Origin of the sequence: Paenalicyclobacillus ferrooxydans, assembly GCF_001399675.1 — a bacterium.
GTDB lineage: Bacteria > Bacillota > Bacilli > Alicyclobacillales > Alicyclobacillaceae > Alicyclobacillus_B > Alicyclobacillus_B ferrooxydans.
Window position 1 is genome coordinate 57672 of the sequence record NZ_LJCO01000072.1, and the last position, 52216, is coordinate 109887.

The 52216-nt window shown below is 52.2% G+C and carries 48 protein-coding genes (1 of these 48 running past the window's edge); 18 read left to right on the forward strand and 30 right to left on the reverse strand.

Translation table 11 applies throughout. From position 1 onward, the window contains the following. The 4 genes from AN477_RS16665 to AN477_RS16680 form a co-directional block, all read right to left on the reverse strand. Positions 1-1787, reverse strand: partial view of an ABC transporter ATP-binding protein gene (locus AN477_RS16665; protein WP_245631867.1) — the 5' portion only. The gene continues 70 nt to the left of window position 1, outside the view; 1787 of the gene's 1857 nt are visible here — the first part of the coding sequence; its start codon is at positions 1785-1787; its stop codon lies beyond the left edge, outside the window. Beyond that, the gene (locus AN477_RS16670) at positions 1784-3685 is read right to left on the reverse strand and encodes an ABC transporter ATP-binding protein (RefSeq protein WP_342668569.1); all 1902 of its coding nucleotides are present in this window, start codon (positions 3683-3685) and stop codon (positions 1784-1786) included. The genes AN477_RS16665 and AN477_RS16670 overlap by 4 nt, the downstream gene beginning before the upstream one ends. Before the next feature lie 241 nt (positions 3686-3926). Further along, positions 3927-4802: an AraC family transcriptional regulator gene (locus tag AN477_RS16675; RefSeq protein WP_054970305.1), complete on the reverse strand. Its 876-nt coding sequence runs from the start codon at positions 4800-4802 to the stop codon at positions 3927-3929. 98 nt (positions 4803-4900) lie between these two features. Continuing rightward, on the reverse strand, positions 4901-6127 hold the full coding sequence (locus AN477_RS16680) for a D-alanine--D-alanine ligase family protein (protein ID WP_054970306.1): 1227 nt from the start codon (positions 6125-6127) through the stop codon (positions 4901-4903). Between the two features lie 356 nt (positions 6128-6483). On the opposite strand from AN477_RS16680, the gene AN477_RS16685 reads away from it, so the two are divergent. Then, positions 6484-7950: a UDP-N-acetylmuramoyl-tripeptide--D-alanyl-D-alanine ligase gene (locus tag AN477_RS16685; protein WP_054970307.1), complete on the forward strand. Its 1467-nt coding sequence runs from the start codon at positions 6484-6486 to the stop codon at positions 7948-7950. Between the two features lie 351 nt (positions 7951-8301). On the opposite strand, the gene AN477_RS16690 is transcribed toward AN477_RS16685, so the two are convergent. From AN477_RS16690 to AN477_RS16745, 12 genes are all read right to left on the reverse strand, one after another. Then, positions 8302-9483: a M20 family metallopeptidase gene (locus AN477_RS16690; RefSeq protein ID WP_083486369.1), complete on the reverse strand. Its 1182-nt coding sequence runs from the start codon at positions 9481-9483 to the stop codon at positions 8302-8304. 148 nt (positions 9484-9631) lie between these two features. Continuing rightward, positions 9632-10867 (reverse strand): Zn-dependent hydrolase, encoded by a 1236-nt coding sequence (locus tag AN477_RS16695; RefSeq protein WP_054970308.1) that lies wholly within the window; start codon positions 10865-10867, stop codon positions 9632-9634. A gap of 146 nt (positions 10868-11013) precedes the next feature. After that, complete coding sequence (locus AN477_RS16700; RefSeq protein ID WP_054970348.1) at positions 11014-13404, reverse strand: Lon protease family protein; 2391 nt, start codon at positions 13402-13404, stop codon at positions 11014-11016. Positions 13405-13722: 318 nt separating this feature from the next. Continuing rightward, positions 13723-14550 carry a hemerythrin domain-containing protein gene (locus AN477_RS16705; protein ID WP_054970309.1) on the reverse strand — a complete coding sequence of 276 codons (828 nt, stop codon included), beginning with the start codon at positions 14548-14550 and terminating at the stop codon, positions 13723-13725. Positions 14551-14662: 112 nt separating this feature from the next. Beyond that, positions 14663-14956, reverse strand: coding sequence for a metal-sulfur cluster assembly factor (locus tag AN477_RS16710; protein ID WP_054970349.1), 294 nt, complete (start codon positions 14954-14956; stop codon positions 14663-14665). 1 nt (position 14957) lies between these two features. Beyond that, positions 14958-16337: a hypothetical protein gene (locus AN477_RS16715; RefSeq protein ID WP_054970310.1), complete on the reverse strand. Its 1380-nt coding sequence runs from the start codon at positions 16335-16337 to the stop codon at positions 14958-14960. Positions 16338-16527: 190 nt separating this feature from the next. Beyond that, positions 16528-17454, reverse strand: a complete 927-nt coding sequence (locus AN477_RS16720) for a heme o synthase (RefSeq protein WP_083486371.1) — start codon at positions 17452-17454, stop codon at positions 16528-16530. A gap of 133 nt (positions 17455-17587) precedes the next feature. Next, positions 17588-17926 carry a cytochrome o ubiquinol oxidase subunit IV gene (locus AN477_RS16725; RefSeq protein WP_054970311.1) on the reverse strand — a complete coding sequence of 113 codons (339 nt, stop codon included), beginning with the start codon at positions 17924-17926 and terminating at the stop codon, positions 17588-17590. Next, the gene (locus tag AN477_RS16730; protein WP_054970312.1) at positions 17927-18556 is read right to left on the reverse strand and encodes a cytochrome (ubi)quinol oxidase subunit III; all 630 of its coding nucleotides are present in this window, start codon (positions 18554-18556) and stop codon (positions 17927-17929) included. Between the two features lies 1 nt (position 18557). Beyond that, entirely contained in the window at positions 18558-20531 is a 1974-nt protein-coding gene (locus AN477_RS16735; protein WP_054970313.1) for a cbb3-type cytochrome c oxidase subunit I, read from the reverse strand. A gap of 19 nt (positions 20532-20550) precedes the next feature. Continuing rightward, complete coding sequence (locus AN477_RS16740) at positions 20551-21519, reverse strand: ubiquinol oxidase subunit II (protein WP_054970314.1); 969 nt, start codon at positions 21517-21519, stop codon at positions 20551-20553. Between the two features lie 610 nt (positions 21520-22129). Continuing rightward, a complete protein-coding gene (locus AN477_RS16745) occupies positions 22130-22531 on the reverse strand; it encodes a c-type cytochrome (protein WP_054970315.1) in 402 nt (133 codons plus the stop codon). 496 nt (positions 22532-23027) lie between these two features. On the opposite strand from AN477_RS16745, the gene AN477_RS24645 reads away from it, so the two are divergent. The 5 genes from AN477_RS24645 to AN477_RS16765 all read left to right on the forward strand — a co-directional run bounded on the left by AN477_RS24645 (position 23028) and on the right by AN477_RS16765 (position 27482). Further along, complete coding sequence (locus AN477_RS24645; RefSeq protein WP_157062019.1) at positions 23028-23180, forward strand: hypothetical protein; 153 nt, start codon at positions 23028-23030, stop codon at positions 23178-23180. Positions 23181-23345: 165 nt separating this feature from the next. Then, complete coding sequence (locus tag AN477_RS16750; protein WP_083486372.1) at positions 23346-24227, forward strand: cytochrome c oxidase subunit II; 882 nt, start codon at positions 23346-23348, stop codon at positions 24225-24227. Between the two features lie 82 nt (positions 24228-24309). After that, a complete protein-coding gene (locus AN477_RS16755; protein ID WP_054970316.1) occupies positions 24310-26346 on the forward strand; it encodes a cbb3-type cytochrome c oxidase subunit I in 2037 nt (678 codons plus the stop codon). A gap of 2 nt (positions 26347-26348) precedes the next feature. Then, positions 26349-26978, forward strand: coding sequence for a cytochrome c oxidase subunit 3 (locus AN477_RS16760; protein WP_054970317.1), 630 nt, complete (start codon positions 26349-26351; stop codon positions 26976-26978). A gap of 168 nt (positions 26979-27146) precedes the next feature. After that, on the forward strand, positions 27147-27482 hold the full coding sequence (locus AN477_RS16765; RefSeq protein ID WP_054970318.1) for a cytochrome o ubiquinol oxidase subunit IV: 336 nt from the start codon (positions 27147-27149) through the stop codon (positions 27480-27482). Between the two features lie 189 nt (positions 27483-27671). On the opposite strand, the gene AN477_RS16770 is transcribed toward AN477_RS16765, so the two are convergent. Further along, positions 27672-28103: a universal stress protein gene (locus AN477_RS16770; protein ID WP_054970319.1), complete on the reverse strand. Its 432-nt coding sequence runs from the start codon at positions 28101-28103 to the stop codon at positions 27672-27674. A gap of 277 nt (positions 28104-28380) precedes the next feature. On the opposite strand from AN477_RS16770, the gene AN477_RS16775 reads away from it, so the two are divergent. The 8 genes from AN477_RS16775 to AN477_RS16810 all read left to right on the forward strand — a co-directional run bounded on the left by AN477_RS16775 (position 28381) and on the right by AN477_RS16810 (position 33602). Further along, entirely contained in the window at positions 28381-28611 is a 231-nt protein-coding gene (locus AN477_RS16775; RefSeq protein ID WP_054970320.1) for a hypothetical protein, read from the forward strand. 63 nt (positions 28612-28674) lie between these two features. After that, the gene (locus tag AN477_RS16780; RefSeq protein WP_054970321.1) at positions 28675-30033 is read left to right on the forward strand and encodes a hypothetical protein; all 1359 of its coding nucleotides are present in this window, start codon (positions 28675-28677) and stop codon (positions 30031-30033) included. Between the two features lie 80 nt (positions 30034-30113). Then, positions 30114-30380, forward strand: coding sequence for a CGCGG family putative rSAM-modified RiPP protein (locus AN477_RS16785; RefSeq protein ID WP_054970322.1), 267 nt, complete (start codon positions 30114-30116; stop codon positions 30378-30380). Between the two features lie 96 nt (positions 30381-30476). Then, positions 30477-30734, forward strand: coding sequence for a DUF2249 domain-containing protein (locus AN477_RS16790; RefSeq protein WP_054970323.1), 258 nt, complete (start codon positions 30477-30479; stop codon positions 30732-30734). After that, positions 30731-31162: a hypothetical protein gene (locus tag AN477_RS16795; protein ID WP_054970324.1), complete on the forward strand. Its 432-nt coding sequence runs from the start codon at positions 30731-30733 to the stop codon at positions 31160-31162. The genes AN477_RS16790 and AN477_RS16795 overlap by 4 nt, the downstream gene beginning before the upstream one ends. Positions 31163-31166: 4 nt before the next feature. Beyond that, positions 31167-31508 (forward strand): hypothetical protein, encoded by a 342-nt coding sequence (locus AN477_RS16800; RefSeq protein ID WP_054970325.1) that lies wholly within the window; start codon positions 31167-31169, stop codon positions 31506-31508. Positions 31509-31537: 29 nt separating this feature from the next. Further along, positions 31538-31792, forward strand: a complete 255-nt coding sequence (locus tag AN477_RS16805) for a DUF2249 domain-containing protein (RefSeq protein ID WP_157062021.1) — start codon at positions 31538-31540, stop codon at positions 31790-31792. Between the two features lie 259 nt (positions 31793-32051). Beyond that, on the forward strand, positions 32052-33602 hold the full coding sequence (locus tag AN477_RS16810) for a bifunctional GNAT family N-acetyltransferase/carbon-nitrogen hydrolase family protein (protein WP_054970326.1): 1551 nt from the start codon (positions 32052-32054) through the stop codon (positions 33600-33602). Positions 33603-33689: 87 nt separating this feature from the next. Here AN477_RS16810 and AN477_RS16815 read toward each other — a convergent pair whose 3' ends face one another. The 7 genes from AN477_RS16815 to AN477_RS16845 form a co-directional block, all read right to left on the reverse strand. Continuing rightward, on the reverse strand, positions 33690-34652 hold the full coding sequence (locus AN477_RS16815; RefSeq protein ID WP_169787915.1) for a potassium channel family protein: 963 nt from the start codon (positions 34650-34652) through the stop codon (positions 33690-33692). Positions 34653-34691: 39 nt separating this feature from the next. Continuing rightward, positions 34692-35213 (reverse strand): YfiT family bacillithiol transferase, encoded by a 522-nt coding sequence (locus AN477_RS16820; protein WP_054970328.1) that lies wholly within the window; start codon positions 35211-35213, stop codon positions 34692-34694. Positions 35214-35215: 2 nt separating this feature from the next. Continuing rightward, on the reverse strand, positions 35216-36271 hold the full coding sequence (locus tag AN477_RS16825; protein WP_157062022.1) for an FAD:protein FMN transferase: 1056 nt from the start codon (positions 36269-36271) through the stop codon (positions 35216-35218). Positions 36272-36376: 105 nt separating this feature from the next. After that, positions 36377-37723, reverse strand: coding sequence for a sensor histidine kinase (locus AN477_RS16830; protein ID WP_054970330.1), 1347 nt, complete (start codon positions 37721-37723; stop codon positions 36377-36379). Further along, positions 37723-38394 (reverse strand): response regulator transcription factor, encoded by a 672-nt coding sequence (locus tag AN477_RS16835; protein ID WP_054970331.1) that lies wholly within the window; start codon positions 38392-38394, stop codon positions 37723-37725. Before AN477_RS16835 ends, AN477_RS16830 begins: the two co-directional genes overlap by 1 nt. A 341-nt stretch (positions 38395-38735) precedes the next feature. Further along, a complete protein-coding gene (locus AN477_RS16840; protein WP_054970332.1) occupies positions 38736-39515 on the reverse strand; it encodes a SurA N-terminal domain-containing protein in 780 nt (259 codons plus the stop codon). 145 nt (positions 39516-39660) lie between these two features. Further along, positions 39661-39960: a hypothetical protein gene (locus tag AN477_RS16845; protein WP_054970333.1), complete on the reverse strand. Its 300-nt coding sequence runs from the start codon at positions 39958-39960 to the stop codon at positions 39661-39663. 238 nt (positions 39961-40198) lie between these two features. On the opposite strand from AN477_RS16845, the gene AN477_RS16850 reads away from it, so the two are divergent. Both AN477_RS16850 and AN477_RS16855 read left to right on the forward strand, forming a co-directional pair. Then, on the forward strand, positions 40199-40582 hold the full coding sequence (locus tag AN477_RS16850) for a hypothetical protein (protein ID WP_054970334.1): 384 nt from the start codon (positions 40199-40201) through the stop codon (positions 40580-40582). A gap of 1081 nt (positions 40583-41663) precedes the next feature. Then, positions 41664-43124 (forward strand): MFS transporter, encoded by a 1461-nt coding sequence (locus tag AN477_RS16855; protein ID WP_054970335.1) that lies wholly within the window; start codon positions 41664-41666, stop codon positions 43122-43124. 226 nt (positions 43125-43350) lie between these two features. On the opposite strand, the gene AN477_RS16860 is transcribed toward AN477_RS16855, so the two are convergent. The 3 genes from AN477_RS16860 to AN477_RS16870 form a co-directional block, all read right to left on the reverse strand. Further along, positions 43351-44319 carry a hypothetical protein gene (locus AN477_RS16860; protein ID WP_054970336.1) on the reverse strand — a complete coding sequence of 323 codons (969 nt, stop codon included), beginning with the start codon at positions 44317-44319 and terminating at the stop codon, positions 43351-43353. 209 nt (positions 44320-44528) lie between these two features. Next, positions 44529-45896, reverse strand: a complete 1368-nt coding sequence (locus tag AN477_RS16865) for an MATE family efflux transporter (RefSeq protein ID WP_054970353.1) — start codon at positions 45894-45896, stop codon at positions 44529-44531. A gap of 192 nt (positions 45897-46088) precedes the next feature. Then, positions 46089-46913, reverse strand: coding sequence for a G1 family glutamic endopeptidase (locus tag AN477_RS16870; protein WP_083486376.1), 825 nt, complete (start codon positions 46911-46913; stop codon positions 46089-46091). A 308-nt stretch (positions 46914-47221) separates the two neighbouring features. Here AN477_RS16870 and AN477_RS16875 point away from each other — a divergent pair, with 308 nt between their 5' ends. Continuing rightward, positions 47222-48352 carry an MBL fold metallo-hydrolase gene (locus tag AN477_RS16875; protein ID WP_054970337.1) on the forward strand — a complete coding sequence of 377 codons (1131 nt, stop codon included), beginning with the start codon at positions 47222-47224 and terminating at the stop codon, positions 48350-48352. A 134-nt stretch (positions 48353-48486) separates the two neighbouring features. Here AN477_RS16875 and AN477_RS25710 read toward each other — a convergent pair whose 3' ends face one another. After that, a complete protein-coding gene (locus AN477_RS25710; RefSeq protein ID WP_281176365.1) occupies positions 48487-48612 on the reverse strand; it encodes a hypothetical protein in 126 nt (41 codons plus the stop codon). Positions 48613-48688: 76 nt separating this feature from the next. After that, on the reverse strand, positions 48689-48934 hold the full coding sequence (locus tag AN477_RS16880) for a hypothetical protein (protein ID WP_054970338.1): 246 nt from the start codon (positions 48932-48934) through the stop codon (positions 48689-48691). A gap of 89 nt (positions 48935-49023) precedes the next feature. On the opposite strand from AN477_RS16880, the gene AN477_RS16885 reads away from it, so the two are divergent. Continuing rightward, the gene (locus tag AN477_RS16885) at positions 49024-50793 is read left to right on the forward strand and encodes a B12-binding domain-containing radical SAM protein (RefSeq protein WP_054970339.1); all 1770 of its coding nucleotides are present in this window, start codon (positions 49024-49026) and stop codon (positions 50791-50793) included. Here AN477_RS16885 and AN477_RS16890 read toward each other — a convergent pair. After that, positions 50765-51946 carry an aminotransferase class V-fold PLP-dependent enzyme gene (locus AN477_RS16890; protein WP_054970340.1) on the reverse strand — a complete coding sequence of 394 codons (1182 nt, stop codon included), beginning with the start codon at positions 51944-51946 and terminating at the stop codon, positions 50765-50767. The genes AN477_RS16885 and AN477_RS16890 overlap by 29 nt on opposite strands. Between the last annotated feature and the right edge of the window lie 270 nt (positions 51947-52216).

Sequence of the window (52216 nt, forward strand, 5' to 3'; positions counted from 1 at the left end):
TGCGTACCGCGCTCCACAATCTCGCCATGATCAAAGACGAGGATCTGATCAGAGTCACGAATGGTCGACAGTCGATGCGCCACAACGAATGCGGTTCGTCCGGCTAACAGCACCTGTAGACCCTTTTGAATCAAGTGCTCTGTGTAGGTATCGATGCTCGCTGTCGCCTCATCCAGGATGAGGATCCGCGGGTCAGCCAGGATGGCCCGCGCAAACGAAAGCAGTTGCCTCTGCCCCATCGAGAGGCGGCTGCCACGCTCGCGGACCTCTGTGTGGTACCCATCCTCAAGCTCGCGGATAAACTCATCCGCATACACAGCAGTTGCAGCAGCCATCACGTCTTCATCTGACGCATTCGGGTTGCCATACCGAATGTTGTCCATGATGGTGCCTGAGAAGATGAAGGTGTCCTGCAGAACAATGCCCACTTGAGAGCGGAGACTCTGCGACTGAATCGTCTTAATGTCCGTACCGTCGACCAGGATGCGCCCAGAAGTCGGATCGTAAAAGCGTGCTAACAGGTTCATTACCGTACTCTTTCCAGCACCGGTGTGGCCGACAAGCGCGATGGTCTGTCCTTGCTTCACATGGAAGTTGATCTCGTCAATGGCTTTGCGTCCCGGTTCATATTCAAACGTAACGTCTTCGAAAGTAACCGAACCCTCAATGTCTGCAAGGTTCTTTGCTGTTGGCAAGTCCTGTACCGTCGGTGTGGTATCGAGGTACTGGAAGATCCGCTCTGATGACGCCATCGCGACGAGCAACTGATTGTACAGCTGACCAAGCTGCGAAATCGGCTGCCAGAAGTTACCTAGGTAGTTCGCGAAGGCCACCAAGAGACCAACCGTAACCATGCTGCCAGGGGTGCGAAGCAAGTGAACACCGTATAGGAACAGCACTGCACTGCCGATGGCACCTGTCAAGTCAACCATGGGTCCGAACAAGATACTCACGCGTTGCGCACGCAAAAAATAACGCACCCAATCGTAGTTCATCCCCTGGAAAAACTGCTGGTTTTCATCTTGGCGGGCGTAGGACTCCGTGACGCGCATCCCTTGAATCGCTTCGGCAAGGTGCGCATTTAACCGTGACAGACGTATGCGGACCTGCTGCCAGGCACGCCGGATCGTCAAGGTCAGTCGAGTCGACAACAGGAACATGATTGGAACAATGATCATCGTCACCAATGCGAGTTTTGCATTCAGCGAAACCATGATAATGATAATCCCGATCAAGGTGAACACGTTCGTGATACTGTTGATGACACCGTTTGTGAACAGGTCCTGAAGCGAATTGACGTCGTTCATGATCCGGACCAAAACCGATCCGGCCGGACGACTGTCAAAGAACCCGAGAGACAGCCGCTGCACGTGGCTGAATAACTCTGCCCGAAGGCCTTGAATCACGCGTTGTCCGAGCAGGTTTGTCAGGTAGATGCGGTAGTGACTCGCCACATAATTAAGCAGGTACAACGCCAGTAACAGGATGCAATCAATCAGCAGTCGGTGGGTGTTATCCTTTGAAATCGCCGTGTCGATAACTTTACCGACCATGAACGGCCCAACCAGGGTCGCCACCAGGTTCCCCAACGTGGCTGTCAACGCGAGTGCAATCAACTTCGGATAATTCGTGACATAGTGGAACAATCGCTTCATTTGACCCAATTGGAACTTCTTCTCGAGAGCTTCGTCGTCTTTGTAGATAAACGGGGCTCGCAGGTTGGTGTCAGTGTGTTCGATGGTCCCTTCCGTTACTGCAACCGTCTTCGTTATCTCTGCATGACTCACTCGACACACCCCCCGCCAGGTACAGCAACACCGCTGAATCCGCCCGACGATTTCCCGGCTGCCTGACCCACAGCCTGACCAAGCGGCTGCCCCGTTGCCTGAGCTGAAGCCTGACCAACCGACTTCCCTGTTGCCTGCGCTGAAGCCTGACTGGCGGCCTGGCCCGAGGCGACAGACTCAAAGTCCTGGAACTGCATATCAAAGATTTTGCGATACAACCCTGACGACTCCTTCAGGAGTTCATCATGTGTACCCCGTTGCACAACGCGGCCGTGTTCAATGACGAGGATCTGATCGGCTCGCTTCACCGAGCTGATACGGTGCGCAATGATGAATGTCGTGCGTCCCTTCATCACTCGCTCAAGGTCCTGTTGAATCTTGAACTCCGTCTCCATGTCAACGGCACTTGTCGCATCGTCGAGGATGAGGATGGACGGGTTCATCAGAACGGCTCTTGCCAGCGCGATCCGCTGCTTCTGACCCCCAGACAACCCGAGTCCCCGCTCGCCAACGAGGGTGTAATACCCCTCCGGTAGTCGTTCGATAAACTCTGCCGCATCTGCCATCTCTGCAGCTCGCCGTACATCTTCCATGGTCGCGTTCGGACTGCCATACGCAATATTCGAGAAGATGGTGGTCGAGAACAGGAATGGTTCCTGGAAGACGACTGCAATCTGCCTGCGCAGGGATTGCAGGTCCCATTCACGAACATCTACGCCGTCGATTTTGACCGATCCGCTGTCGACGTCATAGAACCTCGGGAGCAGGTTGACCAGAGTCGACTTTCCAGCACCAGTAAGCCCCACGAGCGCGATCGTCTCGCCTGCCGTCGCACTCAGCGATACATCGCGGAGCACGGCTTCTCCGTCATAACGCATGTTGACACCGGAAAAATCAACATTTCCGAGCATCTGTACGGTATGGTGCTGACCTTGGTCACCGAGTTCGTCTGGTGCCTCAAGGATTTCCAGTAAGCGGTCTCCAGCGGCCACCGCTTGGGTCAGGTTATTGAGGAAGAACCCAAGGTTGGAAAGCGGCCAAATCAGTGTCCAGACGACGCTGAGGAAAGCAACGAGATCGCCAAGATTCATCCCTTTGTGGTGACTGATGACCAGCCACCCACCAATGAAGAGGATGAGCACCACGCCGAAGTTGCCAACAAATTCGATAAACGGGAAGAACTTTTTCCACAACTGAGTGGCATCCATATTCGCATCAAAATAGTCGTCATTACGCCCGTTAAACTTGACAATCTCGCGGTCTTCCTTGGCAAAAGATTTGACCGTCCGCATCCCCATGATGTTCTCCTGAACACCAGAGTTGAGCGTGCCGAGGGTTTTTCGAATGTGACGATAGGTCGGCCGAAGGCGACCGTCAAAACGGACCGCAGTGACGGCTAGAATCGGCAACAGGCATGCAATTACGAGTGCCAGCCAACCGTTCATTGACACCATCAGCCCGAGCCCGAATACACTAGTCAGAAACAGACTCACAAGGTTGTTGATGCCGAACGCCAAAAACATCCGAAATGCGTCCAAGTCGGCTGTCATCCTGGACATAAGGTCTCCTGTGTGAACCTGATCGTAGTAGGCAAATGGCTGAGTATTCAGCTTGCGGTACAGGGAGTTTCGCAGATCATAGCCGGTTTTGCTTCCAAAGACTTGACCTGAGTACTGGAATGCGAAGTTGAAAATCCCTTTCACCACGGCAGCGCCAATAATTCCTGCAACCAACATGGGCAATTCGTGATAATGGCCGCCGATAATGACTTGGTTCACAATGGTCTTCAATAGATACGGGTAGACGAGTCCAAGAGCGGTCGCCAATACCAGAAGACCAAGGCTCAGGTACAAAAAACGACGATAGGGACGATAGAATCTACTGAGCCGTCGAAACACGCTTGCCAATCCATTCCCCCCTCTAAACACTCCAATCGGAACAAGGTCCTCCGAAAACAAGGTTCCCCACCACCAGGTCCCTTGAGAACGCGGCACTCGTCCCGATTGGCAGATCGTGCAGAAATCAGCCCGTCGAAAGGTAACGGATTTCCGACAACGTAGTTGTGATTTAATCACAAATCCGAGGAGATGAGAATGACCGATTTTGCAGATTCATTTCCGATTTGGCTATTTTCAGGTTTTATTTCATGTTCGCACGGAACTGCTTGGGAGACATACCATAATGAGACCGGAATAAGCGGTAAAAGTAGGAGTAACTTCGAAATCCTGCTGATTCAGCAGCTTCCTCGAGGGTCATGCGGCTGAAGCGAATCCGCTCACAGGCAGCATTTAAACGGGTTTCCTGCAGAAATTGTACCATTGTTTGGTCGAAGGTTTCTTTGAACAAGTGTACGGCACGCGAAACACTCAGCCCGACATGGTGAGCAACATCCTGAATCAAGATGTCATCCCCAGCATGCTGCTCGAGAAACGTTTTCATTTGGTAGGCAACGAGAGACTCCCCAATTGCCAGCGTTTCGGACTCACTCTGAGCCGCGTCATCGAGATGTAAACAGAGCGCACGAAGGATGTAATCATAAACCTTACTCTTGTTTCTCAAATTTCCTGGACGCGCTCTCTGTCCGCCTTCGTAATGCCAGACGAGCTGGCGCCAGAGGCCGAGGGTCTCATCCGACAGAGGGATATTCACCTTGCACGGACGTTGTTCACTTCCCCACCACTGATCAATCCATCGTCCCCGGCAAAACACATAGTAGTCCACGCTGAGGGTAGATGCCGTCGTCGACTTCACACCCGATAACGGGTCTGCCTCAGCCTCATGGGCCAGTGTCCCAATCGATAGCATGTAGGGATCGCCCGGGGCATAACACAATAAGTCACCGGGGCGAACATCAACAACTTCACCGCACACGAGTGCCCTCGCGAACCCCTCAGTCTGCAGCCGAATGAGATAGGAAGCGAGCCCTTCGCGAGCAGACGCGTGAAACGGACCATCGTGAACTGCATAGCCAGCAGCAAGCACATGGGCTCCCGTGATTGCGCATTCTCCGTGCATGGACTCACCTCCCGTTTACAAACCATTTACCTAGACTTCCCGACCTAGGCTTCGAATCTAGACATCGCGATCTAGACTTCCGATCTAGACTTCCGATTCTAGACTTCGAAATCAATCTGCGACTTGCGCCGCTCTTCGGCCCTATCGATGGCAAGCGACAAGAGTGCATCGATGAGCTGCCGATACGAAAGGCCCGTTGCTTCCCACAGTTTCGGGTACATGCTGAAGCGAGTAAAACCAGGCATCGTGTTGATCTCGTTGACGAGCACCCTGTCGGTCCCCTTTTCCACAAAGAAGTCCACACGGGCCAATCCGCTGCAGTCCACTGCCTGATAGGCCAGCACTGCAAGACGACGAATCTCATCCATCACTTCTCCTGAAACTGGGGCCGGGATCAATAGACTTGACTCCCCATCGAGATATTTCGCTCGATAGTCGTAGAACTCATTGGAAGGGACGACCTCACCCGCTACCGATGCTTTCGGTTCGTCATTGCCGAGGACAGCAACTTCCACCTCGCGAACATTGGCCCCTTCTTCAATGATGACCTTTCGGTCATATCGGGCTGCCAAGACGATGGCCTGACTCAGCTCCTCGCGCGATTTCGCCTTTGAAATACCCACACTTGACCCGAGGTTTGCCGGTTTCACGAAACACGGATATGAGAGTGCTTCTTCTACCCGCGAGATAACGAGGTCTGGTTGCTTTTCCCACTCCGTCCGCGTGCAGTACACGTAGTTTACCTGAGGCAGGCCGACAGCCGCAAAGACACGTTTCATCAGGATCTTATCCATACCCACGGCTGATGCCGCCACCCCGGCCCCTACGTAGGGAATGTCGAGCAGTTCAAACATCCCCTGCACAGTGCCATCTTCACCGTATGAACCGTGCAGCACAGGAAACAACACATCGATGGACTCTGCCACGTGGCCGGGCAGAACACTTGATCCGCCAACGGGTTGAAGAGCCTGCGATGAGTTTATCTGCTCACCGCCGTCGTGTAGCGCAGCTGTTGTGCCTGTATCTTGCGCGCCGGCTCCGGTACCTGCCTCTTGCGCCTCGGTACCTGCTGCATCGTTCGCCATGCCATCACCTGTTAACAGCGCTTCTCCGGAGCGCGGCGCGGCGAGGGTTGCCCACCCACCGTCAAGGAACCGTACAGCATTATCACCAGAATGCCAACGTCCGTGTTTGTCGATCGCGATTGGCACCACATCGTACTTGGTTCTGTCCAACGCCTCCATCACGGACTTCGCACTTTCAATCGAGACTTCATGTTCTCCGGACTTTCCACCGAATACTACACCTACTCGTATTTTTGCCACAGTTGCCAACCCCTTTTTCGTGAAGCACCAATGCGGGGACCTAGATTGGAGCATTAGCGTTTCCATTATATACGATATCGGCGCTGTTTCGGCAGATAACGACGGCATCGGTCGAAACTCCCAGCTATGGATCGGATCGCCGTAAAAAAGCCGAAACCTACAGACACAGCGATAAACCAAAGTGTGCAGGTAAGGCAATCAACGCATGGCTCCACACCCGCAGTGATTTCATGAAAACAGTCTATTACTGGACGGGTTTACCCGTGTCAATCGCCTATATGTCCCTCATACACTAAACCCGTGTGCTACAATCCGAAGTGATCGTATTTGAAATGCGTGAGACTGGAGGATCATGAATGACTCCCATAACGGCTGCCGAGTTGGCACAGATTGTAGACGGTGAACTCATCTCTGGAGACCCCGGAGTACAAATTCGCGGGCTCAGCATTGATAGTCGTGCTATATCCGAAGGTGACGTATTTGTCGCATTTGACGGCGCTAAGCTCGATGGTCATCAATTTGTCATCCCGTCGTTGTCCAAGGGTGCCAGCGCGGCCTTGGTCACTCATGACCTGAGTGAAGTTCAAGCTGATATATCTAACGCTGGTCACAGCGCTCTGTCTCTTTCAGAAAGTGCCACCACTGCAGGCACGGCAAACCCGAGCATGAACGGGAAGGCCGTGATTCGGGTACAAAACAGCCTCGATGCTGTACAGAGACTGGCCATGTATGAACGATCACGATTCTCGGGCCCGGTTATCGGCGTAACCGGGAGCAACGGCAAAACCACCACGAAAGACATGCTAAAAACCGTGTTCTCGACTGGCGGGCCCTGCCTAGCCACAGCTGGCAATCTCAACACGGAATTGGGACTCCCGCTCACCTTGCTAAGACGTCAAGGAACGGAGACATCCATCGTGCTCGAGATGGGTATGCGAGGCCTGGGGCAAATCACAGAATTGTGTCGGATCGGCCAGCCGACAGCTGGAATCATCACAAACATTGGCCAGAGTCATCTCGAACTATTGGGGAGTCAAGAACGGATCGCTCAGGCAAAAGGCGAACTTCTAGAGGCTTTGCCGAGTGACGGAGTTGCGGCGCTGACTGCGGGTGACCCGTGGCTGGAACGCATCTACACGCGGTGCAAGGGACGGGTTTTATGGTACGGGCTGAGCGAACAAGCAGACGCCTTCGCTGGCGACCTCGAGCCGACTTCCACGGGAACTCGGTTCCGTGCTACCGTCCTTGGAAAATCAACAGTGGTCGAGTTACCGACACCTGGGCGCCACAACGTAGTGAATGCGCTTGGTGCGTTGTTACTTGGCGCGGTACATGATCTCTCCCTGGACGCCATGGCTGACGCACTGCGCAACCTGCCTGCATCCGTCGGTCGCCTGCGGATTTTTCAGGGGCGGGATGGTCGAAGCGTGATCGACGACTGTTACAATGCAAGCCCGCTGTCCATGAAGGCCAGCCTCGGCGTTCTCATGGAGATGGAGCAAAGGGAGCAGGCCAAAGATGCGACATCCGTCGCCATCCTCGGTGACATGTTTGAACTGGGAGATTACGAGGAGGCAGGGCACAGAGAAGTTGGACGCTTTTGCGCGGAGATTGGCGTGACCCGACTCATTACGGTCGGTGAACGAGCCAAGTGGATCGCAAAAGAGGCTGTGGCTGCTGGTCACCCACAGGTGCGCCACTTTGCGACCAAACAGGAACTTCTCAGCGAGTTGGAAGGCGAAGGCGTTGTGCCGACGGAAGCAACCGTGCTGGTCAAGGCCTCACGCGGCATGGCACTCGAGGACATTGTCGCAGCGCTGTAAAGTCAAGGACCCTGAACGTACTGGCGGGGCCTGACGGATATTTAGGTGGGTGCGTTAAGTCGCTCCCGCCGACTTAACCGGTCCGCCAAACGTGTATTAAGTCGCTGGTACCGACTTAACCTGCCCCGCCGGCACCACGTACAGTTAAACAGAATGAAGCCGCGCCAACGGGCGCGGCCACCTAATTATTCCTTAATTACACCAATAACACCGACAGGAGAACGTGGCACTATGGCACCCGGCCACAGTGCGCCTGAGCCCACCCCCAAATCGGTCATGGCCCCGGCGGCTCGGCAGCCCTATGGCCCCTGCAGCGGACATCTAAAGACGCCCTTGCCGCCACGCCACTGCTTACCGATTCAAATCGAAAGTCGCGTGCACAAAGGCCTTAACGCCCATCGGCAGTGACGCCTCGTCCACGGTGAATCGTGGATGATGGTGTGGATAAACGATGTTCTTCTCCGCATTGCCTGCGCCGACGAAGAAGAACGTGCCCTTCGCGGCAGTCTGATAAGCTGAGAAGTCTTCCCCGCCCATCGTAGGCACAGCATCTTCCACAACGTCTTCGGCAAACGCGCTCACAAGAGATGCGCGCAGTTTCGCGGCAACCTCTGCGTCGTTGATCACGGGGCGATAACCCTTCTCATATTCAAACTTATAGGTAGCACCGTGTGCTTCGGTAATGCCCTTAACGACGCGTTCCATCAGGGCAGGCACTTCATCGCGAAGCTCCGGCTTGAACGATCGAACGGTCCCGACCATCTCGACGGACCCCGGAATGACATTGTGTGCTGTCCCTGCGTTGAACTGTGTGACGGAGAGTACGAGCGGATCGAGCGGGTCCGTATTTCTCGATACGATATGCTGAAGGTTTGTGACCACCTGTGCTCCAATCGCAATGCTGTCAATCGTCAAATGCGGTTGTGCTGCGTGGCCGCCTTTGCCCAGTACAGTAATATGGAAGGTATCCGGTGCGGCCATCATCGGGCCTGCACAAATCCCGATCTTACCCACTTCAAGCGGCGCCCACAGATGAATGCCGATAACCTGGGAGACTCCGTCCAACACCCCCGCCTGCACGAGTTCCTCTGCACCACCTGGGAAGAGTTCTTCCGCGTGCTGGAACAGGAAGCGGACCTCGCCCGGAACTTCAGCCTGCAATTCAGACAGGATCTTCGCTGTCCCCAGCAACATGGCTGTATGACCGTCGTGCCCACAGGCGTGCATGACGCCTTCGTACTCAGACTTGAATTCGAAGTCATTCTCCTCCGCAATCGGAAGCGCGTCCATATCCGCTCGGATCGCCAGCACACCACCAGGTTGTCCCCCCTGAAGTTTTGCCACCACGCTCGTTTTCGTCGGCCGTGACAGCTCCAGGTTGCCGAAGGAAGATAACGTATCGTACACAAACTGTGCCGTTTTTTCTTCATGGAAGGACAACTCCGGGTGTTGATGCAGATACCGTCGCCAGGCTACAACCTGCTCTGTTACCTGTTCTACCTTTTTGTCCAGTTGATTCAATACTACTGACATCGAAACGACTCCTCTCCCAAATAGACTCATGTCCATTGTCACACGACGATCCGATCCGGTCCTTGGCCTCGCCGGTTCCCCTTATGACGATCCGATCCCACACCTTGGCCTCGCCGGTTCCCCCTGCGACGATCCGCTTCCGCCATGCCTAAGCCTCGTTCGCGAACCTCAGCAAAGTACCGAGCAGGACATCCGCAGCCATAGCGCAGTCTTCCTGCGAGGTGTATTCCGCCGGATTGTGGCTGATTCCATCCTTCGAGCGTGCAAAGAGCATGGCAACAGGCCAGCAACCTGTAAACTGCATCCCGTCATGGCCGGCGCCGCTCACGACCATTGGAGGGTTCAAGCCGAGTTCGTCCGCGGCCTCTCGCATGAGACCCTGCAGTTTCTCATCACAGGTCACTGGGGCCACACGCTGCAGGGTATCGATTTTGAGCGAGACGCCCCGCCTTCTGCAGATTTCCTGGGCTTGCTGGAGAATCCTCTCCTCCACCTCATCGCGCGTCTGTTCGACGACATCCCGGAGGTCGAGCGTAAACTCCACACGTCCCGGAATGATGTTGACTCCCCCTGGCGTCACGGTCATCTGCCCTACCGTGCCTACGGTTCGTTCCTTCTGGCCCGCTTCACGCTCAATCACAAGGAGGACCTCGGCGGCAGCTGCTAACGGATCTTGTCGGCCTGGCATCGGCGTTGTGCCTGCATGCCCTGCCTCGCCTTCCAAGGTGAACTTCAGCCATAATGGCCCTGCTATACCTGTCACAATCCCGACCGGCTGTTCCGCACGCTCGAGGACCTTCCCCTGCTCGATGTGCAGCTCCAGATAACCCTTAACGTCTTCCGGCGATCTCGCTGCATTCCTCACCGCCGCCGGGCTCAGCCCCTGCTGTTCCATGGCTTCCGCGACCGTGATGCCGTTCGCATCCGCGTGCTCGTAAAGTTCCTCTGATGTCAGTGTCCCGGCTATACCACGGCTGCCGATCATGCCGTAACGGAACCTCGCCCCTTCTTCATCCGTAAACGCCACAACCTCAATGGGATGGCGAGTCTCAACGTTCGCCTCTTTCATCGCAGCTAACGCCTCAATCGCCGCCAACACGCCAAGCGGACCATCGAAATCTCCGCCATTCGGGACCGAATCGAGGTGCGATCCCACGAGTACCACCGGCAACCCTGCCTCGCTGCCCTCTCGTCTGCCAATGAGGGTTCCTGTCTCATCCTCACGAATCTCGAGGCCTGCATCTTTCATAAACCCTGTCACGCGGTCTTTAATCGCCCGTTCCTCCGCTGTGAACGAAAACCGGGATACACCGCCGTCCGGTGTTGTACCAATTTCATGAAGAGTCTGGATACGTTGCCATAGCCTTTGCGCGTCTACGTTCAAAACAATGCCTCCCTGTACCGTCTATCAACAGCGTGACCTGCTCAAGCCGCAAACGGCATTTTTAAAAAAACCTCTCCATCTAAGTTAGCATGGAGAGGGTAACTTGGGCTACACTTTGCTGTTTCGTGGCCGTCGCCCCGAGTGCCTCACACCCGGCGCCTCTCATAAGCCGCCGCTCTGGACATCTCTACAACATTCGTCTCGATCTCCACATAGACAGACAACGCCGTAAAGCCTGTCAGCAGCTCAATCCCTTCCTCGACGCTCTGAACAGCCCAGATGTGGAACTGCCCATTCCGAACAGCGTCGACCACTTCCTCCGGCAGAAACAGGTTTGTGACGTTTTGGCGCGGAATCATCACCCCTTGTCGACCTGTTAGACCCTTGGCTTTACAGATGTAAAAGTAACCTTCTATCTTCTCATTGACCCCGCCGATCGGTTGGATTTCGCCGAACTGATCGACCGATCCGGTCACCGCGATCCCCTGTAGGATAGGTAACTCACTGAGCGATGACAAAAGCGCGTACAATTCTGTGCTTGATGCGCTGTCTCCATCAATTTTGGAGTATGTCTGCTCAAATACAATGGTGCCAGACACCGCCATCGGCATCCGTTTGCCGAACTCTGCCGCGAGGTATGCACTGAGGATGAGCACCCCTTTGTCGTGAATCTGTCCGCTCATCGCTGTTTCGCGTTCCACATTGATAACTCCGCGCCTGCCAACGTATGTCCTCGCGGTAATCCGGTGTGGCTGGCCAAACGACACATTGCCGCTGGCAAGGACGGCGAGGCCATTGATTTGCCCGATCCGCTTGCCGTCCGTATCGACCCTGATGGTTCCATTGAGAATCATCTCGAGCACCTTTTCCTTTATGAGGTCTGCCCGATGGACCTTTGCACTGAGTGCCGAGTTGACATGCTGTTCTGTGACTGTGTTTGCACCTGCTTGCTGCGCCAGGTAACTCGCCTCTGTGACAAGCTCGATCACAGGATGAAACCTCGTTGATAACTTTCGTTGATTGCCAGCCAAGCGCGCGCTGAAGTCGATGATCTCGGCAACAGCCCCCGCAGTGAACGGCGGCAACTCGTGGGCTTTCGTATAGCTTGCGACAAAGTTGGCGTATTGCCTCGATGCCGCAGCAGAGCGCTCCATCTCAGCGTCAAACTCCACTTTCACCTTAAAATGTTTTTGCATGGCATCGTCGTATTCATACAAAAGATGGTAGATGTCCGGTGTGCCAATCAAAATCACTTTAACTTTGAGTTGGATCTCCTGCGGCCGAAGGCCCGTTGAAACCATCCACATATTCTCTTCCTGTGGGTTATCGATGCGGATTTCACCATTTTTTAGTGCACGTTTCAAAGCGGTCCATGCGGCAGGATGGCTCAGAAGATCGATAGCCTGAACAATCAGGTAACCGCCGTTAGCGCGGTGCAGAGCTCCGGGTTTAATCAGGGTGTAATCAGACACCATGACTCCCCTGTTACCGCGGTATTCTACTTTTCCAAACAAGTTGAAATACGTGGGGTTCGGTTCGATGATGACGGGCGCTCCTGCCGAATCCGTATGATCCACCATCACATTGACCTGATAGCGAATTCGCGGATCGGGTGGTACCGCGCCAAGCAGAGCGGCATCCGGTGTTGTCGGTTCCGGATCTCCGTGAAATAGAGCGTGGTTTGCAATCACATCCTCCTTGACGCGCTGCAGGTAGCGTGCGACGTCCTCCCCCTGGAATTGCAATCTCAGTTCATCAAACAAGGGCTCAATCGCGTAAGCACAAGTCTTTTCTTCCAGCATCTCTTCTGCTGTACTTGCCTCTTTCTGTATGCTCTTGATTTGCCGCATGGCTTCCTCGAATGACTGCTCGAGTTGTTGCTGACGTGTGCGGACGGCAGCCCTGGCTGTATTCGACAGCTGTGCGAACTCGTCGGAAGGAATGGGCCGGCCCTCTGCATCAAGCGGGATCGTCACCATGCCTGTTGCCGTGCGTTGCAGCACCAATCCGAGTTCGTGTGCGCTAGCCTCGAGCAGGCTCCACACCTTCTCCGCTCGCTCATTGAATTGATTCATCAGTTGCGTGCTCTCTGCGGCGTACGCGTCGCTATCAAAGTACTGGGTGAGTGCCTTTTCCAGGTCCTTGACGAGTCTTTGCATCGCACTCCTGAACCGGACACCCTGCCCTGGGGGAAACTGCAAACATATTGGTTCGTCCGGGGCTTGAAAGTTATACACATAACACCAGTCATTCGGGACCGGCTTGCTTCTCGCCACTTCGAACACTTGTGAAGCTGTATACGTGGTCCTGCCCGTTCCCGGAGGTCCTACAACGAAAATGTTGTAACCTTCCGCATCGATTGACAAACCAAACGCCAGTGCCTGTACAGCCCTGTCCTGTCCCACCATGGTGTCACTCAATCCCGGCAGCTGCGACGTGTCCTCAAACCTGAGTTCCTCCGTACTTGTATGAACCCGCAATTCGTCAGCAGATAATTCTCTAAGTTTGTATTCCTCTTCTGGCAAAAGCAACAGCATCTGCAGCACCTTCCTCTCAGGGACCTCGGAAACGCACATAGCCACAAGGCGACGGCCTTGTGGCTGAAATCTGTGGTTGAGGCGCATTGCTGTGCCACTCGCGAGACCCGTTAACAAAAGGGTACACGCATGTAAACATTTATGAGAGCACCAAACGGGTGATCCTGAGCAGAAGGCACGGACTAGTTTCCAAATCCGAAAATAGTCCTCGCCCTCTCAACGTCCTCCTGATGAACCCTGCAACCGGGACCTCATAAGCTGGAACAGCCTGTCATCGGTCGATGACAGGCTTTCGGACTCTTCGGGCTCGAATCCGCATTATACGAGCTTTTCGTACCGTTCAAGTTGTTGCGCCACCTGCCGCTTTTCATCAACGGTGAGCAGCCGGCCAGCCATCGGGAACAGATGGCTGTCCTCTTTCCCCAAGTGATTCAGCAGGTGCGTTGCCAGTTCAATGATCTTCTCTCGCAACAGTTCCTCCGCGTGCGGATCCGCATTCGTCTGAACGAGATCGTAAATCCGCGTTGCTTCATTATGAATATTCCTGATCCGGTGATGCTCGTCGAGCAGTCTCGGCACCGGGCCGACATCCATGCCACCGGTGTACTTCGCAATCCGAGGAAAGACAACCTCTTCCTCTGCCAGAAAGTGTGTATCCAGTTCTCTTGCGACTGCCTTCAAGACCTCTGAAATCTGCTCAGGATGGTCCTCCGGATGCATGGCCAGAAGTCTGCAAAGTTCAACGTGATCGTCAACCAGCGGACGAAGCTCTGGGATGATGGCATCCAGGAGAGATGGATTTTGATAGGCATTTTCATGGTCTACCACGAAACCGGCGGTTTGTACCGCACCTGCTTCGTGCACCGGGATGAGAACCAACAGCACAGTACTCTTATCAATCGCTTGCACTGCATGCTCCACCTTTGGCTGGACAGTCAGCATTTCCAAAGCAGCAAGTTCACCTGTCTCACCTTGCATTGTGAACTCCACTCGACCGCTGAGAACAATCACGCACAGGTTGTGCGGGGTGCGATGCTTCGTCAAACCTTCTCCTGGATTCAGTGAAAGCTGCACAAACTTCGCATCTCCATGTTGCAATATGCTTTTTACGTTTTGGTCCTGAAACTGCAGTGATAACTTCTCCATCTCGTTCACCTCTAATGGAAGTTCAAACGAAAGTTCAAACGAAAGTTCAAACGAAAGTCCGACAACGCTTCATCCAAGATCCGAAATGCCCAGACTAAAGTTCAACAATACCTTATCTGAAGTTCAAAAACTCCTTGGCTTCGTCAGACATCAGGTCTGGGTTCCAGGGTGGGTCCCAGACGACGTCAACCGTCACAAGTCCAACCCCGAAGGCCTGTGCCGCTGCCCACTCCACCGCGTCGCTGATGGTATCGTGCGCCGGGCAACCCGGCGTTGTCATCGTCATTTCAATGTGGAGCAGCCCTTCTTCAGGCTCCTCCAACTTATAAATCAACCCGAGGTCGACGACGTTGACACCGATTTCGGGATCGTAGACATCCTTCAGCTTTTCCGTAACTTCTGCCATGTCAATCACGAACCATCAGCTCCTTACCGAGTGTTCGAATAGAAAGGACACGTGCCAGCTGCCAACAAAACCAAACAATAGCTACAGCACACAAGACAGATGCAATCATCACTCCAGGGACAAAAGCGAGTCCGCCAGAGACAGCCAGCAAAAGTAAACCAACAACAAACACGATGAATACCGGTCGAGCCCGTTCGACGTCAATCATATCCTTAATCAGCGGCGTTTTGCCCTTTTCAACACCCACGCTGTACCTTTTTGTCCAGACCAGAAAGGGCACAATCTTGTAGGCGTAACTCATCACAGTGAGCGTAATCCAGCCAAGCAGATAAAATGTGACGACAGCCTGCCAACCCGCCAGACCTTGACGACCAAAGGACAAAACAACAAGCCCAAGAATCGCAAGCACACCACCGCCGATGGCACTCATTGCGGTAATCATCGGTGCCTCTGTACGCCGACGCAGCCGTTTTTTGTAGATCCCGCGGAAATCCAACCCTTGATTCATAAACGTTGCGATGCCGAAAACCCCACCGCCGATTGTTACAGCCGCAACATGCGACCAGATGCCGAAGAGCAGGCCCCAGATGGCAATTTGAGCAAAAGCGAAGGTCCACGGTTGGCGTTTCGTTGAGAACCCATGTGACAAGGTGAACATCGGTAACAACTTGTAACTGAAACCAAGAATAAGAAAGGTGAAGAAACCGCCTGTCGCCAGAATGATGTGTGTCCAGAGGAGTTCCTGAAACACCGTTCCAATCACCGGCACGGCAAACGACACGACAAGTAAAAGTGCCGCGGTGACTGCTGCAGCCAAGTACACGTGCGCCCATTGAATGAACCAGACAACAGGCCCCTTAACGGTGGTCTTTCGTATCGACATCAGCATTACCGCAACAAAGATGTACAAAGATAATGTGACCAGACTGCCAAACACAATCAACCCTGGCGTCCACCATACGGCCATCGAACTGATGAGACCAATGACCCCGACTGCATACAGCCAGAAGTTATACCTTGCGACGGACACATTTGACAGCGGGATGAGAAATGCGACAGTCGAGAGTTGGTACACGGCCCCCATGACGAATGCCAGCAGAGAGCCGAGGGTGAGCATATGCGTCATAGAGACGACAGCCGGTTGAAGTGGCATGCCCTGACCAAGGCGACTAGACTCAAAGACCATGTCGATCGCAAACAGGAAAAACCCCAGGATTCCGAGTACCATGTAGCGCATCGGTACCGTAAATGGAGGAGATTGACTGTTGGACAATCCGCCACCAGGCCCTCCCATTCCCACTGATCCTGGCATCGGACGAGGAGCAGGCCGTGAACCTGAACCTGGCTTTTGTCCGCCTCTGTCACCAACTGTATTACTCATCGTACTTCACCTCCCAGCGGACGCAGTCTGACGAAAACTCACTGTTGCTTCAGGAATACTTGCAGCAAGGTACGGTGACTTGAATCACCTTCGTATTCCCTGACTTTTGTTCTGCGTCCCGTAAGCACATCCTTATTATTGCCGGGATCGGTGTCGGCAGCTGTGAAAAACATCACATTGGTAAACTTGTTCAGATCGTAAGAGAGACAGCAATGAGTGTGAACATGGCAGGCAAGATCAGCAGAGAGGCCAAGAATGTTCGTTTCGCCCAGATTGTACTGTCATAAGGAGATTGTAAAAGGAAAATATGGCTGACAAAAAACCAGCCTGTCAGAACCAAACATCCACCAACAAGCACTGGCTGATTTAGCCCAATCGCCGGTGCAAATGCGACTCCAGCCATCAACAACACAGAATAAACTAGCATCTGCCGCTTCGTCGATCTCGCTCCGCGAACCACCGGCATCATGGGAACACCAGCTTTTTCGTAGTCTTCTGCTTTATAGAGGGAAAGTGCCCAAAAGTGGCCAGGCGTCCACAAGAAAATCAGTGCGAACATCCACCACGCAGCGGGTGCAAGATGTCCTGTCACCGCGGCCCAACCGACGAGTGGCGGAAACGCGCCTGCTCCGCCGCCAATGACAATGTTTTGCGGCGTTCGACGCTTGAGCAGCATGGTATATACCACTCCGTAGTACAAAGCACCGAGAAATCCGAGTAATGCAGAAAGCGGATTAACCATCACATATAAAACGACGACACCGAGGGCCGTAAGCAGAATGCCAAAAGTAAAGGCCTGCCGGCTCGTGATGATGCCTGCAGGCAGAGGACGTCGCTTTGTCCGATGCATTACTGCATCGATGTCTTGGTCATACCACATATTCATAACCGCAGAGCCGCCTGCACACATCGCCAATCCGAGAATCCCAAACACGGTCACCCGCAGGCCGGGAAGTCCATGGTTTGCAGCAATCATGGCACAGTAGGCCGTGAAGGCAAGCAATGTGACAATTCTCGGCTTGGTCAGCACCATGAAGGCGCGCATTACACCCCATAGAGAACTCTGCGACTCGGTATCTGTCCAATCTTCATAGAGTTTCGATTCTGGAATCCCCATGATGTTTTACCTCACTCCTTTTGATAGAGAAGAAGGAGGCATGGAAGCCTCCCTCTGAGGCTCTTAAGGCCTCCGTTCGAACAGGATAAGCCGCGTTCTACGGTTAATCCTCCTGCTCCATCTCCCTGCTTTTTTACGAAACCTGTGAACCGAATCCCATAATCCAGACTGACATAAGCGCAATGGCAAAGGTGAAGATAAGCCCGAGTATCAGTGCCAAGGAATGATAAGGCGGGCCGTCCCCTTCAGTAACGTGCATGAAGAAGAAAAGCTGAACGACAATTTGAAACCCAGCCAAGATGGTCATGACAATCATCAGCGGTGCCACATGCATGGCGTGCGTTAGTGCCAGTGCGAATGAAATGGCTGTAAGAACCAGCGACAGCAGATAACCGAGGACGTATTGACCGGATCTGTGTTTGGCGTGTGACGGCCCGTTGCCCTGCGTGAGTTTGTCTGTACTCGTCGACATCTACATCACCACCCCAGATAGATAGACTACGGTAAAGATAAAAACCCACACGACGTCGAGGAAGTGCCAGTACAGGTTGACCACGAAGACCTTTCGAGCTGAAATCGGGTTGATGCCTTTTTTCGCGACTTGAATTGCTGTGACAATCATCCAGATGATCCCGATGGACACGTGCGTCCCGTGTGTACCGACGAGTGTAAAGAACGCAGACAAGAATGCGCTGCGCTGCATCGTTGCGCCTCGAAGCGCATCGGAAACAAACTCGCTTGCTTCAAACCCGACGAACGTAAGGCCGAGCGCAATGGTCACAATTAACCAGGTGAGCAGTTGCCGTTTGTTGCCGTTGCGCATGGCAAGTGTGGACATGCCTCCAGTGAAGCTGCTCGTCAAAAGCACAAATGTTTCAATCGTAAACCCTCGCACGTCAAAAATGTCGTGTGGGGTAGGCCCGCCATCGGTATGTGTGCGAAGGACGAGGTACGTTGCGAACAGACATCCAAAGAGCAGCATGTCGGTCGCAAGGAAAATCCAGAATCCGAGGATTTTCACGGATTGTACAGGGTTTTGATATTCCAGAGGTTTATCCGCAACATGCTGGTGCGGTGCAACCGTTGTATGTGCGACAGCCATCTTACAACCTCCCCAATGCTGCTTCGACTTCACGCACTTCTTCCGCCAGGATGTGATACTCATCATCCCATTCGAAGGCACGCAGGATCATCGTCAATGCAACGCCGACGAGTCCAATGACAGCAAGTACATACCAATTGAAGACGAAGCCAAATCCAGCGACGAAAAACGCCAGGCCCATCAAGAACGGACGGCCGGAATTCTTCGGCATGTGAATGTCAGCAATCGCATCCGGGTTGATCCTCCGGAGCTCACCCTCACGTCCTTCTTGCTTCATGACCCACAGCATATCTCTGTCTGTAACCGTTGGAATGACGGCAAAGTTGTAATGCGGTGCAGGTGACGGCAAAGACCATTCAAGCGTGCGGCCGTTCCACGGGTCGCCTGTGAGGTCACGCTCACCGTACTTAATGCTGTACACAATCTGTACAACGATGAAAAGGAAGCCAAGTCCCATAATGTAAGCACCGATGGTCGAGATGAGGTTCAACGTATGCCACCCCATACCGGCCGGATAGGTGTACATTCTGCGCTGCATGCCCTTAAACCCGAGTGCGTACTGCGGCATAAAGCAGACGTAGAATCCGATATTGAACAGCCAGAAGGCAATTCGTCCAATTTTCTCATCGAGTTTGAATCCAAACATCTTTGGCCACCAGAAGTACATACCGGCAATCAAACCGAACACTGGGCCAGCAATGAGAACCTGGTGGAAGTGCGCTATCAGGAAGTAACTGTTGTGATACTGGTAATCTGCCGGAGCTACAGCCAACATGACGCCTGTTGCACCACCGATGATAAAATTCGGCACAAAGGCCAGCGTCCAAAGCATTGGCAGCTCAAAGCTGATCCGTCCACGGAACATCGTGAACAACCAGTTAAACACCTTCACGCCAGTCGGAATGGCGACCATCATCGACGCGACCGCAAAGAACGTATTTACGTCTGCACCTGCACCCATGGTGAAGAAGTGGTGAGCCCAGACAAAGTAGCTGATGACACTGATTAGCAAGAGAGATGCAACCATCGATGTGTAACCAAAGATTCGCTTGCGTGCAAAGGTCGCGACGACTTCGGAAAACACACCGAATGCTGGCAAAACGACGATATACACTTCGGGATGTCCCCAGATCCAGAAGAGGTTGACGAACATCATCGGATCGCCGCCGTGCAACATCGTAAAGAAGTGCGTACCGACAATTCGGTCAAGCATCAGGAGCGCAAGCGCGATGGTCAGTGCAGGGAACGCAAAGATGATTACAATCGAAGCGGCCACGACTGACCACGTGAAAAGCGGCATCCGCATGAGTTTCATACCAGGAGCGCGCATCTTCAGGATTGTCGCAAGGAAATTAATTCCTGTCGCGATACTTCCGATACCAGAAATCTGCAGCGAGAGCAGATAGAAGTTTTCGCCAGGCCCCTTATCAAATCCAAGTTCTGTCAACGGCGGGTAACTGACCCAGCCTGCATCCGGTGAACCGCCAAAGACGAACGAAATGTTGAACAACATGGCGCCAAAGAAGAAAAGCCAGAAGCTGATGGCATTCAGATACGGAAACGCGACGTCGCGAGCGCCGATTTGCAAAGGTACGACAATGTTAAACATCGCGAAAATCATCGGCATGGCCATGAACAGAATCATGATGGTGCCGTGTGTTGTGAAAATCTGATCGTAGTGTTCAGCCGTCAAAAAATGACTGTTTGGCGATGCGAGCTGCGTTCGGAGCAGCATTGCATCCGCACCGCCGCGAAACATCATCAATAGTGCTGCAATAAGATACATAATCCCGATTCGCTTATGGTCAACCGACGTTAACCACTCTTTCCAAAGCCACTTCCACTTCTTGAAATAAGTCAGCGTCGCAACAATCCCAATCGAGGTGAGTGCAATCAAAATGTCCGATATCCAGATGAGATACCCTTCATTCCACATCAGATAGGTATCGGTGAACTGTTTCAGGGCCGCCGGCATGTCATTCCCTCCTGCCTCTTTACTTGTTTGAACTGCTCGACTGACTTGCTTCGTTGGCTATTCCACTCTTTGCAGTCGAGTTGCTCATCGCAGTGGAATTTCCACTGGCCATACCTGCCATGTTCATGGTTCCTGGCATGTACCGACCGCCTTCAGACCAGATGACATTGTCAAACAGCCCTTTCGGGAACGAAGAATAAGATGCGGTTCCCATCGTGCTTGGCTTCTTCAATTTGTTGTAGTCGGCCATGGTCAATGCAGGTGCACTAGATTTGGTTTGACTGACCCATTTGTTAAAGTCGCTGTTTGAAGCGGCAATGACGGTAAAGTCGTCATGAGCAAAACCTCTGCCCGTAAAGTTCGCCCCGTGGCCGTAATACTGGCCGGGTTTGTCTGCCTGAAGCCAAAGGCCCATAGCCATACCCGGCATGGTGTATTCCTGGCCGCCTAGTTGCGGCACCCAGAATGAGTTCATCGGGGCGTCAGACGTGAGCACGAACTGCACCGGGACCCCTGTCGGAATCTCGCAGTAATTAACCGTTGCAACGCCCTGGCCCGGGTATTGGAATAGCCACTTCCAGTCAAGCGATGTTACCTCAATCGTCATCGGATTGACATTTTGTTCAGGCGGTCTCGTCAGAGCAAACGTTGTCTTGGCGGTGAACACCGACAAGATACCGACGATAATAATCGGGATCGACCACCAAACCACTTCAAGCACCTTGCTCTCTGACCACTCTGGGCTGTATTTCGCCTTATTGCCAGGTGTGTTCCGGTAACGGAAGATGATAAAAAAGAAGATGGCGAGTGTCGGTACAATGACAATCGCGATGAGAATCACAGACGTGATAATGAGGTTTAATTCCTGTTTACCTACAGGTCCGACCGGATGAAATACTAAATACTGCGGACCACAGCCAGATAACAAGGCGGCTGCAAGAACGGCTGTAACAAGTGCCCCCCACTTCTTTACAGACTGTTTGTGCACGCTTATTTCTCCCCTTCCAATCAACGAGATTTCATGATCCTGCGGCAGTAAAATTTCATGTGTCGTGTCTGCAGAGGGCGGCGTTTATTCACGCCATGGTTCTGATGTCGGCCGGAGATAGTGGGGCACATTGGTCTGTCCAGGCCCGTTTGGCCTACTGACGAGTGCTATCAAAGGTCATTTTGACCCGGTTCATAACCAGACCGAACCTACTATGACAATGGCCATAAACGCCTAGTACAATCTGCATTCACACGCTACAATGCACAGAATAAAAGTTGGGAACATGGCTCAAGTGTGCGCTGGATCACAATTCAAAAAGGAGAATAGAGGGCGTTCACAAACTGTTCGCAAACAGGATTTTGGGGTTTGGGATGCTGTTGGGATGCTGTTGGGATGCTGTTGGGATGCTGTTGGGATGCTGTTGGGATGCTGTTGGGATGCTGTTGGGATGCTGTTGGGATGCTGTTGGGATGCTGTTGGGATGCTGTTGGGACTTGCCGCCTAATGCCGTGGCCGTCGGTCCGCGTGGTGGCTGGAGTGTGTAAGGGGTTAGCGTCTGATAAGACGACGGTCGGACGGCATTGCAGCCGTCCGACCGCTGTACAGGTTAGCTGAGGGTGCTCAGATAAGCGACAAGATCTGCGCGTTGTTGGTCAGTCAGTTGAGGAAAGCCTGGCATTCCGCCGCCGCCAGTCCTGATCCAGTTCTGAACGTTGTCATTGTTCACCGGTTGTCCATTGGGAAGTTGGGATTTTGACATGATACCCTTCAAACCTGGTCCAACGACCCGGTTAGTCCCTGTAGAGTGACACATCGAGCAGTCTTGCTGAAACAGTTTCAGTCCTTGCTGTGCATCACCCGTCACGGCCGTCGTTGTGCCCGAAGTGTTGGCGTTCGACGTATTTCCTGCGGGCGCTGCGGTATTACCGCCTGTGCCGCACCCGGCAACAAAAACTGATACGCCGACGCCGAGAGCCGCAATGGTGCTGTAAAGACGTAACCGATTCAACCTTACCCCCCCTCTCTGTCGTTTATAAAACCCATCCCTACGGACTAGAAACTTGTCACATAGAGGCTTGTACCCTGCTTTCACCAACACTATACCAAATGTCTTGTCTCAGACCACAATCAGACGACAATTGGATGACCTTAACGCCTCGCACTTGAATAACTGAACACGTCCCCAGGTTGCTTCGAACCTCATGATTAAAAAGGCACCATGAAATTCATAATAACCCTGACTCGTCCTGCCGAACCATCATCGACTGTTGAACGCCGGGTGCCGTGCAAATCGTACAAATCCTGTGCACCACCCCCGAGGGAAAGGAGGAAGGCCAACATGGATCGAGCAAATGAAGGACTCTCCCTGGTCGCATGGGTTGTCATTATCACCTTTATTGTATTGATGATTCTTGGAGGAGTCTTGTGGTGGTGGGACGCCTACATCATTAAGGGTTAAACGGAAGGATGTACATAATGCCAAAACTTCTGGGAAAGGTAACCATATGAAAATGAATGATGACCGTAATCAAGTACGCCGTCGCTATCGGTATGGACGAATTGTAGCTGCTGTTGTCATTGTCTTGGCGATCGCGTTTGTCTTGCTCGAGTTTCAAGAGTTTGCTCACCTCCACTTCGGTCGCTTTTACTGGCGCTGACGGAAGTGGAGCCGTGAAGTGGAGCCATAAAGCACAACCGCTCCCGCACGCCAAACACCGTCTGACATGGCCGCAGCAGCCACGTGCTGTCGAGGTAGGCCTGTCTTCTGTGACGCCAGTGTTCTGTCCAATCTTCTTGAAGGAAAAGGAGGGTGTTGCAACCTCATGAACAAGCCTTTTTGGACAAAGTGGCGACATTTGATGTTCGTACTTCTCGTACCGCTCGTTACGTCAGGGTGCGGCGAACGCTATCTCGTTCTAAATCCAGCCGGGCCAGTCGCGCGAATTGAGCAGCGACTGATTATCTTAACTATCGTCATGGTGCTGATCGTCGTGATTCCCGTCATTATTTTGACGGCCGTCATTGTGGCGAGGTACCGCGATCGGCCTGATCGAACGGCACCGTATATGCCTGAATGGTCGGAAAGCAAGGTGCTTGAAGTTGTCTGGTGGGGCATTCCAATCGTCATCATCGGCATTATTGGAACGTTCACTGTCAGGGACACGTTCCGGCTTGTGAAGCCCCAATTGCCAGAAGCTCCGTTGACCATCCAAGTTACTTCACTCAACTGGAAGTGGTTATTTCAGTATCCAGACCAAAACATCGCAACGGTCAACTACTGCAAAATCCCGACGAATCGTCCAGTCGAGTTTGTTTTGACCAGTGACGCACCGATGAACTCGTTCTGGGTCCCGCAACTTGGCGGTCAGGAGTACACGATGCCAGGCATGGCGATGCGTCTATGGCTGCAGGCGGACAAACCAGGCGTCTACTTTGGACATGGAGCCAACTTTACGGGCAAAGGCTATGCGAAGATGGCGTTTGACGTGGTGGCAACGGACGCACAAGGGTTTGACCAGTGGACAAAACAAGTCAAAGCATCTGCACCGCCGTTAACGAAACAGGGTTACAAAAATCTGACTACAAAGCAGGACATCGTTGGAAAACAAGAGTTCTCTTCCTTCCCGCCAGGAATGTTTGAAGCTGACATCCGCATCAACGGCGGCATGTACATGAAGCACCAGCTGAAAGAAGCCACAGACTGATGCGCTCTGTCTGCGACTCTCCCGTTGTCTTTCAGACACTGACCGCAGATGAGAAGAAGAATGCAATGAAAGAGGGAACACCATGCCTGCTTCAGTAACAAACTTTGCGACTCACTTTTTTGTCCTCGGCGATCCGTTAATTTACGGCGCCGACGCATCGATCGTCCTTGTCACTCTAGCCATTCTGTTCGTCCTTACCTACTTCAAAAAATGGGGTTGGCTATGGCGGGAATGGTTAACCACGGTCGACCACAAAAAGATTGGCATCATGTACTTGATTGCTGCTCTCCTGATGTTCTTCCGAGGCGGCGTTGATGCCATCCTCATGCGTACTCAACTCGTCTGGCCAGGTATGCACTTTCTACAATCGGAACACTACAACGAGATCTTTACCACACACGGCACCATCATGATTCTCTTTATGGCAATGCCGTTCATCTTTGCGATGTTCAACATTGCAGTGCCTCTGCAAATCGGCGCGAGAGATGTCGCATTCCCATACCTGAACGCAATCAGCTTCTGGATGTTTTTCTTTGGTGCAATGCTGTTGAACCTGTCATTTGTCATTGGCGGGTCTCCCGACGCCGGCTGGGTGAGCTACCCTCCACTGGCTGGTCCCGAGTACTCCATCGGACCAGGAGAAAATTTTTACCTGCTCGCCTTGCAGATTTCAGGCATCGGCAGTATGGGTACAGGTATCAATTTCTTCGTCACCATCTTAAAGATGCGTGCACCAGGGATGACCTTAATGCGGATGCCGCTCTTTTGTTGGTCAGTTCTCGCAGCGTCCATCTTGATTATTCTTGCCTTCCCGGCCCTGACAGCAGCACTTGCACTATTGCTGTTTGACCGGCTGGCTGGCAGTCACTTCTTTACCATGCTGGCAGGCGGTAACCCGATGATGTATATCAATCTGTTTTGGGTCTGGGGTCATCCCGAAGTCTATATCGTCGTTTTGCCCGCGTTCGGTATTTTTTCCGAAGTGGTCGCGACATTTTCGCGCAAGCGGACCTTCGGCTATGCCTCGATGGTCGCTTCCTTGATGACCATTGTCGTCCTTAGCTACCTCGTCTGGGCTCACCACTTCTTCACGATGGGTGCCGGGCCTGGCGTCAACAGCTTCTTTGCCTTGGCCAGTATGATTATCGGTATTCCAACGGGTGTGAAGGTCTTCAACTGGCTGTTCACGATGTACCGAGGACGCATTCGGATGACTGCACCGATGCTGTGGACTGTCGGGTTTATTCCGAACTTCGTCATCGGCGGTGCAACCGGTGTCATGCTGGCATCCGCGCCGACAGATTACCAATACCACAACAGCTACTTCCTGATTGCCCACTTCCACCAGGTTCTGATTGGCGGTGTGGTATACGGGATGCTTGCAGGGATGTACTACTGGTGGCCGAAGATGTTCGGTCACATGCTGAATGAGCGCTGGGCCCGTCACGCCTTCTGGTGGTTCAACATCGGTTTCTATGTGTGCTTCATGCCACAGTATCTAGTGGGCTTAATGGGCATGACGCGAAGAATCTACGACTATCCAGGTGACATGGGCTGGAACACATTGAATCTCGTCTCTACCATTGGGGCCTACATGATGGGCATTGGGTTCATCCTGCTTGTCTTGGACGTCGTGTACAGTATCTTTTACGGTGAGCGAGATAAAACGGGTGATCCATGGGATGGACGGACACTTGAGTGGTCGTTGCCATCACCAGCACCACACTACAACTTTGCGCGGATCCCGATTGTTACAGCTAGAGACGCTTGGTGGATTATGAAGGAAGCGCGCCGCGGTGATCTGACAGATGTTTCAACTACAGAGGGTGTCGAGAGTGTGCGCGTAACACAGTCGAAGCAAACCGCTCCTCAAAGCTTGAAACAGTCAGGGCCACTCCAGCCTATTCATATGCCGAAGGATTCAGGGCGACCCTTTGTCCTCTCTGTCTGCTTCTTCATCTTCGGTTGGGGACTGGTGTTTCAGTGGTATTGGATGGCGATTCCAGGATTTCTCGGTATCCTTGCATCCTTGTTAGCGAGGTCGTTTGAAAAGGAAACATCCTATCACATCCCGGTTGAAGAGATTGAGAAAACCGAAGCCGCGTACGGGAGGTTATAGCGATGACGGTTGCAGAACATCACTTGCATGAATGGGAGGAAGACCACGACCTCCCGCTGGAGTACTCGACCGAAGAAGGCGGACTGAAAATATTCGGTTTCTGGGTCTTTCTCGTTACCGACATGTTGTTGTTCGCATGCGTGTTCTCTACGTACGCAGTCTTGTTCCGGCATACGAACTACGGTCCGACCCCAGTTGGCATCTTTGATGTGAAAGGGTTCACCGCAGAAACGTTGATTCTGCTCACAAGCAGTTTCACCTCTGGCCTCGGTACGTTGTTCATGCGCCGCGGCCAGAAGGGTGCCTTAATCGGATGGGTGCTCGTCACAATTGTGCTCGGTCTGTCGTTCATTGGTCTAGAGCTCAGTGAGTTCATTGCCGACGTCCAAAATGGTGCAACGATGCAGCGAAGTGCCTTCCTGTCTGCCTTCTTTACCTTGGTAGGGATGCACGGATGCCACGTCACGTTCGGTATCTTCTGGATGACAAGTGTTCTCATCCAAGTTGCCGTACGTGGAATCAATACAGTAACAGCGCCAAAGGTATTCATCGTTGGACTGTACTGGCACTTTCTCGATGTTGTTTGGGTGTTTATCTTTACTGTCGTGTATCTGATTGGAGAGCTGACATAAGTCTGCACTGGCTGCAGCACGGCAGTACAAACGCCAATGAAGTGTTTCGATTTAGGAAGTGTTTCGATTTAGACACGCTTGTTCAGACACCTGTCCTGCAGTTCGAAGACTTGGCTTGGAAGCCTGGAGCAGGCAAAGAATATGGTTTATTGCAAGGAGATGACAAAATTGTCCACCGCAGAAGACAGAGTTCGCCACCCCGAGCCCTCCCACCACCAACACGGCGTTGGGGTGCCAATCATCGGGTTCATCCTGTCCATCGTCCTGACCCTTATCTCACTGTGGGCCGTCATGAACAAGGTAACGACGAATGCAGGGTTAGTCACACTCATTATGTTGCTTGCGGTTGTGCAGATTGCTATTCAGTTGTTCTTCTTCATGCACGTGACTGAAAGCAAAGGCAAACCATGGCACGTGTGGTTACTCGGACTTGGTTTTGCGATGACAGCGGCCGTAGTCGCAGGTTCCATCTGGATTATGACATTTGGTGCCGAAGCGTATTGATAGTGAGTCCGTCGGGAACAATTCCATCGCCATTCCGTTCACAACGCAATCAGGTAACCATCCAGAATAAAAATGAAATCGGCTGCCGATGTCATGCCCATCAGGCAGCCTTTTTCTTGCAGTGGTTTCCACTTATCTTAATCTCGGTTTCAAGGTTCATTGTGAGATGTACCATGCGCTGACTCGAGCCTATTTCACAATTAACACAGGTACTGTTGCCCGGTGCAAAACACGATAACTTACGCTGCCAAGGAGCAGTCGATCCACCGCCCCGCGTCCGTGACTCCCCATGAAAATGAGGTCTGCAGGCAATTCCTTGGCTTCGTCGCAGATGATCGAAGCGGGATCGCCAATCACAACCTCAAAGCGAACCCGGTCATTGCAGTTCTGAAACAACTGTTCACGCGCCTGCCGTTCAATTTCATCGGCGTGTGCATTGTCCTTCGCCGCCTCTCCTGGCATCATTGACCAATACGGGTACACGGCGTCAGGGAGAATCTGCGGAATTACATAAAGCATGAGAAGCTCAGCTTCCGGCCACTTTTCCATCCACTCGGCTGCAACCTGTCCAGCTTTCTTTGCAATGTCTGATCCGTCTGTGGCATAGATAAACTTCTTCATCATGCTTCCTCCTGTTCAGTTCGGAAGATGTGGACGTTCACACTTTCACGTTATCATGACTTGGACCAAGTGCGAAGGTCTCAACGAACTACGCTACATGAACCTTTTTCCTCCAATTTTAGTTCAGCTTTTCTTCAGTTTAGTTCAGCTCCCTAGTTATAGTTCAGTTCCCTCTTAACTTCCCTTTCGTTGCTCGCGTGACCTTGCGCACAATGGGTATGCTCAAATTGGTGTATTCTTACTGCAGAGCATTTGATTAGATTGGAGAGATTGGTCAATGAAGGTATTCGTACTCAGTCGAGTTTTGCTCAATCCGATTGCCCTGCCTGGAATGGGCAAAAGCATCGATCTGCCGGAAATGGCTCCACAAGAAAATCAGGAAATGCGGATGGCATTCTCACAGGGAGAGTTGTACGTCGAGTTCGACGACGAACCAGGAGTGACACACAAAGTCATTAATTTGTGGGCAAATCCACACTCAAGTCAGGCGACGTTATTCATTCGCTGACCCCGCCCGCGGTTGCATTCCCGCCTGCCGCCGACGTATCACCGACTCGAGGGGGCGTTACAGATGGCTGAGACGTCTACAAAAAAACACTTATCCGTCACAGTGTATTACCTCTTGATTGCCATGGGCATGGGGTGGCCGGCCCTGATTGCTACTGGTCGGTTGCTGTCGCTGTGGAAAACCGGGAATACGCTCTCGCCGCTGTCCCTGGCTGCTATCCATACACTCGTGCTGGGTTCCATGATGACCATTGCGTTTGGCGTCCTGTATCAGATTGTCCCCATCGCCTTTCAGGCTCCGCCGGTCGCTCGCCACGTACTGTATTGGCATCTCCCCATCCATCTCTTGTCCGTAATCCTGATGGTCATCGGCTTTTTGCACAGTCGGTTTTTATGGGTCGGTATCGGAGGCTCTATGCTGCTCATTGCAGCTGGGGTCTACTTTGCCTTTGTCCTTCAGAGTTATCGCAAGGCACGCAACAAGACGCCGGTTCATCGGTCTTTGACGATCCCGTTTGTGTCCCTGCTCCTCGTCATCCTCGTCGGCATCTTCCAGGCCTTTGTCCCACAAGATGTCACGCAGTCGGTCGTGATGACACACGTTCTCCTCGGCGGCCTCGCCTTCTGGGGTGGGTTGGTGCTCGTACTCTCCTACAAGCTGTTTCCGATGTTCATCATCAGTCACGGCTACAAGGCCTCGCTGGTTCGAACAGCAAGCCTCTATTTTTCCGGCGTAGCCCTTTGGCTCGTCAAAGAGTGGCTGCCCTCTCAAGCATGGACACCACTTGATATGGCCGTCACGATTCTCATCCTCTACGGACTCATCAGTTTCGTCGTCGATATGATCGCTGTCGTTCGTGCGCGGAAGCGACAGCGGATCGTGCTGCCACTTTACGATGCGATGGTCGCTACAGCGACAATCGTGATCGCACAGGTCTGGATCTTAGCTTTATTGTGGCTGCACGATACCACATCCATCGTGTATGCCGTGTATCTGTTTGCATTTGGCGGCCTCATTCCGCTGATGTTCGCCTACATGCAAAAAATTGTGCCGTTTCTCTGGTTTGAGTATCGCTTTAGCAAGCGGCCCGAACGAAAAACGGCACCTCTGATTGACGATATGGTCCCAAAGCGCCCTGCCCAAACCGGTTTCATCATCTACTACATCGGAGTGTTACTCGGTCTGACGTATCTCATCTTCGCGCCAAGCAGGGTGCGTCCTCATGCAGCGGGTGCGGGTTCGAGCGCAGCTGCGGGTGCAGGTGCAGGTTCTGCAGTGTCGACGGCGGGCCTAACGATGACTCCAACGTATCTCAGTTGGCTCAGTGCAGTCTGTCTGACCATCGGCAGCTTTGTGCTGTTTCTTGCGTTGCAGCACGTGTTAACGATTGGCGGGAAGCGCCCCAATGATGATGCGGCATAGCGCCGAGGACTCGTTGGTGGCACTAAGACACCCCTGGCAACTTCGTTACAAACGTTTTGATCTGAAGGAGGAGATTATCCATGGGAAATTGGTCTGCAAACCTGGAGACGGAAGAATACGCAGCGGATCGCAACCTGATACTGAATGACTCCGTGGAGGCAATACTCGAGACAAACCCGGGGAATTTCGTCAACCTTGCCGTCTCAGAAGCGCACGGGAACCCAGATGCATACCTGGTTCCGTTTCTCGAAGAGCGGTTTGGAACGTCCATTCGCATTCAGTTCATCGACCAATGCGGGTGCGGAGGGTACGTGTACAGGGTGTTTCGCCAATCCGCCGCGATGTGATGTATGTCACGATGCGCGAGGCACCAAACGAGTAAAGTCAAGATGTAAAGCAAAGCCACATTCATTGAACCGCAATCATACTGGAGGGAAAATCAGATGACAACATCTTTTGCAGCAACCGTAAACGCAACCGAGTATCCGCCGCACCTGAAACACAAGGTGATTTTTGAGACGTTTGACGGCCTGAAGGCAGGCGAGGCTATGTTGCTCGTAAATGATCACGATCCGATGCCGCTTCACTATCAATTCGAGCTCGAGCGCCCTGGCATCTACGAGTGGGAATACATCGAGAAAGGTCCCGAGTGGTTCCGAATCCGTATCGGTCGGATCGACGGGAGCAGTGCCAACGCGTGACAAGCTCTAGCCAGACACAGCTGACGGTGGAATGGTTACCCGTCGGACACATTACACACGGATATCGGCGGGTTTTGATTGTCAGGAGCGGATCGCGCATTCAAAATGTGGTTGCACTCGCCCCAATGCCGTACGAAGTCGTGTTCCAGGTGCAACAGTGCGCTGCACCTCGGCGTGTCACCGATCCGTCGCTCTGGTGGGGACTGTCCACTGTCGTGCGGCTGATCGAAAACGGGGCACTCGATCCTGCACAGAATCGCGACCTTCCCGACGATGGATACCTGCTGCATCGGCCGACATTCCAAGGGGCACAAGACCTGATTCCCGTTGACATATTCCAGGAAGCACTGGATGACGGCCAACTCGTTTGGCCCATTGGCGGTGACTCAGTGACCGACGACAATATGCCGGTCAGCGAACAGAGGTGAAAGCATGGCCCAGATTAACATTGTCAATGAGTCGACAATCCAAATCTCCGTTACCCTCGAAGATGCGAAGCGGATGGTGCAAGAAGCAGCACGGGATGTAAAACGCTATGCCAGCGACATTGTCACAATCTATGAGAAAATGCCCTTTTTCGACTACACCAGCTTCTGTTTTTACGCATACGACAGCGCAAAGCTCTTTGAGTGGGTTTTGGGAACGGATCCAAGGGAATACCACTCGTTCTCACTTGATGCACCCGACTCCTTTTTCTACACCCTCTACGGTGGGGTTGCTGCACTGTATGATGCGGCGAAAGAATCCGTCAAAGAACAGATGCTTCAGGCGTAAAAATCTACGTTTCAAAGGGAGTGATTGATATGGAACAACTCCTTGATGTCACAACTGATGGCCCGCGACTCATCATCGATGCGCGAACCGCCATTCGTCAAGGCCGCCATCCGCGCGCTGAGATACTGACTTTGGTTCAGGATGCTCCACCGGGGACGTTGTGTGAGATACACCTGCCCCACCGTCCAGAGCCATTGATCGCTGCGTTGCAGCAAGCTGGATTCAACGTCACCGTTTCTGAAGCAGCACCAGGGGATTTCATGTTGCGGGTATTGAAACTTTAAACGCTTTACACCGAAGACCTCTCACTCATGCAAGTGTGTCCTTCTGCTGTATCAAACCTTTGGAGTTCTCATGCTCTCTCGATTCTGGTTGATTTGATAAAGACTCGCCGGAGGCCCGGAAGACCTCCTCGCGAGTCCTTTTTTTGGGTTCTCAGCAATGTACGGTACACTTTAAATGTACGGTACACTTTATAAGTAGGTGACATAATTACACCTAAGACACCGACGCATCTGTGGACTCTGGAGAGGAGGACTCGCCATGACCAAACTCGACATCTCCAAATTCGAAAAACACATCGAATTGCGGAACATCCGAAGAGAGGACATTGACAACATCCTAACGTTGCAGGCCGTCTGTTTTCCAAACATGGAACCATGGACACGCGATCAGCTCGAGAGCCACCTTGACATCTTTCCTGAGGGCCAGTTTTGTGTGGAGTACGAGGGAAAAATCGTTGGTTCTTGTTCCAGCCTCATCGTAAACTTTGACGAGTACGATGACCAGCATACCTGGGGAGACATCACTGATAACGGTTATATCACGAACCACGACCCGGAGGGGTTCAACCTTTACGGAATTGAAGTCATGGTGCACCCCGATTACCGCCGCATGAAAATCGGGCACAGGCTTTATGAGGCGCGCAAAAACCTCGCTCGCCGGTTGAACCTGAAGAGCATCATCATCGGCGGTCGTATTCCAAACTACCACAAACACGCAAACGAACTGACTCCCCGTGCCTACGTGGAGGAAGTCGAAAATCATATCCTGTACGATCCGGTGCTGTCGTTTCAGATTATGGAAGGGTTTAGCGTCAAGCGGATCAATACCGGATACCTGCCCGATGATGCAGCGTCCGCAAAGTTTGCGACCTTGATGGAATGGAACAACATCGACTACCACCCGAAGTCGCGGCGCGTGTATCGAATGTCTTTCCCGGTAAGGATCTGTGTGATTCAGTACATGATGAAGAAGATCGATTCGTTCGAGGACTTTGCTCGGCAAGTGGAGTACTACGCAGACGTGGCAGCCGACTTTGGGTCTGACTTTGCCGTCTTCCCGGAGCTCTTGACGACCCAGTTGATGTCTTTTCTCGATGAGAAGCGGCCCGATCACGCTGTGCGTCAACTTGCCACCTTTACTGAACAATACATTCAACTGTTCACAGAACTCGCGGTGAAGTACAACGTCAACATTGTCGGCGGTTCCCACTTTGTCGAAGAGGATCGGCAGATTTATAACGTTGCCTATCTGTTTCGACGAGACGGCACCATCGAGAAGCAGTACAAGATCCATGCCACGCCAAACGAACGGAGATGGTGGGGAATCGCTGAAGGCGATCAAGTGAAGGTCTTTGACACCGACTGCGGCAAGGTAGCGATTCAGATCTGCTACGACATTGAGTTCCCGGAACTCGCCCGTCACGCAACAGATAAAGGAGCTGGGATCATCTTTGTTCCGTTTTGCACGGACGACCGTCAAGGATACCTCCGAGTCCGCTACTGTGCGCAAGCACGGGCGGTGGAAAACCAGGTATATACCGTGATCGCCGGCACTGTGGGGAACCTGTCACAGGTCGAAAACATGGATATCCAGTACGGGCAGTCAGCCATCTTCTCACCCTCTGACTTTTCCTTTGCGAGAGATGGCATCGTCGGTGAGTGCAGCCCGAACGTGGAAACCGTTGTTGTCGGCGACGTCGACCTTGAGACCTTGCGAAGGTCACGAAACACTGGGTCCGTCAGACAGCTGAGAGACCGCCGACGTGACCTCTATGAAATCCGTTGGAAGAGCCTTCGCACGGATGAATGACACATGGTAAGGACCGATTGGAAACACGGATTGGGAGCATTTATTGGAAGCACGGATCGTGAGTGACAGGCGAATGAAAAAACGCAGTCAAACCTTGGGCTTCAGGATCAGGAGTTTGGCTCCGGCCTCAACGAGAGGATTTCGCCGAACTCCAAGCACGATGTCGTTCCTTTGGGCCAGGCCCAAAACATACTCGTGATGCTCACTGCGTACATCGCGGAATAACTTGCCCACGAACGCCTCTGGAACGGGAATTTCATCAATCACAAACTCGTCTGAGTTGACCATCTGCATTAACAGTTCACCTGCGTGCGGTGCCTGAAGACTCTTCGCAAGGGTATGGCCGAGCAACTCTTGCCAGACTAACGTCCGCTCGATGCCAAGCGCTTGCAAGGCCCTAGACGCTAAAGCCGATCGTGTACTCACTGTAACCGGTACGTCTTTCGCGACCTCCTTCAGCGCAATGGCGGTCTCGAGAATATCCCCGTCCCGGACACCGGTTATGATGGCATGCTTTGCATAGGCCGGACGGGCTTTCATCAGTACATTCGGATCTCGCGGGTCACCCTTGATATAAGATACGTTCAAGGGTACCGCGGACGGTTCGATATCCTCCGCAACGAGGACAATCGAGCCAACGCCCTCTAATGACTTCAGCACTGTCAGGGTCTCATCCGCATTGCCGAGTACGAGAATGTGGTTGCGTCGTAAGCCCACGTGCTCCATTCCGACCAACCTCCTGATCTTTGTTTCTGCAACCCGAGCTGCCATGATGGAGAAAAGAGCCCCAAACAGTGGTATGCACGTCAACATTACCCCGATGGCAATCGCCCGGCCCGCTGTATTCGTGGGGGTCACATCTCCATATCCAACCGTAGATGCCGTTGTAATGGACCAGTAGAGTGCTTCCCAGAATGTTCGATGCTCGAAGTGCGCAAAGAGCAGTGCACCCAAGAAGATACACACGAGAGCAGAGACTGCGATGTACACTTCAGTTCGTCGAGTGATACTGTGAAGCAGTCGAAAGAAGAGCACGAACACATTGCTCACCTCTCTACCTTCGTGTTTACGCATTCGCAGTAAGCTGGTTTACCAGCCCATACGCTCCCGGAGCCCAGTGATGTGCGCAGTATGATGCTTCGCATGCCACGCGTACACGCCGAGGATGGCGGAGAGCGGACGCTTGCCTGCACGCGGATGCTCAAACGTTCGCTCAAGGTCAGATGGGGACATCGACTTCATGAGAAATGCCCAACGCCGCTGGATTCCTTCGAACATCAGCAAGGACATCTCAATCTCACCAGCGGTACTGTCCGGTAAGGCTGCAAAAGCGTTGATATCGATCGGTTTGATAACTGGATTGTCCTCAGTTAACGCGTGTTTAAAGTTCGTATATGTATGCATATGTGTATCCGCGAGGTGATGCACCACCTGCCGCACAGTCCATCCATCCGGCCGATACGGCGTGTCAAGCTGATCTGTCGTCAGCCCGGCAACAGCTGCCTTCAAGGCATCTGGAGAAGCCAATACATCGTGAATCCAGGATTGAATCACCGCGTCATCGATGACTTCAGGAATCTGGGGTCTGCCAATCGGGTAACTAAGATCCATCTCTATACCACCCTTGCATGCTGATATTTGCTCGATATCCACGTAAGAATTGGGGCAATATCGCTCGTGTATTCGAGCGTCTCCGTCACGTCCACAGCGATGTACGGAAGAGCGGTACTACGCCACGAGTAGCCGGATTCAGGCTCACCCGTGAGGCTCTGCATCAACGGCTCCCACATGCCGTTGTCAGGTATCCCTTCTGTGCTCGCACCATTCGTGTTTGCGACGGTCGTCGATATCATTTTACACTTTGTGAACACTTCCGTGTGCGTTGCGGTCGGACCAACTGCCGTTACAGCCCGAAACCTGGTCCTTGCCGGGCCAGCTTGCCGAGGGTCGATCAGATGATGGACCGGGTTTCCTTCAAAGCTCCAGGAGCGTTTCTTCAGCGAACTTGTGCACATGGCGATCCGCTCCAACGAAGCTGGAAACTCCACTGTTGCTGCCAAATCCTCTGCCCCACCGTACGGGTCCTCAACACCAATGGACCAACCTGCCCCGCTTTCCTGACAACCCGACAACACGATGTCACCACCTGCATCGACGATGAAGCCATAGCGGTCAGAGGATGCGATAGATGACGCAAGCAAGTCCGCAAGGCTGTCCGCTGCGTAACCCTTACCAATCCCCCCCAAGTCTAAAGGGTGATGCAGACAGACCTCACCCGAAGTCCCGGTGGTGTCAAAGAGCGGATCATCCAAACTCATGGCAGAGTCAGCCGACTTACTTACGTCAATCGGAGCACCAGGATAGCCAATTTGCTCTAAATGGCGGATTACGCGTGGATCAAAAGCCCCCCCGCTGACATGGTGAAACAGCGCCGCGAGATCAAGCACTTGCCGAAGCGTTCGCGACACGCGAACCCATTCTCCCACGCGCTGATTGAGTCTGACCAACTCACTATCGGGACGAAAGCGTGACATCACCTGCTCGAGTTGCTCTGTGCGCTGCTCAAGTTGGTCAAACAGGTGCTCTGCATAGACTAGTTCAATGGAAGTATCAACACAGAGATAGAATGACGAACCCATTGCACGATAGCTCCGTTGGTACCTAGCCACTACGTATCACCTCAAGTTATGGTGCCACTCGACGAAGCGGCTGTCAGATGGCCAGGTCGAGCCGTGTTGGAGGATGCTCTCCCACGCCCCCCATGCTCGGAACTCTTATCCCTTGGGATGCAATACCTTCTTCCATGCCAGTCCGTGTCCCTGACGTGGGAGTAAAATCCGAAAAGTGGTTCCTCGCCCTTCTTTGCTTTGCACGAGGATCTGCCCATAATGGGCTTCCACAATCCAGGCTGCAATGGCCAGTCCAATCCCGCTCCCGCCAGCGTGGTTTTCTGCCTTTGTAGCACGGTAAAAGCGGTCAAAGATCCGCGGCAGATCCGCTTCTGAAATCCCAATCCCTGTGTCCGTGATGCGAACTTCAACGTCATTTCTCGTCTTTTGAACGATGACGCGAATCACCCCTTCTGATGGGGTGTACTTAAATGCATTGTCGAGCAAAATCATGAGCAACTGACGGAGTCGCGTCGGATCGCCAGTAACCATTGCCGGCTTTGTAAGCCCTTCACCGATCAGTTGAATTTTCCGTTTTTCCACCAAGGGTTCTAGTGCGAAGACTGTATCTTGCGCCAAGCTTGCCATATCCACGTCGCGGATGTTCAACTGGGTCACACCGGACTCCAAACGTGCCAAGGTTGAAAGATTAGAGATAAGTTCTGTAATATACTCTGTTTCGGCCAGACCCTCCCGAATCGCCTGTTGAGCCGTCTCGAGATGGTTGTCAAACTGCGCCAACTCGAGCGTTCCATGCAGAATGCTTAATGGTGTACGCAACTCGTGCGCCGCATCGTTCACAAAGTTTCTCTGACGTTGCATGGCAGTCCGCACAGGCAACAAGGAACGATTGGCCAACCAATACGTCACTGGGATGACAAGCAAGATACTCGCGAGTCCGATCTCGATGTCAATATGCGTCAGCGATTCCATGGTCTCATGAACCACGGTTAGAGAGCGAAAACTGACGATAGTGCCAATCCTTTGGTTATTGACATAGAGCGCTTTTACCCCTGCCAAAAAGTACGTTCCACCAATATTGAAGGTATTCCACATACTGGCTGTATCTTGCATCGAGCTTTGCGCCAGTTGCTGCGCAAACGGAGCCAGATCAATAGGAGGAGCCGAAGTCATGGTTGTATCTTTGTCCACCACGTGTCCATCGGCTGCGATAACCCAACTCGCAACCACTTCCGGTGTGGCATCTACATGAACCTCTTGATCACCCTTTACGTAGTCCTCGAGTTGCTGGATTCCTTCGTCCGTTTTCTGTGACCATTCATCCATGATGGACTGGTACATTGGGTTCATGATTTGATGGCTTAGAATCACATGCGTCGACCCGATGACAGCCGTTTCGAACACCAAAAAGGCAAAGATATAGAGGAAGATCAAACGCAGCTGCAAACGGTTGATCAGTTTGTGTTCACTAAGTGCTGTACTTCTGTCCATTATTCCACCTTGTAACCCAATCCGCGCACCGTCTTGATAAATGGCTTACTCTTTGGACCAACGTCTAATTTTTGCCGCAATCGAGCAATGACAGCCTCGACAACATTGGCAACCGGGTCAGCGTCGGTCGACCAAACACGATTTAAGATAACTTCCTTTGTCATGACATGGCCCGCATTTCGCATCAGTAACTCAAGGAGTGCAAACTCACGGGCAGTCAATTCAACCGGCGTACCGGATCGTTTTACAACAAATGTTTCCGGGTGCAATTCAACATCTCCGACCACAACAGTTGTCCTATCGTCATACTGCGGCAGTCGTCTCTGCAGAGCAGTAAGCCTTGCATTTAACTCTGCAAATGAAAATGGCTTAGTTAGATAGTCATCCGCACCAGCTGATAGCCCGGTTACTTTGTCATCTATACTGTCACGGGCAGTCAACATGATGATAGGCGTCTGAACCTGGGCTTTACGCAGACGATGGCACAATGAAAATCCATCTTCATCCGGCAATTTTACGTCAAGCACCATGACGTCATAGTGTCCTTCATGGACCAGTCGCCAACCCTCGGCTGCACAATCTGCCAAGTCAACCGTATGTCCGGATGCCTTCAGCCCCCGATTCAGGAGTTCGGCCAATTTAACGTCGTCTTCGACCACGAGTAACTTCACCGAAATCCCCCCTTGACGGCTCTCGTGATTCAAATCCTGTGATTCCAATCCTGTGATTTGTGTCCATTAATGTCAGCCCATTGACTTAAATCCATGACTTAAATCCATTGAAAGTTTAGACTGGCAAAATGATCTCTGTGTGATCGATTTATGAACATTCTAATGGGAATTGTACATAATCCCGCACCAAGTAACCACTCGTCCAGACGTACAAAAGCCCCCAGGCCCGGTTTGGAGCGGCCTCGGAGGCTTGTTTGCGGCGTCACACGCTGTATTCTAACAGCCTGTTCGGACAGCGTATCCATGGATTTGTGTTTTCCCACTGACCGCCCACGTTCCAGTTACGGTCCGCTGACAGAATTAGTCGGTGTCGGTGGCGGTGTCGGGTTTTCAAGCTGTGTCTGGATGCTCGAGTATTTGGTGTTATAGATCGTAACCTTTTCTTTTTTGGCAAGGTTCGCAAGCAACTGAGTACTTGGAACAGCCTTCGATTGCTTAATTTGCTGCTCGATTTGGCTCTTCACCATACTTAAAGGCTCTGGCGTCTTAGCCCCTTGAGGGGTAAAAGAGGCCTTATTTTGATTGTAATAATTTTGGATTTCCGTATTAGTAACGGTGATTCCCTGCTCCGACAGCTTCTGTTCGAGAACATTCACCGTAAGGATGTCATTTAATTGGGTCTGCGTGATCCCGTTTGTTTGCAAAAACTGCGTCAACTGCGCACTGCTCGAGATACCGTATTGGCTCTCCAGGTTTTGCAGTGCAGTAGAAATATCCTGCTGCGTTGCTGTGATATTTTGTGCTTTAGCTCCGTCTTTAATCAATTGATTGTCGATCATCTGCTGTAGTGTCTGTTGACCAGCCATCGATTCCATTTGAGCTTCGAAATCGGATTGATGGATTTGATGGGCCCCAACGGTAGCGACAAGCGGATCGTTTTGCTGTCCGTGTGCTATTAGCCCCCACACAGCTCCAACAATCACGGCTCCGCCAATGCCTCCGGCAAGCACTAACCAAAGCTTGTCCAGCGGCTTACGCGAGACCGGCCCCTGTTCCGAGATATTATTCTGCACATCCTGTTCCGTTTGAAGCTCCGTAGACTTATCCTCTGTATTGCTCAATGAAATTCCCCTTTCTGGGCACACACAGCTTTTGTCACCAAATTCGTATGAACCCACGGTGCCCAGTTTACAACAGAGATGTGTCCGGCAGGTCTCGTCCATATGGTGATTCTGTGGAGAATTCAGCGGACAATTCGGTCACTAATCACTCGAAGTCATCAGGATTATCTACTGTGACATAGGCCTCGTCACCTTCAAGCGCGTCATTACCGTGATCGTCAATGGTCTCATTAGAAACATCAGAAACATCGACCGCGCCCGCGGCCGCATCATCAGCATCAACCGACCACGGTGCACCAAGTGGCTCCAGGTCTGTGATGTCACCTTCGTAGGAAAAATCATCCGGGCTTTGTTTGTATGCACGTGGACCAGCGTCGTCGTGACGAACTAGCTTTGCTGAACGAGTGGGATTGCTGCTGCCCATTTGAATCGAATCATTTCCCATTCACTTACCGCCTTCCTGTCCTTGAGATATAGCGTTAGTTTTTCCAGCTCGACAGTTTTCATGATTCCATCTAGATGGTCTTGTGGATGGTCTTGTGGATGGTCTTGTGGATGGTCTTGTGGATGGTCTTGTGGATGGTCGTTCAAGGCGGGTGGTAAAATGTTACAGAATGACAGGACCCTTGAGGTGAGACAGTAAGTTCGCAACAACATCACATTCAGAGGGAGATGTTGCACTGATGACACACATGATGAAGGGTACTCAACCGCAGAAGGTCAAACAGGACATCCAAAAGAGCCTGCAGGGCAGTGGACAGGGCCAGTTTGGTGCCGCTCAGGTAACCAACAGCTTGTCTGGAACAAACCCTGCCCAAGTGAGGTCTGACATTCAAAGCAGCTTGGGCAGCCAAGCTAATCAGGCCTTTACCAACCTCGGTGGAACTTCATCTGTAAGTGCCACGAGCTCAATGTTTGGCGGTTCCATGACGTCCGGGACGAATGCCCAGGAAGTCCGGAATCAGATCAAACAGAGCTTGGGAAACCAGGCTTACGGGGCTTCGAACGGAACCCAGGCGAACAAAGTTCGTCAGGAAATCCAACAAGACCTGAATCAGTCTAATTAACGTCACACCCTCTGAGTAAACGTTGCCAGTCTGTCGCTAACCGGCGGACTAGGTGCCTCTGGTAGGGGGAATCCCACCGGGACACGAAAATACAGACAGGATCCCGTATTGGGATCCTGTCTGTTGAGTTGTTGACAAAGCCCCCGTTTCGGGGGCTTTGTCAACGTTCCTCATACTTCCAGCGGTTGTGTTTTTTTGGAACTCCAAGCCGTTAAGTCGCCTGAAGCGACTTAACCCCTCATTTTTTGCGGCTTCGGTTTTGCCGACTTGGCCTCGGCGACCTGGGGTCAATTGGGCAGGCTTGGTCGCTGCCACCGACTTAGTTGCGGTCTTGGCGATCCGTTAAGTCGCTCGAAGCGACTTAACTCCTCATTTTTTGCGGCTTAAGTCGGTTTTGCCGACTAAACTCGGACCACTCGGGGCCAATCGCGCATGCTTAGTCGCTGCCACCGACTTAGCCAGTGTTCTGGCGATCCGTTAAGTCGCTCCAAGCGACTTAACCCCTTATTTTTTGCCGCTTTAGTCGGTTTCGCCGACTAAACTCGGACCGCTCGGGGCCAATCGCGCATGCTTAGTCGCTGCCACCGACTTAGCCAGTGTTCTGGCGATCCGTTAAGTCGCTCCAAGCGACTTAACTCCTCATTTTTTGCGGCTTTAGTCGGTTTTGCCGACTAAACTCGGACCACTCGGGGCCAATCGCGCATGCTTAGTCGCTGCCACCGACTTAGCCAGTGTTCTGGCGATCCGTTAAGTCGCTCCAAGCGACTTAACCCCTCATTTTTTGCGGCTTAAGTCGGTTTTGCCGACTAAACTCGGACCACTCGGGGCCAATCGCGCATGCTTAGTCGCTGCCACCGACTAAACTCGGGCGACCCGAGGCCAAAGGTGGCAAGCTTAGCGGGGTACTCCTATCTGCGAGATGGCCGATTATGTGGCTTCCACGAGGTCCTGTCTGTATTGTACTTCGGTATGCCAACATCTTTGCACTTTTCCCTGTTGTACTCAAAGTAATGGTAGGTGTACAGTTTGACTTGTAGCCTTTTTTATTGGGAAGAAAAGAGACAGGGGGGATACAGATACGGTGTTCAAGTTATTCTACAAACTCGATACTTCGCTGCCTCTAAAGTCAGCGCGAAATCGCGCCAACTATCATTGGTACGTTGTTGCGACTGTGTGCATCGGCGCATTTATGGCTGCACTCGATGCCAGTGTCATCAACATCGCTCTCCCCACCATGCAGAAACATTTCACGGTACCCATGCACGTCATCGAATGGGTTAGCCTTGTTTATCTGCTGACGCTGACTGGGCTTGTCGTTCCTTTTGGGCGGATTGCGGATATGGTTGGGCGCAGATGGATGTACGCATTTGGTTTCACGGTCTTCGTCATCGGCTCTGTGCTCTGCGGACTCTCGATGAACCTTACAGAGTTGCTTGTCTTTCGTTGCCTTCAAGCGGTCGGTGCTGCAATGTTGCAGGCGAACAGCGTTTCGATTGTAACTGCTGCAACACCTGCGGAGGACCGAGGCAAGGCGATTGGCATTCAAGCAAGTGCTCAAGGCATTGGCCTCACGCTTGGCCCGGCAATCGGAGGCGCATTGCTGTCATTATTCAGCTGGCGCTGGATTTTTCTGATTAACCTCCCTGTTGGAATTGTTGGAACAACTCTCGGTATCTTGTTGCTCCCACCGGATAAGACACCGCGGCATAAAGAACGTTTTGATTACGTCGGCGCCGCGTTGCTGATTCCCTCGCTGGTAGCACTGATATTCATGTTGAACATGGGCCTCAAGTCAGGATGGACGTCCCTCCCGCTTTTGCTTAGTTATGTTGTGTTTGTTGTCTGTTTGTCCGCGTTTATGCTCGTCGAACGTCGCATCAATTCACCCATGGTGGATTTAAGTCTGTTTCGGAAGCCGGTGTTCACACTCGGAAACATCACTGGCATTCTGTCTTTCGCCATCATGTACGCTGTCTTGTTGTTGACACCATTCTATTTGGATGGTGTAGCACGGCTGAACCCATTTTTATCTGGCTTGTTGATATCGATTATTCCGGTCGGAATGACGATTATGACTCCGATTGCCGGCCTCGTGTCAGATAAGAAGGGACGACGTTTGCCAACTGTCCTCGGTATGCTGGCGGCACTTATTGGATGCGTGTTGTTGTCTGGAATGAGTGCCGCAGCATGGAGTTACGCATTACTCTCGGTTGGCCTCTTTCTCGTCGGTGCAGGGGTTGGTTTATTTACACCGCCGAATAACAGCAGCGTCATGGGCAGCGTCCCGGAGAACCGTCTTGGTGTGACAGGCGGGATTTTGAATATGTCGCGGTCTCTCGGCATGGGACTCGGTGTTACCTTGGGAGGTTTAACCTACCAGATATTTTTAATCATGCAAGGTGTAAAAAGTGAAAAAGGGGCCCCTATTCCCCATATGATATTTGCTTTCCACGCCTCCTATATTACCGTTGCCATAGTTTCCTTGGTCGCCGTGTTGTTATCTCTAAAACGGCAGACGCCAGTCGTCAAAGCCAACAGCTAGCGGCATCACTGCAACAACCAGGAGCACACAAACGAAACGTGGTAAAAAGGGATCCCTTGCGGGATCCCTTTTATGAAGCGACTTCCTCCGTCGAAGTTGGCGCACTTACTCCGTTTGCGTGGGCTCTTTTTTGCTTTATTTATCGTGCATCGTGCATCGTGCATCGTGCATGAGCCATGCACCCATGCACCCATGCACCCATGCACCCATGCCATTTTGCTTGAACTCAGCTTGCCTGGTTTCGACCTGGAGTCGCTCTATTTTGCTTTGCCGAGACCAATGCGAGCGTCCAAACCGCGATCGCCGGGATGCTGTTCAAATCAGTTGCAGCCCCTGCAAACAACCCGCCAAAGTCCTGTCCAAACCACCACGACCAAAACAACCAAACAAAAGCAAGCACAATTGTCACACGGTTCCACGCATTGAACAGCGTGATGCCGGCCATCACCACCATCAGCACAACGAGAACCAGGTTAATCAGTGGCCCGTAATGCATGATGGCGGTCCCAAAGTGTTCAATCGGGTTCGATAGGAAACGTGGTTGTGGCAACGCTCCAGCCGTTGCAATCGGTTCCATGAGCCCTCGAGGCTGCCAATACCCACTAGAAGGAAGTATCTGTAGCAAGGCCATATAGAACCAATACATCGTCGTCAAGTAGCGTAAGGCCATCTGTCCATGAAGGCGCAACCCCTTGGATGAACGGTCGAGGAGTAACAGAATCGCCACGATAACGTACAACAGAGCAGCTCCAGGAGCACCGTCAAAATAGCCTGCGCCGCCAAAAATCTGGCCAAACGCTTCCGCAAATACCCAAACGACGAGTCCCCAGCCAATCGAAATGATAAATCCGACCTTTGCAGCTCGGCCTTTACCATAGACAAACAGGAGTCCAATGACGAGTTGTAAAGAGGCAGCAAGTACATTAAACAAAACGTGCTCTGTGGACCAGATGGTTGATCCGAAATGAACCAATGAAACAACAAATTGCGGTTGCCCGTCTGCAATCCCTTGAATCACGCTTTCCATAATGTTCGGAGGATACCACGCGTAAAAATCCGGAGTGAACATGAGCGGTTGGAACTGAAGCAGCCCCGCAATAATCCACAGTACCCCAATACCCAGCCGCAACACCTTGAGCATGGGAGACTCTTTTGCAATCACTCTCGTAAGCCGCTCCCCTTCAGCGACACCCAAGGTTCATCACCCTCTCTTTCATAAAACTTGGGTTTCCAGATTCGATTCTGGCACATACGTTTAGCGTTGTGTCGATGATTTAAGTTGTTATGTTGCCTGTAAGAATCATCACACTGCTTGTCCTAGTGTAACGGAGGACGAAATGTTTTTCCACACAGGGAGATGATGACATGGAACATATTTCCTGCGAATCTCCGCTGTTACAGTATTCAAACGCCCACCAGTGCGGTGTCATCTGACAATGGCTTCACAAGCGCCTTCTTCTGCCACACCTTGCTCTTCCACCGGACTGACATGATAATGGCACGAGTCCACTCATCAATACAAATCGTCCACCAAACACCCGCCAGTTCCATATGAAGGTGTACGCCGAGATAGTATGACAACGGGATGCCCATTCCGATTGGGAAGATAATTCCCATCAGCACCGGGAACTTAACGTCTCCTGCCGCCCTCAGGGACTGAATGATGACGAGATTAAATGTACGGCCCGGTTCAAGCACGATGCAGATGAGCAACAGTTGTGTTCCCATGCGAATGACTCCGGGGTCCGAAGTGAAGAGATGAAACAAACTGTGTCCAGAAAAGGCCATGACAATGGCAATGACGACAGTGACACTGAGCGCGATCCGCAGGCTTTTCCATACCTGCTTGTAGGCCTCTTCCATCTTTCCTGCGCCGCAGAGATGGCCAACCACAATTTGGGTCCCAAATCCCAAGGCGCTGCCAATAACAAAGATGTAGAACATCAGATTCAAGGTGTAAACGCGCGTTGCCAACACGGTGGCTCCATAAATCCCCATGAAACTGGTCATGACGATTTGAGCGCTCTGATACGCCAAAGGCTCGCCTGCAGAAGGAACACCAATGGCCAGAATTTTTTTAAGGTGGTCTATGTGGATGTAGATATAGTCCTTCCAAGCAATGGTATACGGGACAACTCGGTACATGATAACCATCATCACAACGAAGGCGAGTAAGCGGCTTACGGACGTCGAAACAGCGACGCCGGTGACACCGAGTTTAGGCATTCCGAAGGCACCATAGATAAAAGTGTAGTTTCCGAGAATATGCACAGCGTTCATACCAATAGAGACATACATGGTAACCCGTGTGAATCCGTTGGAACGTAAAACTGAGCTTACAGCATTCAATAAAGCTTGGATAAAAATCGTCCCACCGACGATGTTGAGATAACTGTCAGTAAATGTGATTACTGTTGACGGCAGTTGCATCCACTCTGCGATGTTCTGTCGTAGCAATACAACAAGCATGCTGACAAGAACGCCGATGGCAAGATTCACCGTGATGGACGCGGCTGTGAATTTGGCACACTCCTCGATACGCTTGGCACCAAGGTATTGCGCAACCAAGACTGCTGTTCCGCCGGAGATCATACTGAACATCAAGAGCACCAAACCAATCACTTGGTTTGAAGACCCGACCGCGGCAACAGCAGAACCCGATACATGAGAAAGCATAAAGGTATCTGCAGTACCCATTAACATAAACAGCAGTTGTTCCACCAAAACTGGCCAGGTAATCTGCCCCACGCGCAGTTCTTTTGTCTCGGTCACATCATCGACTCCTTTGGCACGCAAGCCAACCTCCCTATGTTACGACGGATTTGTCTGGATGAGAATACCCAAAGGACCTCTGAAATGACTCTATGCAACAAAATCAGACCTCTCCGTCAGTTGCACAGAAAACTGAAGGAAAGGTCTATGATGGTTCTACTCAAAACTGTGGGCCCGTCATAAAATACACCATTACGTTGACGGTGGTTGAGGTTGCGTTGATCCGTACTCAACGGTGAATGCATCCGCTGTACTCGAGGGAACAGACGGCGTTGAAATTTGTTGTCCGTTTTGAACCATGACACCGCCATCTTGGACCTGCAAATCGGGGTTTGTCCCGTTGACCGAGCAGTTCGTGAAGGTCACCTGCCCATAATCCGCTAATGCAGCCAGCTGACCGTTCAATAACGGCGCCTCTTCAATCCATTCCGCGGAGGTTTGAGGACCGTTGTACGAAATATTTGTCTTTTGGAAAATCCAACCTTTGGTTCTGTTTCCCATGTAGATGGACCAGGTCCCCCCGGTCTGATGCGTGATGTGTGCGATAATTTTATCGCCCGCTGACACCGGGTATTCGTTTGTGCTAATAGTGGTTTCAGAATTCGGCAGGATTTCCCACCATGCGTAATACTGCGCATGTCCACCAACAACATTTTGGGCAGTACCCGCTTGAATCAAACTGTTATCGTTAAATCCATCAATACCAATCCACGTTGCTGAATATGAATCCTTTGTTGAGGTTGACGACTGGCCTCCGAACAGCGACTGCAACCATTGAACAAATCGCCCCCACCAGGAAGTTGGCTGCGTGGAAGCGGGAACTTTAACTGATGGGACAGACCACTCGGCCGAGACAGACTCGTATGTCCCTGACTTGCTGTTTGATACCGCATAGCCTGACCAGTTCGAAGAAGACCATCCAAACAAGGATTGGTTTGTCGCAGTTCCCGACGTTGCGCCAACAGGCCGGCGGGAAGCCTCTTCGGACCCCTGCGGTGGATGGATCTGCTGTTCCATGCTGTCGCCTCCTTGTCTCGTGTCTCATATACCCTATGTAGTGCGAGACCAAGGTGGTGAGGACACGCGTCTGTATCTCGGAGGTCCAGTTTATTTTGAGGAGTCTCATGTTTGAGAATTTCGTTTTCGAGAGTCTCATGTTTGGGGAGTTTTACTTTTTGCGAGGCTCACTGACTCAAAGAGCTTACCCCGCACCTAAAATCAACCCTTGCAATATACCCCACCGGGTATTACAATGATTAACAGAGATGAACACACAACACACCAACGCATACAAATGAAGCGTCGAGAGGAGCGTTCGTAAATTTATGTTTGAATCCATCAGTGCAAAAGAATTACACAGTAAACTGGAACAAAATCGTACGGTCGTGCTCGATGTTCGAGGCGCAGCTGCTTTCTCAGACTGGCACATTCAACATAAAAACGCAGACATGTTAAACATTCAAACGTCCAAGCTGAAGGCAGATGGCCCTGAGGCCTATCCGGAAATTCCGAAGGACAAAGAAGTTGTTGTCGTCTGTGCGGCGGGGAACGCGAGTCGCGAGGCATCGGAAATCCTTGCCAACCAAGGGTATAACGTCGTAAACCTGAACGGCGGAATGAACGAATGGAGCCAATACTACTACTCAGTATCTGTCGCAAGCAAGCCGGATTTGGAACTGATGCAGGTGATTCGCCCTGCTAAGGGTTGCTTGTCATACATGTTGGTTTCTGGCGACGAGGCTATCGTTGTAGATGCTGGTCAGCATGTGGATTATTATGCGCAGCTCGCAAGCACCAAGAACGCAAAAATCCGCCACGTGCTTGACACCCACTGTCATGCTGACCACATTTCCGGCGGTCCGGCACTGGCTCAGAATACGGGTGCAAAATATTGGATTGCTGCTTCTGAGATGCAGGGTTCTGCGATGGAATTTAATGCTCTCGTTGACGGACAGACTTTCGAGTTCGGAACATCCACGTTGCAGGTCATGGCCATCCCAACGCCTGGCCATACCCCTGGCAGCACATCATTCTTTGTGAACAGCCAGTACCTGTTGTCTGGAGACACCGTGTTCGTCAGTGGACTCGGCCGGCCGGACCTGGGTGGAAAAGCGAAAGAATGGTCAGAGATGCTGTATGAAACTGTGTCGAAGAAGCTGAGCGCGATCGCGGATGATGTCGTGATTTTGCCTGCACACTTCGCGGATATCTCCGAGATGACTGAGGCCGGCTATGTTGGCAATGACTTTGGATCCATCAAGGCGACCAACGAAATGCTTCAGGAAATGTCTGCACAACAGTTTACAGAACAAATGGTGAGCCAGGCAGGACAGACCCCGCCGAACTACTCAACCATCGTGCAGATCAACCGCGGTGAATACCAACCAAACGAGATGGAGCGATCCGAACTTGAGATCGGCCCAAACCGTTGTGCAGCCAAGCACCTTGCAGGCTGAGCGGGACACGAAGAAGCGGTGCCAGACCCGTCTGGTCACCGCTTCTTTTCATCCGTTTCGCCCTCTTCAACAACCCGAGCAACGACTCATCATATCGCAGTAAAAACCCCTATTCGTTCGGCGCCGAGTCAGGCCTACATCAGCGTTTTCGCCCACTTTGCGAAATCCTGCGCCGAGGGCTTTTTGCCTTCTTGTTTACACTTCTTGAGATACTCTTCCCAGATGACCTGTTCCGGATTTGTAATCCGTGAATTTTCCACCCTTCGTTCACCTCACATTTTGTCACCATAAGTAGACTCCCCTGAGCAAAAGGTGTCATACGCGAAGGATGGATTCTTACCCGTCGCTGAGCAGCGCTGCAAGAGCAATGTATGTAGCTAACAGCCGTGCATTCGTGGCAACGGTTGAGCCGCTGCCCTGTTCGAACATCCCGATGACCCAGAGCAGGGTCGCTTCAAGGACAAGGTACAGGAACGCAAGGTTTTGGTACTCGGCGGGAAGCAGTGCTTCGACAAGGAGAAAGCTGACCATTGCAACGACAGCTGTTTTCATCAAAAAATCTTCACCCTGTTTGCCCGCCATAGTCTTCCCCCCTGTTTCAGAGTATTATTGTATGAGCGTCCACAGAGAAAGTCATACGCCATGAAACCAGCAGCTACAGGGAGATCACGATGAAAGTCGTCTTAACTACGCTCAACGCAAAGTACATTCACACCGCACTCGCTCTCCGCTACCTTAAAGAGTATGTCAAAGCGGACTTCCCAGATATAGAGATCTGCGAATATACGATTAAAGATGTCCCGTCGAGGATTGTCGCCGACTTATACACCCGCCAGCCAGCGGTCGTCGGGTTTTCCATCTACATCTGGAACGTCGAAGAAACAATTCCATTGATTCAGATGCTGAAAAAGGTCCTGCCGAGTACAAAGATTGTACTTGGTGGTCCTGAAGTATCATACGATACCAAACACTGGATGGAACGGATCCCGGAGGCAGACTGCATTGTTCAGGGCGAAGGCGAACTCCCCTTCCGAGCTGTTCTGCATGCCATCGAGTCAGGTACGTCTTTTACCGCAATCCCAGGGATTGCGTGTCGGGACGGAAACCGGATCGTCATCAACAAAACGGAAGACAAAGTTGATCTCAACACTGTTCCAAGCCCGTATGGAGTTGACGAAGACCTCTCTCTTCTTCGTGATCGCGTTGTTTACTATGAGACGAGTCGGGGATGTCCATTCTCTTGCCAGTTTTGTTTGTCGTCCATTGAATCCGGGGTACGCTATTTTCCAATTGAACGTGTGAAGTCGGACCTGATTCGTTTAATGGAAGCGGGAGTCCGAACGATTAAGTTTGTCGATCGCACATTCAACCTGAAACGGGATTACGCGGTTGAACTGTTTCAGTTTCTCATCGATCATCGCAAGGAGACCGTCTTTCAATTTGAGATCACAGGTGATATCCTCCATCCACAGACGGTGGAATACCTTACAACGCACGTGCCGACTGGACTTTTCCGGTTTGAGATTGGCGTGCAATCGACCAATGACATCACCAATTCCTTGGTCAAGCGCAGGCAGAATTTCGAACGTCTCAAATCCAACATTCTCAGGTTGAAAGAGGCCGGAAATATCGTCCTGCACCTCGACCTGATTGCCGGTCTTCCTGAAGAAGATTACGCATCGTTTCAAAAGACATTTGATGATGTATTCGCCTTTCAACCGGATGAATTGCAACTCGGGTTTCTCAAGATGTTGCGCGGTACGGGTCTCAGGCTCGCCGCGGACAGTTTCGGATACATCTACATGGATCACGCACCATACGAGATATTTTCGAACCGAGTCTTGTCCTACGATGATGTACTGCGCATCAAGCAAGTGGAAGACGTACTCGAAAAATACTGGAACGAGGACAAACTGAAACACACCACTCGCTTCCTCACCACTCAAGTCTACGAAAGCCCATTTGAGTTTTTCCAGGTATTCGGAACGTACTGGGAGGAGAATGGTTGGAGCAGAATCGGGCATCAACTTGAGGATCTGTTTATCCGCCTGGATGGTTTTCTCAAGACGACGTTACGAACGCAGGGATCCTACGAAACTGCGAGGTCTTATATGATCTGCGATTTTCTTATGCAACACCGCATCCGTCCACACAAAGTCTGGTGGGACAGGGACCTGCATCGAAAAGACCGGGCGCAGGCCCTTTCAGAAGTCTACCTGCACCCGGAACGGTTTGGTGAAGCCTATCAGAACCTGAATTTGACGAAAGAGATTCTCGAGAAGCACACCGTTATCGAACGGATTCCCGTCCTCGTCGATCTCGACAACCCTTCCAGGAAGCCTGAGCTCGTTCCGGGCTGGGTACTCTGCTACTATCCCCCTGGTCTCCCAAAAGGGGAAAAACCGTATCTCTTTACAGCCCCTGCCCAGTCTCTCGCGTGACACGTCCAATCGTTTCACCGAGGGACTTTGCGCGGTGCACATCCATCCAAGGGGGCAAGCTGATCCGGATGTTGTGTTCTTGCGGTTTGACGATGATTCTGTACTGTTCCCACAGGGTGTTGCTGATTTGATTACTTTTGGTAGTCTGAAATGACAAGAGCGGGGCGCGCCCCATCAGCACGACACTGTTTGGTACCGGATCGGCCGTCTGGGTAAAGGCAGCAGCAAACGCCTGACCGAGTTCTCTATAGTGATCGACCAGTTGTGCTTCCGTCCACTGGCTGCGAAATTGGATGGCTGTGGACAGACCAATCATCTTTGACCAATCTCGTGTTCCGTATTCGTAACGCCATGCTCCTGCTTCGTCATCCAACCGGGCTCCGCCGACAGAGATCATCGGCGCACCGGACATCAACCCCCGCATCTCCGCCAAAACCCGTTCACTAACGTACAGGACACCTGTCTCAATGGGGCCAAACAGCCACTTGTGGGCCGGGAATGTATAGAAGTCCACACGGGGTTTGATAAGATCGGGAGTCGTTCCGGCCGCGTGCGATGCATCGATCAGCAACAAAGTTTCCGGAAACACACTGAACGCCGAAATGAGGGCGTCCATATCGATGGAAATTCCTGTGACGTGGCTCACCTCAGACAGTGCAACGAGTTTTGTCTGTGGACTCACGTGTTCCAGAACAAGGCCTGGGAACGCCGCAAGGTCTGCCTCACAAGCTGGGAAAGGCACGGTTTCGATCTCGATGCCGTAGCGGCGCTTTAAGTGCAGCAAAGGTTGACGCAAGGCCTCGTGCTCTTCGTCCGAGGTCAAGATGACGTCTCCAGGCGACCAATCAATGCTGTGCAGTGCCGCATTAATCCCGTCCGTTGCATTGCCGAGCAACGCGATCGACGATGGACGAACCCCGAGCCACCGAGCCACTTCACGACGACATTTGTCTTGCTCCTCCATCATGTTTAGATACCCGCGCGCTGTACGGATCTCCAAACTCGCTCCCGGCCCTCCGCGAATCCACTCTAGCCGAGCTTTGTTCATGGCTTCATACGCGGACCGAAGTGTCGGCCCAAGCGTTCCTGCATTCAAAAACTCAATTCCCTCGTCCACCATACACTCTGCACGCCATGCCTCACTGATGCTCACGACTGGCCCCCCCAACCACAAGGTCACTTGCTCGATCTGTTGACTTCATTCATTGCTGCGGCACGTCTTGCTACATCAGTTGTTACCGCGAATGTAGGCGGTTTCCAATTGCTGCCGCTGCTTCGGTCACTGCCACTGCAAGCGTTGCTCGCTGCAGTGATGCCGCCTTACCGCCTTACCGCCTTACCGCCTTACCGCCTTACCGCCTTACCGCCTTACCGCCTTACCGCCTTACCGCCTTACCGCCTTACCGCCTTACCGCCTTACCGC

Excerpts from the sequence above, each read along its gene's own strand:
- AN477_RS16720 (WP_083486371.1), bottom strand. The coding sequence starts at position 17,454 with ATGGGGATTCCAGAATCGAAACTCTATGAAGATTGGACAGATACCGAG.
- AN477_RS16770 (WP_054970319.1), bottom strand. The coding sequence starts at position 28,103 with ATGAAGAAGTTTATCTATGCCACAGACGGATCAGACATTGCAAAGAAA.
- AN477_RS16845 (WP_054970333.1), bottom strand. The coding sequence starts at position 39,960 with ATGGGAAATGATTCGATTCAAATGGGCAGCAGCAATCCCACTCGTTCA.
- AN477_RS16685 (WP_054970307.1), top strand. The coding sequence starts at position 6,484 with ATGACTCCCATAACGGCTGCCGAGTTGGCACAGATTGTAGACGGTGAA.
- AN477_RS16800 (WP_054970325.1), top strand. The coding sequence starts at position 31,167 with ATGGCCCAGATTAACATTGTCAATGAGTCGACAATCCAAATCTCCGTT.
- AN477_RS16875 (WP_054970337.1), top strand. The coding sequence starts at position 47,222 with ATGTTTGAATCCATCAGTGCAAAAGAATTACACAGTAAACTGGAACAA.
- AN477_RS16885 (WP_054970339.1), top strand. The coding sequence starts at position 49,024 with ATGAAAGTCGTCTTAACTACGCTCAACGCAAAGTACATTCACACCGCA.
- AN477_RS16725 (WP_054970311.1), bottom strand. The coding sequence starts at position 17,926 with ATGTCGACGAGTACAGACAAACTCACGCAGGGCAACGGGCCGTCACAC.
- AN477_RS16715 (WP_054970310.1), bottom strand. The coding sequence starts at position 16,337 with ATGAGTAATACAGTTGGTGACAGAGGCGGACAAAAGCCAGGTTCAGGT.
- AN477_RS16760 (WP_054970317.1), top strand. The coding sequence starts at position 26,349 with ATGACGGTTGCAGAACATCACTTGCATGAATGGGAGGAAGACCACGAC.
- AN477_RS16820 (WP_054970328.1), bottom strand. The coding sequence starts at position 35,213 with ATGGATCTTAGTTACCCGATTGGCAGACCCCAGATTCCTGAAGTCATC.
- AN477_RS16675 (WP_054970305.1), bottom strand. The coding sequence starts at position 4,802 with ATGCACGGAGAATGCGCAATCACGGGAGCCCATGTGCTTGCTGCTGGC.
- AN477_RS16705 (WP_054970309.1), bottom strand. The coding sequence starts at position 14,550 with ATGGAGAAGTTATCACTGCAGTTTCAGGACCAAAACGTAAAAAGCATA.
- AN477_RS16870 (WP_083486376.1), bottom strand. The coding sequence starts at position 46,913 with ATGGAACAGCAGATCCATCCACCGCAGGGGTCCGAAGAGGCTTCCCGC.
- AN477_RS16790 (WP_054970323.1), top strand. The coding sequence starts at position 30,477 with ATGACAACATCTTTTGCAGCAACCGTAAACGCAACCGAGTATCCGCCG.
- AN477_RS16785 (WP_054970322.1), top strand. The coding sequence starts at position 30,114 with ATGGGAAATTGGTCTGCAAACCTGGAGACGGAAGAATACGCAGCGGAT.
- AN477_RS16730 (WP_054970312.1), bottom strand. The coding sequence starts at position 18,556 with ATGGCTGTCGCACATACAACGGTTGCACCGCACCAGCATGTTGCGGAT.
- AN477_RS16810 (WP_054970326.1), top strand. The coding sequence starts at position 32,052 with ATGACCAAACTCGACATCTCCAAATTCGAAAAACACATCGAATTGCGG.
- AN477_RS16775 (WP_054970320.1), top strand. The coding sequence starts at position 28,381 with ATGAAGGTATTCGTACTCAGTCGAGTTTTGCTCAATCCGATTGCCCTG.
- AN477_RS16690 (WP_083486369.1), bottom strand. The coding sequence starts at position 9,483 with ATGTCAGTAGTATTGAATCAACTGGACAAAAAGGTAGAACAGGTAACA.
- AN477_RS16700 (WP_054970348.1), bottom strand. The coding sequence starts at position 13,404 with ATGCTGTTGCTTTTGCCAGAAGAGGAATACAAACTTAGAGAATTATCT.
- AN477_RS16880 (WP_054970338.1), bottom strand. The coding sequence starts at position 48,934 with ATGGCGGGCAAACAGGGTGAAGATTTTTTGATGAAAACAGCTGTCGTT.
- AN477_RS16805 (WP_157062021.1), top strand. The coding sequence starts at position 31,538 with ATGGAACAACTCCTTGATGTCACAACTGATGGCCCGCGACTCATCATC.
- AN477_RS16780 (WP_054970321.1), top strand. The coding sequence starts at position 28,675 with ATGGCTGAGACGTCTACAAAAAAACACTTATCCGTCACAGTGTATTAC.
- AN477_RS16830 (WP_054970330.1), bottom strand. The coding sequence starts at position 37,723 with ATGGACAGAAGTACAGCACTTAGTGAACACAAACTGATCAACCGTTTG.
- AN477_RS16735 (WP_054970313.1), bottom strand. The coding sequence starts at position 20,531 with ATGCCGGCGGCCCTGAAACAGTTCACCGATACCTATCTGATGTGGAAT.
- AN477_RS16710 (WP_054970349.1), bottom strand. The coding sequence starts at position 14,956 with ATGGCAGAAGTTACGGAAAAGCTGAAGGATGTCTACGATCCCGAAATC.
- AN477_RS16755 (WP_054970316.1), top strand. The coding sequence starts at position 24,310 with ATGCCTGCTTCAGTAACAAACTTTGCGACTCACTTTTTTGTCCTCGGC.
- AN477_RS16750 (WP_083486372.1), top strand. The coding sequence starts at position 23,346 with ATGAACAAGCCTTTTTGGACAAAGTGGCGACATTTGATGTTCGTACTT.
- AN477_RS16850 (WP_054970334.1), top strand. The coding sequence starts at position 40,199 with ATGACACACATGATGAAGGGTACTCAACCGCAGAAGGTCAAACAGGAC.
- AN477_RS24645 (WP_157062019.1), top strand. The coding sequence starts at position 23,028 with ATGAAAATGAATGATGACCGTAATCAAGTACGCCGTCGCTATCGGTAT.